Raw genomic sequence first — 55404 nt, 5'->3', positions numbered from 1 at the left:
GTAGGTCCCGCCCAGGCTGCCCCGGTCCTCGATCTGCCAGCAGTCCCCTGCCCGGGAGATGACCGCGTGGGGCTTGGTGATCCGTGTCACCATGGCGTAATCCTCAGGGAGCACGATATCGGTCGTGGCCGTCCGCCCGGGGTTGTCGGGGTCAACACGGCCAATTGCGCTGTGGTCCTTTTTGAGCAAAAACGTCCGCCCGGCTGCGCTCCCGCTCATGAGGTGGAGGGCAGGGCTCGTGGTCCCTGCTTCGGCAATGACCGCGGCCCGTACGGTCTCCAGTTTCTTTGCGATCTCGCCAAACCCGATCGGCACGTTCACCCGGGAAAAGACTCCGAGGTTTTTTATGAGCATCTCCAGGCTGCCCTCGGCAAGGGAGAACTTCCAGACCGGGTGGATCCCCTTGACGGTCTCCCTCCCGAAGCCGGCCTCCTTTTTTACAATGCCGATATGGACCAGCTGGTCGATGTGTTTTTTCGTGTTCGCATAGCTCGTGTTAATCCTTGAAGCGATCTCGGTGATCTCTTTTGGCTCTTTTTCGATCACCTTGAGGATCTTCAGCCGCACGGGGTTGGAGAGGACTTCCAGGTATTCGGATAATTCCGCGATGAACTCAGGATCGGTTGCGACGCTGACCGTTTTCTTGTCTGTCATCACGATGGGCCTCCGATGAGTCCGGGCCTGCCCGGAAATGGCTGGTATACGTTACCATAGTATCTGTGCAGGGAATAAAATAGATTGGCATTTCCCCTGTCGGGAGGGGAGAGTACACAGGTAAAAACGGCGAACCGGTCCCCCGGCCTTGATATATGATCCTTACCGGTTCAATATATCACTCCGGTGGCCCTGCATTGACCGGGACCATGGCACCAATATATCCGTTTCAGGACGGTTATGTTCCTTACCGAAGGGAAATCCATGGAAACCATACCGGCCCTGCGAAACAGGCAGAAGTGGCATATCATCACCTCAGAAGAGATTGCACGGATCCGCGAGCTGCTCGCCGGGATAGAAAAGGATGGAACGGAACAGAGCAGGGCAGATGCACAGGAGATCGCGGGTATGGTAACCCTGATCGAGCGGCGGCTGGTATGAGGATTCCGGAATTTGTACAACGGTACCGGGCGGAGTTCCTCCTTTTTGGGATCCTCCTCCTCGCGGCATTCCTTAATCTCTGGAACATCTGGAATCAGGGCATATCGAATACGTACTATGCCGCGGCCGTAAAGAGCATGCTTGAGAACCCGGTGGCCGGCTTCTTCAACTCCTTTGATCCGGCCGGGTTTATCACTATTGACAAACCGCCGGTAGGCCTCTGGGTCCAGGCAGCCTTTGCTGCAGTCTTAGGGTTCCAGGGATGGGTGCTCGTCCTCCCCCAGGCACTTGCCGGCGTCGGTTCGGTAGCACTGCTCTATTTCATCATCTCCCGCCCGTTCGGGAAGCCTGCGGGGCTCGTTGCTGCCCTGGCCCTGGCCGTGACGCCAATCTTTGTTGCTATCTCCCGGAACGGGACAATGGACACGCAGCTGATCTTTGTCCTTCTCCTGGCGGTCTGGGCGGTCCTAAAAGCGGCCCGGGAGCGGTCGCTTCCCTGGCTTATTGCCTCGGTTGTTCTCATCGGGATCGGGTTCAACATCAAGATGATCCAGGCATTCATCGTGGTCCCGGCCGTCCTTCTCGTCTATTTCCTCGGCGTTACTGAGTTTACCGGGAAGAAACGGGCCCTTCATCTGGGAATCGCGGTGGTTGTCCTCCTTGCGGTCTCGCTTTCCTGGGCAGTTGCAGTGGACATGGTCCCGGCGAGCGAACGCCCGTACATCGGGGGGAGCGGGGACAACACGGTTCTTGGCCTTATCATCGATTACAACGGCCTCCACCGGCTCGGGATCGACGACACAAGTGGCGGTCCCGGCGGATCCTCAGGCGGACAGGCAGGTTCAGGATCGGGCAGCGGCATAATCCAGAGTGCAGGTACAACCGGTTCATCGTTTGCAGGACCTGGCGGTAACAACGATCTGTCCGGTACGCCACCAGGAAGTCCGGGCGAGAGCCCCGGAGGGATGACACCTCCCGGCCAGGGATCGCAGCAGACGGGAGCATCCGGGATTTCCGGCGGAGCCCCGGGTAACATGGGCGGCGGGATGAACAGCGGGGGGAGCCCGAGCATCTTCCGGGTCTTCCGGGAGGGTCTTGCCGGGGATATCTCCTGGCTGCTCCTCTTCGCGCTGATCGGGGTTCTTGCCTGGATCCGCAGACCCGCAACCCTCTCCCTTACGGGCCTCCAGGATGCCGGGCTTACCGGCGAAAGGGGCCTGGCACTCATCGCCATGCTGCTCTGGCTGATCCCCGGCCTGCTGTATTTCAGCTTCACCACGGGGTTCTTCCACGATTACTACATCGCCACCCTGGCCCCGCCGATCGCAGGACTGGTCGGGATTGGTGCGGTCGGGATGTACCAAAAGTACGTCAGCGGCGGCGTTTCCGGGTGGCTCCTTCCTGTTGCGGTGCTTGTCACCGGCCTAGCCGGGGTCCTCTTCCTTACCTATAACGCGGACTTTGCCGGTCCTCTCATGCCGGTCGTCCTTTTCGGGACGCTCGCCTGCACCGGGCTCCTTGCTTGGATGCAGCGCAAAAAGAAAACCGCGCTCGTCCACTACCGGCTGCCCATCGTCGCGGTGGCGCTTGGCATCCTCTTTATCGCGCCCCTTGTCTGGTCCTGTACCCCGATTATGACCGGGAACGGGGGTAACATCCCGACCGCAGGTCCGCAGGGCTCGGGCGGCGGGATGATCGGAGGTATGCCCGGAGGGGCCACGTTCCCGGGCCCGGGAGATTCCGGAATTGCGGGTGGGGTTGACAGACGCGGACTGGCACGCAACCAGTCCAGGGATGGCACCGGCATGACTGGCGGGCCGCTGGGAACCGGACCGGGCACCGGAGAAGAGGACGGATCCACGAGCAAACTCGCTGCATTCCTGCTCGCCCATACCAAGAACGAGACCTGGATCGTTGCAGTCCCGAGCTCCCAGGAAGGGGCCGGCCTGATTATTGCGACCGGAAAGCCGGTTATGGACCTGGGAGGATTCACGGGAAGTGACCAGGTCCTGGACCTCACGGTCCTTGAAACCTACATCCATGAGGACAAGGTCCGTTATTTCGAGACCGGCGGGATGAGTGGGATGAGCGGCGGCGGCCAGAACAGCGGGAACAGCGAACTCTTCAGCTGGGTTTCCACCCACTGCACGGTGGTCCCTGCATCGGAGTGGGGCGGTTCTGCGGTGACCGCAGGGAACCGGACCGGGAGCCTCCCGCTGCCCGGTATAACCGGCACCGGGAGCGCAATGGTGGGCGGGAGCTTCGGGGGATCAGCAAACGCCCTCTATGACTGCCTTGGCGCAGCATGAGCACCGGCCATGGCACACGAAGGAGATACAGGGTGCAGGACCATGTCCCCCGGGATCACCGGACTCTTCCCCGGGCGGATCGTCCCGTTCTTCTGCGTCGGGATCCTCTCATCCCTCGTGGACATCGGGCTGATGTACGCATTCACTACGTACCTCGGGCTCTGGTACCTGACTGCGGCAGCGTTCTCGTACTGCTGCGGGATCGTGGTCAGTTACCTCGCCAACAAGTACCTCACGTTCCATGACACGGGCCGGAAGACTGCCGCGCAGTTTGCCACTTTTGCAGCGATCTCGGTCTCCTGCTTAATCGTCAACCTGGGAATTGTCTGGCTCGCGGTTACTTTCCTCTCCCTCTCCCCCCTCATGGCAAAGATCCTCGCAACCGGAATCGCCTTCCTGTGGAGCTACCACGGACAGAGCCGGTTCACGTTCCGGAATGCGAAGTAAACCGGACGGAATCCCGGAATTACCCGGAGGGTGACCGAAAAAGAGGGTTCAAAGGCAATTTTCGCAGGAAACCCAGGGGATCTTCTTACCCGGATGCTCCTTTCCAGCCCCGCATGAGGCCCCCGGCCACAGATCTGCCATAATTCTCCAAAAACACATGATTGATTCAGCCCCGTACCGGGCCCCTGAATTTTCAGGCCATAGACGCGTTCTTTTGGCTAAAAATACTTCGGATGATCATTTCATCGCTCCACTTTTTTGTCCCCGGGAAACCCCGCTAATTTGCACGGTCAATTCCCGTTTAAAACAGCCTGTTTTGAAAAATAACAATTTAAACAAAAAATCGTGGAGTGGAATGGCACCCTTTCCACTGGAACCATCCGGACCCGGTACCGGTCCGGAAATTCTCCGTCGGAGAACAAATCCCGGGAGAGTGCAGGTCAGGTCACGGGCATCCTTTATAAAGCAAGTGTTGTCCCGGGTGTAAAGTGGATTGAGAGGGGAGGAGGATTTCCCCGGGAAATCCTGTCAAAAGCCGGGAGATATCAGCAGGGAAGAGCCAATAAGAGGAATTCTTATGGTTCGCCTGCCATAATCACGAGTATGAAAATTGTTGTTTCCCTGCTTCTCCTGATCGCACTTACTGCCGCGATCATCGGGTGCACACAACCTGCATCTTCCGGCGCTTCCCCGGCACCGGTACAGACCACGGTAACCACCCCGGAGGCGACGCCCACCACGGAAGTACAGACATCCGCCCCGACCCCGGCACCGACAGAAGAGGTCACCACGGCACCGACACTCTCCTCCATATTCCCGGAAAGCTCCGGGATGAAAAATATCCAGACAATCGTTGGCGTGGGCGATGAGACGGTCACGAACGTTTCTATCCCCTCAAGTTACTGGGAACTCTGGTACACGGCCGACCCCCTGACCACGGGCGGGCAGGACGTCCAGTCGCCATCGGGGTCCTATTCCGCAGTCTTTCCCAGCCTCACGATCAAGATCGTTGACCACGATTCCGGAAAAGTTATTGACACCATCCAGCCCCCGGGAGGTCTTGACACCGCACTCTGGCAGAAAAACGGCGACCCCCGGCCCTGGTCACAGAAATACTATTCCGGGAATGCGGTGTACGACTTCGACATTTCCGCGCAGAACCTCCGGTTATATACGATAGAGATTCACGTCCCCTCATAAGATCAGGTTCACACCCCACGAACCTGATACCGTAAATCCAGAGCAGCGGGAAAGCTGCTTCATACCAAATTTTTACCAGGATAATAGCAGGGTCCCCTGCCTGAGAACAAAATGATGGGGGCTGATGCCCCCATACCCCCACGAGCGAGGAATGCCGCCGCCCCAAACGGGGCGCCCCCGCGGCGGATCAGAACGTAAAGCGGACACTCATTTGCCCCGCCGTGCCCCACGAGGGGCCCTGATGCAGGAAGCCATCGCTCTCACCACAGCAAATAGAGTTAGAGATTTTTTCAGCAATTCAAAAAACGGGGATAGGAAACGTCCACTCACTTCTTCGCAGCGAGCACCTTCTCAATCTCTTTCCGGAGAAGCTCACTTACAACTTTCCCGTCCACCGAGCCCCGGACCTCCTGCATCACGACACCCATCAGGGGCCCGAGTGCGCCCTTCTGCTTCTCGGTGACAAACTCCGCTCTGTCGGCGACAATCTTCTTGATCACCGCTTCAAGCTCATCGCGGGAAACGGTCGGGGCGAGCTTTGCCATCGCGTCTTCCGCGGTGCTCCCATTGGCAATGGCGGTGAGGATCTCCGGAATGGCCTCTTTTGCCACTTGGATCGTAGCGGAACCAGATATATTGATCTGTGCACTACCACTGATAGGCTGTATCCCTACTGCCCGAAGCACCGCTAATATTGCATCGTCAGATATTTTATCGGTGTCCACCCCATCGCGGCGGAGCTCCTTGATCGTCGCAAGCAATGTACGGGACGCAAGATTTGCCCCACTCCCTTCATTGATTGCCCGCTCGAAGACGGGGAGGTACTCTGAGAATGCCATCTGCTTAGCAACCGCCGGGTCGAGGCCAAGGTCCTTTGCAAACCGCTCGGCCTTCACGGTCAGGAGTTCCGGCACGAAAACCGCATTCCACCGGGCCTCATCAATCCGCACGGGGAGCACATCGGTCTCGGGATACATCCGCTCTGCGCCGGGCAGCGGGCGCATGTACGCGGTGCTGCCCTCTTCGAGCATCTTCCGTGTCTCCTCGGGTACAGGTTTCTCCGAAAGGGCAAGCATCGCCCGGGTGTGGACCTGGTTCCAGGCGCACGTAGCCTGCTTTTCATTTGCACCCGAAACAAGGATCACGGCGTCCTGCTCTTTTGCGTGGACAAACTCGCGGAGCCGGGCAACCTCTTCTTCGGTGACTCCGTACGCGGGCAGCTCATCGGTATGGAAGATCCCGCCCACGCCACATTTCTTGGCATAGTCCGACATCTCGCTCCCGAGCCGGCGGCCGGGCTGGATCTCGCGGCCGACAAGGCCGGCAAAGCCCGGCAGGACAAGGGCAAAAATCTTCTTGGACTTCTTGAGTACCGCGGACTTTGTCTCCTTAAAGAGGGCTGTGATGTCGATCTGCCCGGAGCCCACGCTCGCATGGCGCTGGAGAAGTTCCTTCTGGATCGCGAGGAGAGCCTGCTGCCGCTGGACCTCCCGGCGCACGACCTCGGCGATCAGGGCAAGGTCCTGCACGCCCTTGATCTCCACCCGGGCGCCGTCTTTGATGGAGATATTGACATCCTGCCGGATCGTGCCAAGGCCGCGCTTGACCGCGCCGGTGGAGCGGAGCACCATCCCGATGTATTCCGCTACCCGCTGCACGTCCTTGGGGGTATGCATGCAGGGCGAGGTGGTGATCTCGATAAGCGGGATCCCAAGCCGGTCAAGCGAGAAGATGTCGTCCTTGACCCGTTGTGCCGCCTCTTCTTCGATACAGATCGTCTCGATGCTCCCGCCGTTCGGGAGTGCGCCGTTGATGGCCACAAGGGCGGTGCGCTGGAACCCGCTCGTGTTCGATCCGTCGATCACGAGCTTCCTCATCGTGTGCACCTGCGGGATCGGGGTCATGCCAAAGGTCTTGGCGATGGTAAGGCCGATGTCGAGCGCCTCCTCATTGAGCGGCGCGGGCGGTTCCTCATCGTTCTCCACAAGACAGGTGGTGGGGTAAGTATAGTACACGAACTTCCGCACCCGCTTCATCTCTTCCTGTGCGGCCCGGTCAATCGCGCCCATTTCGCTCTCGGTGGCCCGCAGGTACCGGAAGAACTCTCCCGAGTGCTCCGCGTTGTCCCGGATCATGGTCGGGCAGTGGCAGAAGAGTTTCTCTTTCGTGTCCAGCTGCTGGTGGATCTCGATCCCGGCCACGAGGCCGGCTGCCTTATAATCCATGGGCGCTCCTCCGCATGCACTCGCCTTTGAGATCGGTTGCCATCAGCGACGCCGCCTTTACCGGGTCTTTCTCGTTCCCGAGCACCCACATCTGTTTGACAAGCGCCACCTCGGGGAGCATGTCCCCGCCTTCGATGACACCCGCTGCAAGGAGGTCGCGGCCCGTGTCGTACACCCGGTCGCAGACCCTGCCGTGCATGCACTGAGAGGTCATGATGACCTGTGTCCCGCCAGCAACAAGCTTTTTGATCTGCGGGATCATCGCGGTGCTCACGTGCCCGAGACCGGTGCCGGAAAGAATGAGGCCTTTGTATCCTTCGTACGCCTTCAGGATATCAGGAGACATGCCGGGGTAGAACTGGATAAGGGCGCAGTGCGGTTCGAGCTTGTCGTACAGGGCAAGCTTGTGCGTGCCCCGTTTGACTGCTGCATCAGACAGGGTGACCGTGCGGGTCGCGTAATCAACGGTCCCGATTGGGGGAATCCCGATGCTCTGGAACGCATCGCGCCGGGAGGTGTGCATCTTCCGCACCCTTGTTCCCCGGTGGATGGCGCAGGCATCGTCGTTTGTGGTCGCGTGCATTACGACCGCTACCTCGCCAAGCCCGCTCTCTGCCGCAAGTGCCGCACAGACCCCGTTCATCGCATTGTCGCTGGACGGTCGGTCCGCAGAGCGCTGCGATCCGACAAAGACAACCGGGACGGGCGTGTCGAGCATGAAGCTCACCGCTGCAGCGCTGTAGGCCATCGTGTCCGTGCCGTGGGTGACGATCACCCCGGTGACGCCGTGCTTGATCTCATCGTGGATCGCCCGGGCCAGCTCCTGCCAGATCGCAGGGGTCATGTTTTCTGAAAGGATTGTATAGAGCACTTTGGTGCGGTACCGCCCGATCTCGGCAAGGGCCGGGATTGCGGTCAGGATATCGTCCGCATCGAACTGGCTGGTGACCGCACCGGTCCGGTAATCGATCCGGCTCGCGATCGTCCCGCCGGTGGAGATGATGGCCAGTTCGGGCAGTTTTGGGTCCTGTTTGATGGGCGCACTCCGGGGAGTGGATGCCGGTGCCGGGGAGACGAGCGTACAGCATGCTTTTTCCACCCCGATATTGTAGCCGCTCGAGAGCTTGACGACCGCCATCCCGTCGCGCTCGGTAATATAGGTCCCGGAAAGGGTCCTGTTGCCGTACGTGCAGGAGACATGGTCACCTGAGGAAAACGATCCGGTTATGCTACCAGCCTCCGTGCATCAGCAATCAGGAACTCTTTGGCCTTTGCGATCGTTGCCAGCCGCTCATCGATGAATGACGAGTCCGTGTCGAGAAGTTTCTTCCGGTCCGCAATCGCGATCTTGGTGGCAAACGGTGCCGGCCCGCCGGTGGCCCGCCGTACCTCAACCGAGTGTGCCACATCGAGCGCCTTATCAATCTGGTCCTGCGTAAGTCCCTTGGCGGCAAGCGAGATCCCGACATCGAGCTCCTTTGCCGCGGCTTCAAGAGTCTCCAAAGAGAGGCTCCCCTTCTGTACGGCCCTGCCTACGATGTTGTGGGCCATGCGGAAGGGCAGGCCATAGTCCCGCACAAGGGTGTCGGCAAGCTCGGTCGCGGTGGAGAAACCTTTACCCGCTTCCTCCTTCATGCGCTCCGTATCGAATGTGGCGCTGGAGAGCATATCGATAAGGAGGCGCAGGCTCTCTTTTGCATCCCGCATCCCGCGCCAGATATTGGGCGTGAGCTCCTGGAGGTCGCGGTTGTAGCTCATGGGCAGGCCCTTGACCGTCATGAGGGCTCCTGTATAGGCCCCGAAGACCGAACCGGTCTTTGCCCGCATGATCTCGGCGGTGTCCGGGTTCTTCTTCTGCGGCATGATCGACGAGGTCGAGCAGAACGCGTCGTCGAGCACCACGAATTTCACAAACGAGGTGCTCCAGATGACCAGCTCCTCGCAGAGCCGGCTCACGTTCGCCATCATAAGGGAAAGGTCGGCGAGGGTTTCGAGGGCAAAGTCCCGTGTCGCGACCGCGTCCATGGTATTGACCACCGGGCCGTCGAACGCCAGCAGTTTTGCGGTATACTCGCGGTCGATGGGATAGCCGGTGGAGGCGAACGCGGCGGCCCCGAGCGGGCAGAGGTTGACCCGGGCATAGGCATCGCGGAGCCGGTCAAAGTCCCGGGTAAACTGCTGCTCGTAGGCGAGGAGGTGATGGGCAAGGGTGGTGGGCTGGGCATGCTGCATGTGGGTGAACCCGGGCATGACCGATTCCCGGTGCTTCTCGGCCAGGGCAACAAGCACCTCGCGGACCTTGAGGAGCGCTGCCATCTGCTTGAGGAGGTCTTCGCGGAGCTTGAGCCGGATGCAGGTCGCCACCTCGTCGTTTCTCGACCGGCCCATGTGCATGCGGCCGCCGACATCCACGCCCACGGCCTCGATGAGGAGGGTCTCGATCCCCGCGTGGACATCCTCGAAACGGTCGTCAAAGACCTCCTCGGGGACCCCCTCGCTGTTGAGTTCCAGGAGCGCCGGCAGGAGCTGCTTTGCAATATCGGTGCCGATGATCTTCTGGCGTTCGAGCATCAGCACGTGGGCGATATCCACCAGCACATCGGCATCGGCGATACAGCGGTCGGATCGCATCGAGGAGAGGAAGCGCATCATCTCCCCGGTCCTCTCGCCCGAAAGGCGTCCCAGTCTTACTACATCGGTCCGCATCCGTTTTCCCTCTTCGTATACACTCATGTGTGTGCGCGGATCGATTAAATCCACGCCTTCCGGGCGGCCAGTTCGATCGCTTGCTGGACCGATTCGCGCGGTATAATCGTCGCTACCGGTACATGGACAAGCTGCTCGATGATGCTCGAGACGATTGGGGCGCAGACAATTGCAATCGCCCCTTCCCGCTCTGCCCGCACCGCGGCCACGATCGCGTCCTCCATGGTATGGACCGGGTACTCCCGTACCCGCATATGGTGGCCGTCCACGTCAGCCATCCGTTCCTCGACACTCTCGAGCACAGGCCTTGCCGCGATCAGGCCGATAAAATTCTCGTCGCCCACGTGGTAGAAATGCCGGAGGGCCTTGGTGATCTCCCGCAGGGTCGAGAGGTTGGGCGAGCGTTTCCCGTGCAGGATCTTATAGAGCGAACTCTGGGCGATCCCGCAGTGCTCCGCAAGATCCCGCACGCTGATACGAAGATCGTTTTTCAGGAGATCGTTTAACGTGGCCACAAACGCCTCATCCGAGGTGAGGGCAGCGCGCATAAGCCGGTCAACCGGGTCCACATGTGCCATAGCAAAGATACAATACGAGAAATTATTACAAAAAAATTTTCTTTTTGTCCAAAAATAATGAGTTTCTCTGCTGAACGGATTAACAACCAGTGGACAAGAAGCATAATTATTTTATCCAATTGTAAATATTTTGTCCACTTTTTTCCTGAATTGGATAAAATACTTGCCGAAATGGTGCACTTTTTTATGATCGCCCGGATAACCCGTACGTATGAAATTCATGAAACTTACGGCAATTGCGTTTGTTACGCTTGCCCTTGTCCTTGTCCTGCTCTCTGCCGGCTGCACGCAGCCGGCCGGTACTTCCTCAGGCAGTGCCGCAGTACCTTCAGCCAACGGGACGGTCGGAATTCTCGAGACCGCAGGCGTCGGCCCGATGCCCTCGCTGCTTGCCACCGGCCAGGTTGACGGGTACATTGCCTGGCAGCCGGTCGTTGAAGCAGGTGTGGAGAGCAACATCGGCCATGTCGCGGTCTATTCCAAGGACCTCCCGCCCGCAGGAGAATGGAGCGACCACCCGCAGAACGTCTTTGTGGTAAGAAAGGACTTCTACGCCCAGAACCCTGACTTTGTCAATGACTTCTCTGCTCTCAACCTTGCAGCAACCCAGTACATCAACGACCACCCGCAGGAAACTGCCGCGATCGATGCGGACTGGCTGGCCGGCGGACAAAACTTCACCTACGGAAACGTAAGCGTCTCTTCGGTGACCGCAGTCAATAACTCTATTCCCACTATTGAGTTCTCGAACAATCCCTCAGACTCCTGGAAAGCCAGCACCTCGGATTTCGTGCAGGCACTTATTAACCTCGGGACCGTCAGGGGTTTTGTCGCAAACAGTACCAACCAGGATACCGTTCTTTACAACTTCCAGCCGTTCACCAGCGCAACTGCCATCATCTCTTCAAAGAATGTGATCACTCCTGCACCCATGCAGAATACGGTGGGTGTCGGGTACCTCATGGCAGTAGATCACTCCGCACTCTTTGTCGCGGTGAAGGACTGGCAGTACTTCAATGACACCTACGGTATTGCCCTCAAGCCCGAAGATCTGACCAAGGCAAAACCGGATGTTGCGGACTTCATTGTTAACGGCCAGAAAGTTGCAACGGTCAACCTGGTGCCGGCAAACGCCGGGCCCAACCTGATGCAGCTTGCAGCTACCAACTCGATCCAGATGTCCTATGTCGGTGTTCCCCCGGCAATCAGTGCGATTGACCAGGGGATTCCGATCACCATTGCGTACCCAATCGACAATCTGGGAAGCGGCCTGGTAGTCGCCAATGGCGCACCGGTCCAGGACTGGCAGAGCTTTGCCGCATGGGCAAAGGCTCGCTCGGATGCTGGAAAGCCACTGGTGATCGCGGCGCCCGGTAAGGGCTCCATCCAGGATGTCATGATCCGCAGCGCCCTGCAGAACAGCGGCATTACCGTAACTGAAGTGAAGGTTTGAAGAGGATCGCCACTTATTACTGTAAGGAACAATGACACGGCGCCTCGGACTGGTATTGCCCATCCTCCTCATCATCGGGTGGGAGGTTGCGGCAATTATCGTCAACAATCCTTTTTTCCTGCCCAAACTTGAAACTGTCATCCCGTTGCTGCTCTCTCCGTTCTCCGATATCCTGGGGACGGGAAGCCTCGTGGAAAATGCCCTTGTCAGCATTGAACGGGTAGTCCTGGGGTTTGTACTGGCCGCGGTCATTGCTATCCCCCTGGGGATAGGGATGGGCAGGTTTGCCGTGCTTAACGATTTTTTCGATACCACCATCGAACTCCTCCGACCGGTTCCACCCCTTGCCTGGGTACCCTTGGCCCTGGCTTGGTTTAAGATCGGGATCGTCTCCATCGTTTTCATTATCTTTATCGGGGCGGTGTTCCCGATCCTGCTCAATACCGTTGACGGGGTGCGGGGGGTAAAAAATACCTGGATTGAAGTAAGTACGACACTTGGGGCAAGCGAGCGCCAGGTCCTTACAAAAGTTATCCTGCCTGGTGCTGCTCCGACCATCTGGACCGGCCTCCGTGTGGGTTTTGGGATCTCGTGGATGTGCGTGGTTGCCGCAGAGATCCTGCCCGGTCCCACCTCAGGGCTCGGGTACCTGATCATGTACGCCTATAATCTGGGGCAGATCAACGTGATTATCGCCGGCATTATAGTGATAGGACTTATCGGCCTCATCGTCGACCAGGGATTCAGGGCAGTGGAAAAACGCTGGTTCGGGTGGAGGGGGCTGGAGCGATGACGCTGGAGATAAAAAACGTCTCGCGGACGTTTGTTTCAGAAGACAACCAGACCATGGAGGCACTCTCGGACATCTCGCTCTCTGTCGGTAACGAGGAGTTTATTTGCATCCTTGGACCCTCAGGGTGTGGGAAGACAACCCTGCTTCGGATTATCGCCGGCCTTGAGTCCGCATCTTCTGGTTCGGTAATACTGGACAGGGCAGTAATTACCTGTCCCAGCCCGAAAATGGCCATGATCTTCCAGGAATATTCCCTTTACCCGTGGCGGACCGTGGAAGAGAACGTGACGCTCGGCATGGAACTCCGGGGGATAAAAAAGACCGAACGGATTGCAGCTGCGGAGAAGTATCTCGACCTTGTGGGCCTTGAGGGGTTTGAAAAGAGGCACCCACACGAGCTCTCCGGAGGCATGCGCCAGAGGGTGGCTGTAGCACGAGCACTTGCCATTGAGCCCTCCATCCTGCTCATGGATGAGCCGTTCGGGGCGCTCGACGCCCAGACCCGCAACCGGATGCAGCACGAGCTGCTCCGGATCTGGGAGAAGACAAAAAAGACGATCCTCTTTGTGACCCACAGCGTGGACGAGGCGGTCTTCCTTGCCGATCGCATTGTGGTTCTCACGCACCGCCCGGGCCGGATCAAGGAGATTGTTACCATCTCCCATGCCCGCCCCCGCAACCGTACCGGTGAAGAGTTCGGCCAGATCCGGCGCCACCTGCTTGATATGATCCGGGAAGAATCGGATCCTGTCCAGTAAGGTTTAATACGCTCAATCTCTATTTTATAAAAGCAGTTTGTGACGTGTGCAGGTACGGCAGCCCTGATATAATCCGTGCTTTTCGTGCCCTGCTTTAACGATTCATACACCAGGAGAAGAATGCGATGGTAAGAAAACCGGGGAAGATGTACCGGAACCTGGCAAAGAAGGCCTACACTCGGCGCGAGTACATGGGCGGGGTTCCCGGCAACAAGATTGTACAGTTCGAGATGGGAAACCTCTCCCAGGAATTCCCGACCGAGATTGACCTGATCGTTGAAGAGACCTGCCAGATCCGGCACAGCGCACTTGAGGCGGCCCGTATCTCGGTCAACAGGAAACTCTTAAAGGACGTCGGCAGGACGAACTTCCACTTCAAGGTCCGGGTCTTCCCGCACCACGTGCTCCGGGAGAACAAGCAGGCAACCGGCGCAGGTGCGGACCGTGTGTCGGAAGGCATGCGGCTCGCATTCGGTAAGGCTGTAGGAACCGCAGCACGGGTTGAGGCAGGCCAGATGATCTTTACGGTCTACACCACGGCCCAGTATCTCGACAAGGTCAAGGCGGCACTCAGAAACGGTGCCCACAAGCTCCCGACCCCGTCCCATCTCAAGGTACACACGATCAAGGTCAGTGGCAGGATCGTTGCAGCACCCAAGATCGCCGGCGATAAGATCGCGGCACCGGTCAAGGTTGAGACCGAGGCAGCAGCAGAGCCGGCAGCAGAAACGGCAGCAAAGGGTGCAAAGGGTGCAGATCACAAGGGCGGCAAGGGTGCAGAACCCGCAAAGGCCGAACCCGCAGCAAAGGGTGCGGACGCTGGCAAGGGCGGAAAGGCTGCCCCGGCAAAAGGCGGAAAGGACAAGAAATAACCGGATCCCCCGGTTTTCTTTTCATTTTTTTGGGTCCGGAACGGGGAATCGCCCGGACACCTGCCGGATCTTCCGGTTATGCGATCTTTTCTTGGGACCGAAAGGTCATGACTGGCCCCTTCGTGCCAGTCGCACAGTATATAACATCCCTGCCGCTTAATTATGGATAAATGCAGCAGAGGGAGAGACGTGACCTGCGGGAAGCACTTGCTGACGCTACCTGCCGGGCCATGCGGGAGGCAGTCATTTACCTGCCCGGCGATGTAAAACGGGCGATCGCACAGGCCCGGGCCTCCGAGACCGATGTCGTTCCCCGCGGGGAATACGAGAATATCACGAAAAATATTGAGGCTGCCGAACGGCTGGGTGTGCCCCTCTGCCAGGATACCGGGGTCCCGGTCGTGTACCTCGACCTGCCCCCGCACGTTCAGTTCTCCCCGGTCCTTTTTGAGGGTGTGGCCGAAGGCATCCGCCAGGCAACAACTGCAGTCCCCCTCCGCCCCAATGTGGTCGATCCCCTTACCCGCCACAACTCCGGGGACAACACCGGCGCCGGGATGCCGGCGGTCCATGTGCGGCCCGGCGAACGGTTTACCGTGACCGTGCTCCCCAAAGGGGCAGGGGCGGAGAATGTTTCGCGGATCACGATGCTCCTCCCTTCGCAGGCAGGAAAGATCGAAGAAGTCGTGGTCGGGACAATGCTTGCCGCAGAAGGCCGGCCCTGCCCGCCGGTGGTACTGGGGGTTGGTATCGGGGGGACCTTCGATACCGCCCCGTCGCTTGCCAAGGAGGCGCTGCTCCAGCCCATTGATACAATGAACGAATTCGAGCAGCAGCTCTGCGACGCGGTAAACCGGCTTGGGATCGGCCCGATGGGACTGGGCGGAAAGACCACGGCGCTTGCGGTCAAGGTCAAGACAGCTGCCTGCCACACGGCCTCGCTGCCGGTGGCCGTGAACGTGCAGTGCTGGGCCAACCGGCATGCGACCGTGGAGGTGGACTGGTGACAAAAAAGGCGATCCAGCTCACCACCCCTCTCGGCGATGAGGTCCTAACCCTCCGCGCCGGTGACCGGGTCGAGCTCTCGGGCAGGGTCTACACGGCCCGGGACGAGGTACACCTCCGCATGCAAAAAGAGGGCATCCCCTTCGATCCCAGAGGAGCGGTGATCTACCATTGCGGCCCGGTCATAAAAGACGATATAATCATTGCCGCAGGCCCAACCACATCCGCCCGGATGAATACGCTTTCCGGGTTCCTGCTCGATGCCGGGGTCCGGGGGCTTATCGGCAAGGGCGGGATGGATGCCACCGTAAGGGAGCAGCTCATGGGCCGGGCCGTGTACTTTGCCTTTACCGGGGGCTGTGCGGCGCTCGCCGCCTCGCACATGACGCTTAAAGGTGTCCATTTCCCGGATCTTGGCATGGCAGAAGCGGTCTGGGTGATCGAGCTCGACCGGCTCCCCCTCGTAGTCGGGATCGATGCACGGGGAAACGACCTCTTCGGGACCGTGCTGGAGAAAGCAAAACGTGCGGCCGGGCCCGGGCAGAGCCGGGACTGCCGATAACACATAAATTTTTTTCACCGCACCTGCAACATAGATAGGACAGATCCATAATGAAACTCGCCATAGACGAGACCCGGTGCAAGGGCTGCAACCTCTGTACGAAGGTCTGCCCGTACCGGATCTTCAAGGAGGGCAAACACCCGAACCGGCGGGGGATCGTGGTGCCGGAACTGGACCGGCCGGAGCGCTGCACCAACTGCCGGCTCCGCAATCTCTACGGGAGGCAGCTCTGCGGCGTCTGCCAGCTCACCTGCCCCGACCAGGCCATCCACTGGGAAGAGGAGGAGCCGTACGAACCCCACAAGGTGGCGATTGAATATTGACGTCGAGACTTGAGTTCTGGCAGGGCAACACGGCCTGCGCCGAGGGGGCGCTTGCGGCAGGCTGCACCTTTTTTGGCGGCTACCCTATCACTCCTTCGACCGAGGTTGCCGAGCACATGGCGGCAAAGCTCCCGAAAAAAGGAGGGGTCTTCATCCAGATGGAGGACGAGATCGCAAGCATGGCCTCCATCATCGGGGCCTCGTGGACCGGCTCCCGGGCAATGACCGCAACCAGCGGCCCGGGCTTTTCGCTGATGATGGAGAACATCGGGTACGCGGCGATGACCGAGACCCCCTGCGTGATCGTAAACGTCCAGCGGGGGGGCCCCTCCACCGGCCAGCCAACCATGTCGGCCCAGGGCGACATGATGCAGGTGCGGTTCGGTTCACACGGCGACTATGCGATTATCGCCCTCTGCCCCGCGACAGTGCAGGAGATGTACGAGCTGACGGTAAAGGCATTCAACCTCGCCGACCAGTACCGCGTCCCCGTGTTCCTGATGGCCGACGAGACGATCGGGCACATGCGGGAGAAGATCCTCATCCCTGAAACGGTCGGACGGGTGGGCCGGAAACAGTTCGTACCCGGCACACCCCCCTTTAAGGCAACCGATCCCGACCTTGTCCCCGGGTTCCCCACGTTCGGTACCGGCCAGCACGTCCACGTGACCGGCCTTACCCATGACGAGCGGGGGTACCCATGCGCAACCAACCCCAGGCTCCACATGGCACTCGTAAAGCGTCTCGTGGACAAGATCGAGAATGCCCGGGATACGATCGCGGATTACGATATCACCAATCCCGATGCAGAGCAGGTCTTTGTAGCCTATGGCGGACCGGTCCGCACGGTCATGCAGGTGATGCACGATAAAAAGGAAGCAAACATTGGTTTCCTCCGGCTCCGTACGGTCTGGCCGTTCCCCGAGAAGGCGCTTGCGAAATTCAAGAACGCAAAGCGCTTCCTCGTCCCCGAGATGAACCTCGGGCAGATCGCCCGCGAGATCGAGCGACACGTGAAGGTGCCGGTGACAAGCATCCCGAAGCTGGGCGGGGACCTCCATACCCCTGCCGAACTCGTCGCCGTGCTGGAGGAAAAGGTATGAGCTTTGAGGACTGGTACCGCGAGGACCGGCTGCCCCATATCTACTGCGCCGGCTGCGGGAACGGCACGATCATCAACTGCACGCTTGCGGCCGTGGACTCCATGGGCTGGAAGAAAGAGGAGACGGTCTTTGTTTCCGGCATCGGATGCTCCTCGCGGGCACCGGGCTACATCCTCACCGACTCGCTCCATACCACCCACGGGCGGGCGCTCGCGTTCGCCACCGGAGTCAAGATGGCAAAGCCGGACCTCCATGTAGTGGTCTTCACGGGCGACGGCGATCTTGCGGCCATTGGCGGCAACCATTTTATCCATGCCTGCCGCCGCAACATCGATATAACGGTGGTCTGCATGAACAACCAGATCTACGGGATGACCGGCGGGCAGGGCAGCCCGACCACGCCCCGGGGCTGCCTCTCGTCCACCACGCCCTACGGCTGCACCGAGCCCCCCTTCGACCTCTGCGAACTCGCCATCGCGGCCGGGGCCAACTATGTTGCCCGCTGGACATCGTACCATGTAAAAGAACTCGAGCGGGCGGTAAAAGCCGGCCTCGAGACGCCGGGCTTCTCGTTTGTCGAGGCGCTCGTCCAGTGCCCCACCGCCTTCGGGCGGAGGAACAAGTTCCGGCAGGTGGCAGACCATGTCGAGTTTTTAAAGACCCACTCCCTCCTGCGGGCAAAGCGCGATCGCCTCCTCGAACAGGGGCAGGCCGTCCCCGAGGACATGTTCGTAGTCGGGGAGCTTATGCGTCGGAACCGCCCGGCCATGGGGGTGAAATTGTGAGAAACGAGATCCGGTTCTCCGGTTTTGGCGGCCAGGGAATCATCCTCTCGGCCGTGATCATCGGCAGGGCCGCAGTGATGTACGACAGCAAGTTTGCCGTCCAGACACAGGTCTACGGCCCCGAGGCCCGGGGCGGGGCCTCCATGAGCGCCGTCATCATTGACGACGAGGAGATCCTGTACCCCAAGGTGGCGGACCCGAATATCTACGTCATCATGTCACAGGAGGGTTTCGAGAAATACGGGGCAGCGGCAGAGGACCCCGCCGTGATGCTCGTGGACTCCACCCTGGTCCACTCCCGCCCGAAGTGCCGGTGCATCGAGGTCCCGGCGACAGGGGAGGCGAAGCAGACCCTAAAAAAGGATATTGTGGCAAACATCGTCATGCTCGGGGCACTCGTTGCCGCAACGCACGTGGTGAGCGAGGAGTCCTTAAAGAAAGCCATCCTCGACTCCGTGCCCAAAGGGACCGAGGACCTTAACCTGAAAGCCATGCAGCTCGGCCTGCAGCTGGGGAAACAGCCATGAAACTCCGTGAATACGAGGCAAAGAATGTGATAAAGGCCGCCGGGATCCCGGTCCCGGCAGGATTCCTGATACGCTCGCCGGACGAACTCACATCCCACCTTGAGGAACTTGGCGATGCATTTGTCCTCAAGGCGCAGGTAGATGTCGGCGGGAGGGGCAAGGCCGGCGGGATCCTGATGGCTGACAAGACCTCGGGGGTGATGGTCGCACAGGAGCTCTTTGGAAAGCAGATCAGGGGACTGCCGGTAAAAGAGATTCTGGCCGAGCAGAAACTCGCGATCCAGCATGAGTATTATCTCTCGATCACGGTCGACCGTTCCAGCAAGCAGCCGCTTATTCTCTTCACCGAAGCAGGGGGAGTTGAGATCGAGATCACCGCAAAAAACCACCCGGAACTGATCCGGAAGGTTGTCGCAAACCCCCTAATGAAGGATCTCCCGCCATTTTTGATCCGGGAACTTCTCGGGACAGCCCCAAAGGAGATCGGACCGATCATCAACAAACTGTATAAAACCTTCATCGAGAAGGACGCGCTGCTGGCCGAGATCAACCCACTGGTCACCACGCCGTCCGGTGTTTTTGCCGCAGATGCGAAGATCATCGTGGACGACAATGCGCTGGGCAGGCAGGGGATCACAATGAACCGCGATCTCTCGGAGCGCGAGCGGGAGGCCGAGAAGCACGGCTTCTCCTATGTTGAGCTGGACGGGAAGATCGGCGTGATCGGCAACGGTGCCGGGCTCACGATGGCTACACTCGATCTCATCGAGTACTATGGCGGGAAGGCGGCAAACTTCCTTGACGTGGGCGGAGGGGCAGAGAGTGAACGGGTGAAGAATGCGGTCAGGCTCGTGGCAAGCGTCCCGTCGGTCAGGGTCATCGTCGTGAACCTGCTCGGCGGCATCACCAAGTGCAACGAGGTGGCTAAGGGAATCATCGCGGCGGGCATCTCCCAGAAGGTGATCGTCCGGCTGGCCGGGACAAACGAGGCGGAGGGGAGACAGCTGCTCTCTGAAAAGGGGTATGAGATGCTGGACACCATGGACCTCGTGGTGAAGAAGGCCGTGGAGGTGACCACATGATCTATGGCGACAGGAACACCGGTCTTCTCGTGCAGGGTGCTACCGGCAAGCAGGGCGAGTTCCACATCGGCCTGATGAACGCGTACGCGAAGCAGGTCGGTGGCAGGGGCGTTGTTGCCGGTGTCACCCCCGGCAAAGGTGGCCAGCAGGTGCACAACGTTCCCGTGTACAATACCGTGAAGGATGCCATGAAGGAGCACGACATCGGCGCAGCGGTCATCTTCGTCCCCGCGGGGGCAGCGGCCGACGCCATCATGGAGGAGGCGAACGCCGGCATCGCAACCATCGTCTGCATTACCGAGCACATTCCCGTGCAGGACACCATGAAGGCGATCGCGTACGCGAGGATGGAAGGTGCCAGCGTAATCGGCCCCAACTGTCCCGGGCTCCTTTCGCCCGGCGAGGTGAAGATGGGGATCATGCCGGCTGCACTCTTTTCCCGGGGCAACGTGGGGGTCATTTCGCGGAGCGGTACGCTCACCTACGAGGTCGTGGACGAGCTTACCCGGGCCGGCATCGGCCAGAGTACCGTGGTCGGTATCGGTGGCGACCCGGTTATCGGGCAGACGTTCGTGGACGTCCTCGCACGCTTCGAGAAGGATCCGCAGACCAGGGCCGTTGTCCTGATTGGAGAAGTCGGCGGGAACCTGGAAGAGGAGGGTGCCACGTCCACCAGCCTGCCGATCGTCTCGTACATTGCCGGAGTCTCGGCCCCGCCGGACAAGCGGATGGGCCATGCGGGAGCGATCGTGGAGGGTGGAGAGGGCGATGCGAAATCCAAGATCGCCCGGCTCAAAAAGCACGGCGTGCCGGTAGCCTCCCGCGTCTCGGAGATCCCGGACATGGTCCGGGACCTCTTCCGCTGCCACTGCTGAAGGGCACAGCAGGTATCACCTTTTCTGATCGATCAGTTCAAGGCTGGTTTTCCGGTTTACACCTGAACGCACCGTGCCCTGAAAAAGAAGAGTGCTGGTCACGGAAAGTCAGCCGATGCTATTCCCTGACAACCGCAGATGCATGTGCATCGAACGGGTTTGTCCGCACAGCAAGGGAGAACAGGTACGGGTAGTGCACCTTCAAGTGGCGCATGTACGTGAGCCATTCCTGGACCAGCAGCCCGTAGACACGGTTGATATCTACGGAGAGATGGGCATAATCAGATGCCGGAAGATCTGCAAGCTGGTCCCGTGCTGCCAGTTCCTCGGCAAGGTGAAACACTGCCTGTAAAAGAGGAGTGAATCCCTCGTGTTCAATGATCCGGGGGTTCTCGAAAAGCGTCAGCAGGACTCCTTTGTGGTTCCCCAGGAATTCTTTGAGATCGGGGAGGTCAAGGGTCCGGCTGTCCAGCATGGAGATATGCTGTTTCATGGACGCAGATGCCCGGGTAAAATCCCCATCCGTCCATTGACTGGAGACCAACAGGAAGGGCAGTGCCTGTCCGGATGCCGGGTCCTGAACGGCAAAGCGCCGGATCAGGTTGTTTCCTACTTCTGAGAAGAAAACCCCTACCAGAAGATTGAGATTCTGCAGGCGCACTGAATGTTCGCGGTTCTCAATCATCAGGTCCAGGGCCGAAGCCGCAAGCCCCACGAAACAGCCGACACCGAAAATGATGATGCCAATCGTGAGCAGCTTTCCTGCTTCTGTCACCGGGTGGATATCCCCAAACCCTACCGTGGATATGGTCACCACGACAAAATAGAATGCATCGAGTGGCGTGCGGTTTTCAAAAATGATCATGCCGGAAATTCCGGCAACCACTACTACCGCAATGAGAGAGATATACAGGCGCAGGCGGAAGGGAAGGGTCTTGGTCACACCCGGATTGTATGCCTGCCCGGATATAAAAACGAATTTGTCCCTCTGATCACAGACATACCCCCGACCAGATTCGAACTGGTGTCGCCGGATCCAAAGTCCTGCATGATTGACCGCTACACTACGGGGGTACTCGACGATGAAACCACGAATCTGACGTTTTTGGATCTCGTGGTGTAACGTCCCGGTTATATCACTCGCCAAACTCAAAAAAGCATTGATAACCATGAAAGGGATTACGAAAAAATCCGAAAGTAACCCCCCATGGAACCTCCCCCTTTCACAATCGGGTAAAGTGGAATATTTCGGAATAAGAAAAGAACCTTTTTTCCGGTTTTACGAGAGAGAAATTACCCTTATCACCCCCGTATTTTGGAAAAATGTGGAAATTCTGGATTTTTCCTTTTTAAAGAAGCAGCTATTAACACATCTTTTCTGATATGAAATTCCCCACTCAGATTCCTTTACGTTCATGCATTTTCCAAAATTCTCTTTTTATGTCCAATTATCCAAGGTATAGCGGATTTGGATCCGGGCTGAGCCTCGTTGCAAGTTTCCGATTTCGGAAGGGAAAAGATTCCGAAAATCAGTATACTGGTTACCAAAAAAGCGGAGGGACGTATGGGGAAGAATGTTCCCTTTCACAAAATGGGAAAAATGGAAATTTTTGGAAACGGATCGTGCTGAAAAATCCTGTTTTCTGACGACAGACCATTCCTCACCGTTCCCTGAAATTCTGGAAAAATGTGGAAATTCCGGATTGGCCCCTTTATAAATAAACGGACATTTTCTGAGTCCCCGGGCTCCAAAACCAGGCCCGCACAACCAGGGCAGTTGACAATTTTTTCCGGAAAAAAACAAACGAACGGGAAGGAGCTGCCAGTATACTGCCGGATCCGGTCCAATCCCGGAGAAACTGCATGAAAAATGAAGATCCCGGAGGCAACTTTAATGTATAGCATTATACAGTTTATAAAAGAGAGAGAAGATGCACATTGAACATGCGAAAAAATCAGAATAACGCCGTATTTCGATAAATGGAGGGCAATGGGAGGTTTTTGATAGAGAAGGAACAGAATAAGGGAAAACAGGAAACTACCATGGAAAGATACGTGAATACAGACCGTTCACGTGGTCTCGTTATCACCGGAAAGCGGGAAGAACTGCTGGTACACCTGACGCCGTTCATCGATATCCGTGTGCAGGTAAATTTCCGTGGTCTTGATCGAAGTATGGCCCAGGTTCTCCTGAACGACACGGAGGTTCTTTGATCGTCGGTACAGTTCGCTTGCGTAGCTGTGGCGGATCTTGTGAGGGGTGATGCCACTCGGGGCATAATGTTTGAAAATATGCTGAATTGCCCTCGGTGAGATATGCTTGCCCTGCTGCCCGATAAAGAGGGGGCCGACAATCCGGTTACCCACAAAGGTCCGGATGCCGGCGAGCGTATCGTCGTCAACAAAGACGATACGGATCTTATCGCCTTTTCCGCGGATGCGGATGGTATGCTCGTCGAAATCAATATCCTCGATATTCATATTGCAGAGCTCGGAGACCCGGACGCCTGTCGAATAGATCGTCCGGACAATCAGTTTGTCCCGAGGGTCCTCGATCGAATCAATCAGACGGAGCACCTGGTTGTGCTTGAGATATTTTACCTCCTGCTGCTTGATCCGTGGGCGTTCGATCCCGCTCAGGGGATTTGCAACTACCGCCCCCTGGGTGGAGAGGAACCGGTAAAAGGAACTGAGTGTCGAGATAATCCGGTGAAAGGTCTTTGGCTTATACGTACGCATGGACGATACAAACGAGAGGAAATCCGTGACCATCGTCGGAGGGACATCCACGCTTGTATCGAGGCGGGCATTCTCAAAATCCTTCCAGAAAAAGACCAGCTTGGTCACTTCGGTATGCCGGCGGAGCCAAACGTAATAGCCGAAATGCTTGATCACCTGCTCGTAGCTGTCGAGCGTCCGGGTAGAATAGTTGCGCATCCGCAGGTAATTCCGGTAGGTTTTGAGCCAGTCCGAAAAATACCCGCTTCCCATGGCCTAATCTTTTTTATCTCAAATAAATAAAGGTTTGCGCAGAATACATATTCTGCGAACTCTCCTTTTTCAAAAAGAATGGCAGATTAGCGGCATTTCCTGAACCGGGCTCCCTGACCGGATCGTATACAGATGCCAGGATGTTTGGAACAAGAGCAGGACTGCACCAATTCCATTCCGGATTCGGAAGGCCACAAAAACGGCCTTTTTTCACTTCCCCTATACATTTACTGATCCAAGAGCACGAAAGGCCTGGAAACACGGCTATTTGCGATCTACCGTCGGAGGGGCACAATCCTCCCAGCTGAGAACTAAAATGATCAGGACAAAAACGGATAATTTTCGTGCACAATGTCACGCTGAGATACTGATACCGTTTAAAAAAGAAATTTCCAACGTTGCACGAATGTCGGGAGCCTCGATTCTGCTTCCCTGGTGGAAAGCCCTGCTTCAGTGAGGCTGACTTCGGAATCCGGATAATTCCAAATTTTCCACTTTTTTTCTCCGGTGCAGCTCACAATTTCTCCCATTTTTAACCAGTTTTCCCGGATTTGTTGATCAAAAACGAACGATAAAAGATATCAAAAAGTTTATTAGTTTTTGATAAAATTACTTTATCAAAAGGTATGATTTATGATAAAAATTGGCTATGTTCGCGTGTCCCGGGAGGACCAGAATGCGGAGAACCAGATCAAGGTCCTTCTGGACGAGGGGTTAATCCGGGATCATATTTTCGTAGATCATATATCCGGGATCTCCGATATGCAGAACAGGGAAGGATTCTCACAAATGATCCAGTTCATCAAGACCCACACAGGCGAGCCGATCACCCTGTATGTCTTCGAGATCTCGCGGCTGGGCCGGTCTTTCCTTGACACACTGAGTATGGTCCGCACTCTCGAAGAGTCAGGTACCCGCGTCTGGTCACTCTCCCCTGCAGAATCATGGAGCAGGATTGAGGATAAAAAGCTCCGGGACCTTATGCTTTCCATCTTTTCGTGGGTCGCAGATCGCGAGCGTGAAAACCTGATCGAACGTACAAAACTCGGCATTGCTCGGGCAAAAGCCGACGGTGTCAAACTGGGAAGACCGATACGATCCATTCCGTGGAAACGCGTCCAGGAACTGCAGGAAAAAAATATCTCCCTCGCAGCGATCTCACGGATCCTGGATATTCCCTACACTACGTTATACCGCCATGATTCCCAACGGAAGAGTATAGAAAAGTCCTGAAAACCTGGCCGAAAACGGGATAGCAAAAACAGAAAGATTGCTTCCGGGAAAATGTGGAAAATCCGGATTGTGCCGTCGAAGAAAGATCTGGATTTTCCAAATTTTCTCTTTAGGTAGCAAGTTTCATCACAGAGATTCACGCCCCTTTCTCCCATTTCTGATATTGCGAATCTTGCAATCCTGATATGTTCTCTGGAAAAACAGTCTCAAACCTATAAAAACCGATCCGGGAGCAGCCCGGAGGTCGGATAAATACGCGGATGATCAGAAAAAATTCCGATACATGTATGAAATAATACTGGAAAATAGAGGGAATCAACCGGGAAACAGGCATGGATTTCCATAAACGTGCCCTTTCCCCAGACAAGAGAATCTGAATCCTTGATCGACGAATAATTCAGCATCTTTTATTCAATGCCACGAACCAAGTAAAGGTTATTTTGTCTTTTTTAATTGGATATCGTTATACAATTACTGAAAACAAAGGTCACCTGTGCCCTGGTCTGATGGTAAAAATGGATTCTTGACTGTCATTTGTCTGCTAACTCACCCAAATAGATTACCCTATTATTTCTTTTCCTTCGGTAGAGAAATCGTGCAAATTGCAGAGATATCCGGAAATAACGGGTAATTTGCCCTTTAAAAGATAAGCATTTTCAACAGAATGACCAACATTATAAACCACATGATGCTATATACTAAAGGGCCATTTTTCCTTCAGAACAAGAAGATCATACACTATTGAACTATTGTCACCGAGGTACCAAAGACATTGCAAAGGATACAGCAGAGGAGATATCATACACCTTATCGACCTTCCTCCACGAGATCAATCGACAATCCCTGGCAAGTGCTCATCGGTTAATGAACCAGAAGTTCTCACCAGGTGTACCCCTCCCGGAAACATCATGTCCCTTAAGTGTACTGTCGAAACAGCCAGAGTTACGAAATTTTTAGAACTACTTTATTATGGCAGTAAAAGGAATCATGGGTAATGTAGTATGACCGCGGATGCCCTTTTTCTGAGTACAAAAGAAGTGGCGGAGATCCTTGGCGTCCACCAGAAGACTGTCCATCACTGGCTCCGTACCGGCAGACTTGCCGGAACAAAGATCTCGTATCGTGCCTGGAGGATTCCCCGCACGGCACTGGATGAGTTCATTGCAAAGAACAGTAATGTGCATCCCAGAAAAGCGAGTCATGAAGAAATTGCCGCTGATCAGGAGAGACCGGAATCTCCAGACAATCACGCCTCACCTCAGGATCCCGGAGCGAGGATGAAACACTATATCCGGGATATTATGGGGGAAGACAACTCCAACCAGACAAATAACAAATAGTTAACCCGGTTATTTTGGGATATTGGCAAGGGGTCTTCCTTGCGAGTATAAAATAGATCAAACTAAATTATTTACTAAAAAACATCCCTGATTCTTCGATGGGTTTAGTCCCCCGTTTTTATAATTCAGATGACCCACATTTGCGGATCAGATAAAAAGACCACTGCACCTATCGAGATCCCTCCAGAGGATCACAGAATGATGGGCCAATTAATCTCAAATACCAGCAGAAGGGGAAGATTTATTATTCGTTTTTCCCGTTACCGGGGGAATTTCCACTAGATATAAACCACATACTGCTATATACAAACGGGATCTATCACATAGCGAGAACAACAGGAAACAAGCATTCATTTCGCCATTCACCCACTATATAGGGAGATCTTCATGGACGATGACAGCCAGAATGCGATCGGCAAATACAGGAAATTCAAAAAAGTAGACGGAGCCACCTACCGGAAGGTCAACCAGTTCCTGCGTAAGCGTACCTATATTACTGCACGGGAATGGGCGCTTGCACGGTTATGTACAGATTTCAGGACCTCCGGTGGCGCAGAGATGACCTTTATCGGGAAACATCTCACGGAACTGGTCCCTTTCATGGAAGAACCGTACTCGCCCCAGGCTGTCAATCAGGCTCGTCACTCATTCAAGAAAAAAGTCCGAAAAGCAAGTGCCACCTTTTTTTATGGGGCGATGTGCGGGTTTTTCACCACGGACGAACTTGACGATCTTCTTTTTGAAGCAAGCGAGGTCTCACGCTTCCTTCTGGAGGTAGAGGGAACAACGCTGGATATCGATGAGGAGATCGATATTGAAGATCGTATCACCAGAGTGATGCGGAGTGTCGGGGAGACCGCGAAGACTATCCTGACCCAAAGAAGTGAGAATACCTCGGCAGATACCTCAAATCCTCATGCCATATCCGAAGGGGAAATGGAACTGCCGGATAATAGGATTCCACCGGAAAACTTTCGGGTTTCTTCAGTGGAAAGCACTCCCAATGACCGACTATATACTGAAATAAAAAATACAACCTTTCCTAACAGCGACCTCCACGAAGGAAACTCAGGTTCGGAGATCCACGATAATCAGGAAAAAATATCCGGGATACCCCTCGAAAAGAAATCCATCCAAGATGAAAGACACACAAAGGTCGATCCCGTAAATAAATCCGAAAACAATGAGAGCCGGCCACTATGAAAATTATTCAGGTGGTCGGCCGTGCAAATACCGGAAAGACCACATTTATTACCCATCTTATTCCGGCGCTGAAACCCTATGGTCGTGTGGGGGTAATCAAACACCTTGGCGATCATGACTTCCGCCAGGAAGAGGGAAAAGACACAACAATTTTTTTTGAAAATGAAGCGGATATCTCAGCCGGGATTGATGCAGACAAATCCGTCGTTGCCCTCCGCACCATTGACCTCGATCACATGCTTCATCTGTTCAAACATCAGGGTATCGATTTTGCAGTCATAGAAGGATTCAAAGCTCGCCCATTCCCGAAGATCGTGATAGGGGATCTTCCCAGTGAAAGCTGCATCCTGCGAAATCCGACGGTGCGTGAAGTTGTCTCTGATTTCTCCCGTTTCGAAGATTATTAAAATACAAAAACCTGATGCATCTTAACGAAAATGGCAGTTAAAAAGATCCAGAAGAAGCTTTTTGGAACAAACGGTGTCCGCGGGATAGCGGGGAAAGAGATCACCCCGGAACTTACACTCAGTATCGGAAAAGCACTTGGAACGATGCGCCCGGGAAAAATTGCTGTTGGCCGCGATACACGAACCACCGGCTTTGTCCTTGCCAATGCGCTCAAGGCAGGTCTCCTTGCCACCGGTTGTGAGGTGATCGATTGCGGGGTGCTCCCGACGCCGGCCCTCCAGTATATTGTAAAAGAACATTATGACGGGGGTGCAATGATCACGGCTTCCCACAACCCCCCGGAGTATAACGGGGTAAAAATAATCGAACCTGACGGGACCGAGATGGGAGATGAAGAGACCATCAGGCTTGAAGAACTGCTTGCAGATCGATCATCGGAGGTCAAACCCTGGGACCAGGTTGGGACAGAGATTGCGGCTCCTCATCTGATTGACGAATATGTTCAAGCAATAGTTGGTCAGTTTGAAGGGAAGCCCGGGCACGGAATGACCGTCGTGGTCGATCCTGGATCCGGTCCTGCATGCCAGACAACACCGGCGATTCTCCAGGCACTGGGTTGCCGGGTCCTTACCATTAATGGCATTATGGATGGTACCTTTCCGGGGCGGTTGCCTGAACCCTCCCCCGAAGGCCTTGAAGGTCTCGCAGCAATGGTGACGGCAAATAATGCCGCGTTCGGTGTTGCCCACGACGGGGACGCAGATCGGGCAGTCTTCATCGATGATAAGGGGAACTATATTGAAGAAAATCATGAGTTTGCCCTTATTACACGGCACATTTGTATCACGAAAAAAGGTGTTGTGGTTACCCCGGTCAGCACATCCCAGATCGTGGAACTGGTAGCCGAAGCAGCCGGGTGCACGGTACACTACACGCCGGTGGGAAGTATTTATGTAGCCCGCACGATGCGAGAACTTCTCAACTCCGGGAAAAAAGTGATATTCGGAGGGGAGGGAAATGGGGGGTTAATCTTCCCGGATCACCAGTTCTGCCGAGACGGTGGAATGACCGCCGCGGCTATGGTCTCCCTTCTTGCTGCTACCCGGCAGAACCTGTCGGCGCTTATTGAGCAGTTACCGACACGATACATGATCAAGGAGAAACTTGCAACACCCCATGGATCCCAGCTCATCAAAAGGCTTGAAAAACACTACGTAGGGGAATCCACAGACCACACGGACGGCCTGAAAATCAAGCGTTCCACTTCATGGGCTTTAATAAGAGCATCCGGAACAGAGCCACTGGTCCGCATCATGGTGGATAGCGATGGACAGGAGTCCGGCCAGGCCATGTTTAATGAAATACAGAAAAGCGCTTTGGATATACTTGCTGCCCTCACATAAGAGGAAAAACAGTTTTCGGCGGGTATAGGGTTACCCATATTTTTTTATATCAGTGCATTTTGTTACAGAATAGACTCGGACACTCATATTTGTCCTAAATCTTGTTAAAAGTTCTTTTTTTCAAAAAATTTGCATCTAAATGTAAAAACAGAATCATTTTTGGATTTTTTAAAAAAAGAAAATAATATATATAAATTAAGTCAATGTCACTGTGTTTCTAAAATATTTGATTCCTTTCAGAGTAAAGAAATGATCCTGTCAGCCCCCATCATAGAAAAAATACATCAGGCACTCGTAGAGAAAAACTGGGAAAAAATCGATACGATAGTGGCAAACTCTTCACAATTTAAGGACAAAAAGACCCGGATACAGATGGAAAGATCGGTAAATGATATTATCCTTGAATCTGCATTTCAGGGTAATTTGCCTGATACACTCCAGGCAATCCATAAAATCCCAACGGAAGGCGCTGATACTCTTTTTTCCCTGATTTTAAAGAAATATATTGAAACCGGTGACAAAAGATGGTTGAATGCCCTGTTTAATCTCTCAGAAAAACTGGGGAAAAAAAGCCTTCAATCGAAGATTGTTTCCCGTATCGTTCAGGAATTGATCACCTATGGAATATCCTCATCCAACCCGGCATACATCGAATGCGGGTTAGAAGTACTGGATAAAATTACTTTCAGGAAGTACCGGTCAGATTGTATTATCGATGCATCGTTCGGGATAACCAGATGGACGATTATCAGTGGCAATACAACGATCCTTTTCCGGATCCGCGATCTCATCAAGGATATTAGTGATGTCTCAAAAAGGGCGGCATTACATGCTGAGATCGCCCTTGCATTCGCTACAATTGCAATAAACAAAGAAGATTTTGATCTTTTTCTTGAGGGGATACATTATACCACAGAAATTCACCAGAAAGTCCGGCGAAAGGAAACCCTTAATCAGATTATCGGCAACGGTACGAGATCGGCTTTCGGCAAAAATCTTCTTAACATCCGTGTTCTTGCCAACCGCTTTGACGATTTGCCTCCTGATCTCCAGAAGGAATTTATCAATTCCCTGATCGAGCACTATCTGGATCGGATAAAAAGTAAAGAACAGATTTACGAAGATTTTTGTTTTCTCGATAAAAATAAGCCCCCGATTCACAGTCTCCTAATACTGAACCTCCTTAAAAAAGCTGAACTATCCGGTGATTCTTGGTACCTTACCACAGCGATTCCATTTATCCTAAATACCCGGACCAAGGAGAGATTTCCAGTTAAAGAGGTTGTCCGGGCAGGTGTCGCCATTGCACGAGCGACACACTCTTCTCAGGCTTTAATCGATCTTCTCCCCTATATTGAAGGAACAGGTTCCCAAAGCGAGACTTCAGGAATTTATCTTCAGTTCCTCCATATCATTCTCGAACTGGACGATTTCGATCATGCGATCTCGTTATTTTCACGCATAAAACCCACCCGGGAGAATATGCCCCTGTATTATTCCTGCTATGCAAAATTGCTGGAGGAGAGTATTTTACATGATCAGGTGTCACAACAGTTAAAAAATATTCTTGGTACAAATGACCCCTCTGTAAACTCATATGCCATATCAATGGCGGTTCGCCAGATAGGTCATGCCACACCATTTCCCGAGATTGTAAAACACAGCAGTTCACTCAGGCAGCTCCTCACCCTGAATTCCGGTCATGATTCGGATCTCACCTATTTTATTACAACATTGACAAACCGGGGATTTCTGGACACCTGTGACGCTTTTATTCTGGTGGATCTTGCAAAACTGATCCAGGACCCGTCTGCTAGGGAACAGGCAATATCAACGGTAGTTATGAAACTCGCTGAGATCGGAGTAAAATCAAGAAGCCGGGATCTTCTCCAGCAGGCTGTAGGCATCACCTGCCTGATCGAAGGTAAGGCTATCAGGTCTTCAACTCTGAACAGCATCATAGATGATGCGACACGCCTTGCCGCTACAGATGGCGATCTCGATCTTCTTTTACGGATGCGAGTCTGGAGCAGCTCATTCCTTGATGCAGGTCTTGTTGTATATGCAATAAAAAATATTATTGAAGGGATCATAAAATATGCTACCAGCAAACAGGACCCAGAAGTCCTTGACGAGGCGTACCGCCTTGCACAGGAGATAGATGATCCCTCACTGAGACTTCAGATATCTGAACTCATTGCGGAATCATTTGTCCGGATTGGATGTGACCGTATCCAGGGATTTTCCAGGGACCCAAAAGCACCAGTGAATATCAGTGCTCTTTTACGACCTTTCAGAAAGAGCCTCGAATTGCTCAATGCCGAAGAGAGAAAGCCACAGATCTCCTTAAAAATTGCCGGGATGATTGATATCATCCTCCTCTCCTCAAAAAAGAGTGCCAGTCACCACTATCTCCTTCCTTTAGCCATGTATTCCATAGAGATAGAAAACCCTCTGGAACGCAATGCCATGATGTTACGGGTAGTCGGCAAACTCAATGAGGAAATAGCAGATCCGGACTCAGCAGATCCATATGAGACCCTGGCATATATCCTTCAGAATCACTATCACCTGCAAATTACACCTGAAATCAGTAATCTGATCCATCGCCTTCTCGATCTGGTACATAATCCCTTTGTGCGTCTCAAGGGACTCTGTGCCCTCGCAGATTCAGCTCACCGGATACATGACGACGTCCTTTGTAGGGAATTACTTGATGAAGTCTACCAGGGGATCTCCAATCTTACTGCTCAATCCCAGAAAGTTCTCGTTCTAGCGGATCTCGTGCCGGGATATCGCGACATCGATCCGGATAAAGCAAGAATATGTATACAGGAAGGTCTTGAGAAACTTCGGGCGGGTGTAGAATCTGATCAGAATGCCTTTGTTCGAAGGCAGGTGGTAGCAGCGATTGTCCGAATGGGAAACCTGCTCGGTGAAGACGTCAGGATGAATCTGATCAGGGAGATCATTGCGGATGTATCAGATCCGGTGGAGTATGTAACAGCACTGATCGCTGCTTATTCGCTTGAAAATGAAAAACAGGATCAAACGAATCTGCACCATATTTCAGAAGCGATCGATAAGATCGATTCTCCTTACACCCGTGCCCTGCTTATGTTAAAGCTTGTTCCCCTTGCAATCCAGGGGAGAGAGAACAATTTTGCCCTGAATCTCCTTGACAGGGCTGAACAGGTAGCGAAGATAATAAATATCCAGCATGTTGCAGATGCCATCCGTGATGATGCTGCAGGAGTCCTGATAGAACTTTCCCGTAGGCAGGATAATGCCCGGTTCCTGAAAAAGGCTGCAGATATCCTTGCCCAAATAGAAGACGATCAATTGCGTCAGACCCGCCTTGCCCAGATCGGGTTTGCAGAAGCAACGGACACAATTATGCCGTATACCCGGATCATGATGAATCTGACACGGATCGTTGACGAGGGGAGTCCTCCCAGTCAGGTCACTACACTCGAACAAACGGTTCGTTCCGTCCCGGACCGGGGAAAAAGGGCGCTTGTCTACTGCCGGCTTTCCATATTCTGTCGGGACCGGGACGATAATAAAACTGCAAAAAGGATGTTACAAAATGCAATTCAGGAAGCAGACATCATCCGACCACTATCGAAAAGAGCCTACATACGGTGTGATATGGCAATAAAGATGTATACCGCAGGCTATGAGAGCATTGCGCAGGATATTCTTGATCGTGCGATAGATGCAGCAACAAATATACGGCAGTCTGTCCTTCGCGATGCGGTTTTTAACGAACTGGGACTGGTCATGAGGATGATGCAAGGAGGAGGGCCGGAGTGAAGACCTTCGAGATTATTATCACCGGCAGGGTCCAGAAGGTGGGATTTCGTGCATGTGCCAAAAAGATCGCAAGCGATCTGAATGTGACCGGTACGGTAATGAACCTCGCCGACGGTAAGGTTCAGATATATGCTACGGCAGAACCGATTATTCTGGAAAAATTTGTTTCAATGCTTTACAGTTGCCCGCGTGCAGTGATACGGGATATACGAACCACGGAGATTCTGCCACGGACCTATGCTGAATTTTCCATCATCAAAAGTGATGGTCGAGTCAGTACATTACTGTAAAGTCTTCCTTTTTTTGAATGGCCTGCAAAAAATTATTCACTTGAAGATCCAGTTTTTGGTTGTCGATGGAGTGCCTGAACGCAGAGATCAGATCCACGATTAAACTATCCGAAAGCATGCATCGTGATGAGGACTGTTCAAAATCGCCGGGTTCCAGGGATTCCCGCGCAATTTTGCAAACTACAGGATCGATCATTGTCGCTTTGAATGGCCCGATAAGATCCAATATAAGAGAACCCGATCCCTCATGTAAAAATCCAAGATCGGGATCCAGCCGGGCTCCAATCACAGATACACAGCAGTTTCCGAATAACATTGCATAGCCAAATGAAAAAATGGCGTTGATGGGATCGCACTGGGGGCGTACGGTCCGCCTCCGAAAATCGAAATCCCGGGGAATGTCCCGCGAGAGAATTTCGTAATACATATGTGTTGTCAGGTCAGAGAGCCGGCGGATCTCATCCAATTTCACCAGGTACTCAAGATCATGGAGGGCATTGTGGAGAATCTGCAGTTCTCCCTCATATAAAAGGGTCGATCCCCGCTCCTCCTGTAGTTTTTCTATGGCTATCAGGCGGGATTTCAGTGATACCTGTGCAAATGCCGTCGCGAGCCGGTAGCGTGGGATTTCCTCCTGGAGACGCTGCAGGGTTTCATTGCCTCTTTTCCCATACGGCTGAAGGATTCCAAGCGGTGTTCCATCGGGTTCGAAAAAAGAAATATACGAACCATTCCTGAGCAGGTGAGTAATAGTGGTCGAATGGATGTGATGTCCGCCAACAATAAGGAGATTTTTAACCTCATCAAGGGGATACTCTTCGACTTTCCCTTTGGAGAGGATAGTGAGGTTTTTTTGTGTGGACTTGATGTGAGCACCAAACCCGTACACTGCCACCCAGGGGATTGCTCGTGTCATAGAAGCCCGAACGAAAACGCTTGATTTAATCTACATAGTGCCCTTTTCCCCCTCATTAAAGCATCGCTTTGAATACTGCGCCCTAAAATCCGGTGTTTTGGGGTAATTGCCGCTCTTTCACACGCACCGTTACAATGAAGTATAAAAAATATAAGGTGTCATACGTACAATGTCATGCAATAGCATAACAGGTGACGCGGATGTTCTGGGACAAAAAAATAGAGACGCTGAAACCCGCTGATCTCAAGGCTCTTCAATTTAAGCGGCTGAAAAAAACCCTCCACGCTGTACAAACAGTGGATTTTTACCGGCAGCAATTGAAAAAGGCCGGAGTTTCTGCTGCAGATATCAAAACCCTTGAAGACATCAGAAAGTTGCCTTTCACCAAAAAACAGGATCTCCGCGACGGGTATCCCTTCGGATTTTTTGCAGTCCCGATGCAAAAGATTGTCCGGATCCATACGACTTCTGGAACCACCGGCAAACCTACCGTTGTCGGCTATACCCGGAAGGATCTGGACACTTGGGCAAATCTCATTGCCCGCAATATGACCATGATCGGTATTGATGAGAATGACATCTTCCAGAACATGGTCAATTATGGGATGTTTACCGGAGGTCTGGGATTTCACTATGGCGCAGAACTGATTGGGATGACTGTGATCCCGAGTGCTACCGGAAACACCCGGCGCCAGATAGAGATGATCCGGGATTTCGGGGTAACTGCCATTCACTGTACGCCCAGTTATGCGATGCACTTATCAGAGGTTGCAGAGGAGATGAATGAATCCCTGGAGAGTCTTCGGACAGGAATTTTTGGCGCCGAGCCCTGGTCTGATACGATGCGGCATACGCTGGAAAAGCGTCTCGGGGTTACGGCCTTTGATTCGTACGGCCTGAGCGAATTGTTCGGACCGGGAGTCGCATTCGAGTGCCCCGAACGGGACGGTCTGCATATCTGGCACGATAGTTATCTGGTTGAGATCATTGATCCGGTCACAGGTGAAAACCTCCCTGACGGCGAACAGGGCGAGCTGGTAGTGACGCCGCTTGTAAAAGAGGCCATGCCGCTCATTCGCTACCGTACCGGTGATATCACCATGCTCATGGAAGACGGGTGCCTCTGCGGGCGGGGAAAGAAGATCGCACGGTTGACCGGCAGAAGTGATGATATGCTGATTATCCGGGGTATCAACGTATTCCCCTCCCAGATCGAACATGTGCTCCTGAGAATTCCGGAAGTGGGCCATCAGTTTATGGTATATATCGACAGAATCAATCATCTGGATGAGATGACCGTGGAAGTCGAGATCAACCGAAGCCATTTTTCCGGGGAACTTGCAGATCTTGCCAAGATCCAGAAAAAAGTAGTAAAAGAACTGCACGACACTCTTGAGCTGCGGACAACGGTAAAACTGGTAGAGCCCGGCTCGCTGCCCCGGTTTGAAGGAAAAGCCAAGCGGGTCATAGACCGCAGAGGTGAGATCTGATGCAGTATTGGGATCCCCGAATAGAAGAGATGCCCGCTGAAGGGCTCCGGAAAGTCCAGTATAAACTGTTAAAAAGTCTGGTCTGCCGGCTCTACAGTTTTTCATCTTTTTACCATGACCGTATGAAGGAGCAGCATGTCCATCCTGATGACATTAAGGACCTCTCCGACATCAGGAAACTGCCCTTCATGTTCAAACGCGATCTCAGGGACAATTATCCCAACCGGATCTTTACCGCCCCGCAGGATGAACTGGTGCGATATCATGTCTCTTCGGGCACTACCGGGAAACCAACGGTGGTAGGATATACACAGCGCGATCTCGATATCTGGACCACTTCGCTCGCACGTGCACTCACATCTATCGGTCTCGGGCGGGGAGATGTCATTCAGGTCAGCTATGGGTACGGTCTTTTTACGGGAGGCCTGGGGATGCACTACGGGGCAGAGCGGATCGGCGCAACCGTACTCCCGACAAGTGTCGGTAATACCGAACGCCAGCTCGAGCTTATGCAGGATCTCGAAGTAACAGCAATTGCTTGTACTCCATCTTACCTGCTCCACATTGGCGAAGTAGCAGAAAAGATGGGTATCAATATTAAAAAGGATACTCATCTCAAGGCAGGTATTCTCGGAGCGGAACCCTGGACGGAAAATATGCGAATCAGGATCGAAAACTGGCTGGGCATCAAAGCCTACGATATTTACGGTACAAGTGAGCTCTCCGGACCGATGTTTACTGAATGTACGGAGCAGAACGGGTTCCACATCTGGTCAGATATCGCCTATGTCGAAGTCATTGACATCAAAACGGGTGAGCCCCTTGAAGCGGGCGAAAAGGGTGAACTGACGATTACGATGCTCCAGAAAGAGGCCCTCCCGATGATCCGGTACCGGATCGGGGATATTTCCTCAATCGATGATGACGTGTGCCCCTGTGGCAGAACAAGCCCGAGGATCAAACGGATTCAGGGGAGGGTAGATGATATGCTGATCATCAGGGGTATCAACGTCTTCCCCTCTCAGGTAGAATATACCCTGATGTCGATTCCCGAGGTAGGTGAGCACTTCCAGATTGTTATCGAGCGATCAGGCGCCCTCGATGACATGCTGATCAGGGTGGAACTGACCAAAGGGTCATTTAGTGACAAAATCACCGACCTCATGAAGATCCGACAGAATGTAGAACACCGGCTCAGGAATGCGTTGAACGTTGCCGTGGACGTCGAACTGGTGGAGCCGGGATCCCTGCCACGGTTTGAAGGAAAGTCAAAGAAAGTGATTGATAAAAGGGTGTTGTAAGATGGACAGGAAAAAGTACGTCATCAAACAGATCTCGATATTCTCGGAAAACCGGCCGGGCAGGCTGGCCTCAGTCGCCCATGCCCTTGGTGAGGAGAAGATCAACATTCTTGCTTTCAGCATAGCCGAGGCAAGCGGCTTTGGGGTAATCCGGGCTCTGGTGGATCACCCCCAGAAAGCATACGAAAAACTCTCGTCACTCGGCTTCAATGTTGCCTTCACCGATGTAATTGCTGTCCAGATGATGGATCAGCCAGGCGGGCTCTATGAGATCGCAAAGGTTCTGGGCGACTCCGGTATCAACATTGAATATTCCTATGCATATTCCGGGAAGAAAGCCGCAGTGCTCATCCTCCGCGTGGATCAGGTTGAAGATGCGATCGATAAGATTCTGGCATCCGGTGCAACCCTGCTGGAATATTCCGTATTCCATTAAAGCCCGCTCATCTTTTCTCCCATTTGATCAGTTCTGCCACGGTGGAGAGCGTGCTCCCCCGCCGGATCTCTTCGCGTATCCTCGCCTCGGCCTTTTTAACTTCAAGAGCCCTTCTCGCTACTTCATAAGCCCGCTCGCCGGGGATGGCCACGACACCGCTCTCGTCCCCAACAATCCAGTCACCGGGTCTGATCTGTTGCCCACAACACAGGATCTCTGTATTGATCTCCCCGAACCCCTTGGGCTCTCCGGCATTAGGTACAACTGCTTTGGCGAAGAGGGGAAATTTCATGGCCCGTATATCATCGATATCCCGGGCTGCGCCATCGATCACGACACCGGCAATGCCGCGTTGGATGCAGCTTAATGTAGCGAGCTCTCCCCAGGGAGCAACGTGGTTCCCGCCATCGTTGTTGATCACAAGAATACTACCCGGGGCAGCACCGTCGATAGCTTCCACCGGTTTTGCCCAGTCACCTGCCATCGTATGCACGGTGACGGCCCTGCCAGCCATCTTTACATCCCCGCAGAGGGAGACCAGACCAGGGAGTGCACCTTTCCGGTGCATAGCATCGCTTATATTGGGGGTTGAGACCTGCATCAGAAGTGAACGGATCTCGTCATCCTGGCTCTTTTTTTCCGGAGCTGCAAGTGCAGGTAAGTCAAGAGATTTACGAATTAAGGAGGCTGATCCCTCAACATCGGCAGAGCGGGTGATCCAACCACCAACAATCACGATATCCGCGCCCATCTTTGCTGCTTCTCCGGCTGTGACCACATCCAACCCCCCTGCAACAGCGACCGGGATATGGGTCTCTTCCTGAAGGGCCTGGAGAAGATCGAGAGAGTCCTTCCCGATCATCTGCTGATCAATACCAACATGGGCCGCAATGATGTCCACCCCAAGTGCCTCAAGCTCACGGGCACGCGCCACAGGATCCCGGGCATTGATAAGATCTGCCATCAGCCGGGTTCCGTACAGCCTGCTGGCCCTCACTGCTTCAACAATGACCGCATCGTCCGCATCCGCGAGGACACAGACAATGTTTGCCCCGGCTTTTGCGGCCATCTCGACTTCGAGAGTCCCCGTATCTGCAATCTTCATGTCAGCCACGATGACCGCATCCGGGAATTGCCCACGCAACGTTCGGATTGCCTGCATGCCCTCACTTTTAATGAGGGGCGTCCCGGCTTCTATCCAGTCAACACCGCCGGCAAGTGCCTCCCGCGCAATCTGGATCGCCCGGTTTAATTCCAGAAGATCCAAGGCCACCTGCAGGACAACCTTTTTCATAAACCATTGTGGGATGTACGGGATGTTTAAGGATTGTGAGTGGATCTTCTGACAGAAAAAAGATCTTGATTTATCTGGCGATCATTCTTTCTTGAAAACGTCGGAAAAGACCATAATCTTTGTATCCTTCTTCGGTGCCGGGGTGATCTCCTGAGGCAGTCCAGCGGGAACCAATGAGACCAGAGTGTATTTCTCCGGTACATTCAGGAGCGTCCGCAACTCCTCCGCATATTCCTTTTTATCTCCTGCCACCCAGCAGGATCCTACACCATAAGCCTGGAGACCGAGTATCAGGTTTTCGGTTGCCGCAGAACAATCTTCAAGGTAATACTTTGTATTACGCTCCCCAAAGACCGCAAAACAGACAGGCGCATCTGCGATAAATTTCCCGTGATCCGTTACTGCAGCAATTTTTTTGAGCAGATCTTTTGACCGGATAACACCGATCAGCCATGGCTGCAGGTTCATGGCAGTGGGAGCATGAACCGCACATTCGATAGCATCATGAATATAAGTCTCATCCACGGGATCTGGCTTAAATTTACGAACACTGTGCCGTCCCTTGATGATCGCAGTTACAACATTCATACATCGGATATGGAGAAGTGGCGGATAAAAAGATTATGGAGAGGAAGATTTGTGTTCCCTGTTAAGCGCACTGAATCCAATAAGGCAACTAATAGAGATCACTGCTATGATCGCACCAAATCCGGCTACCTTGGGTGTGGTTGTCTCAACGGTTACCGGCTGATTGGTAACTGTAGGAGTCGGGAGTGTCATAGTTGTATTTATAGGAGCGGGAGTACCCGTAGTTGTCGGAATCTGGGTGGCAGGCACAGAAGTGATCTGTGTTATGGGAACCGATGATGGCGTTGCCTGCCCGGTAATTCCTTTAGTGATAATAATTGTCGTAGGAACATTTACCGATATCAGGGGGTTCTGTTCCTGATCGAGCAAGGAGGTCTGCTGGCTCACCGTTTTCCCGGCTACCCCGTAATTATTGTACATATTATTCACCTCGCACTTTGCCCAGATCGTGTATGTCCCCGTTACGTACTGGGAATTTCCGGTATCCCAGCTCCACGGAGTCTGGTAAGAAGGAGAGGTTATGGCGAGATTGAGCAAAGAATGTGCAGTCCCCGCGCTGTCCAGAAGGGCGGAGTAGGTCCCCCCGGCAGGGGACTGAACGTAAATAGTAATTCCTTCGGTGGTTGAAACTCCCCTCGCGAACAATGGATTCAGATTTGTATCTAATTGGAATGCTGCCTGGTCTCCACGGGGTATCCATTTATTGGTTACATCCAGATTAATCGTCGTATCAATGACACGAATAGCCAGCTGCGGATCAGCGACCACAAAAGCTATGCCATCCTGTTTTCCACTCGCATCCAAACGGTACCAGTTTCCCGTGTATTGACCAAATGCTGAAGATGAAATGTAAAAATTTGAGGGTGTGGTGACCTGAACCTGACTTCCAGGTGATGTGGTAGCAAAGGCTGCCCCGGAAGCCCACCATCCTACCGAGGAATCCGGCCCCATTGCCGCTGTTACATCAAGTCCCTGCTCTCCTATATAAACAGTCCCTCCCTGTTTGATGGTCGTATAGCCTCCACTAGCCAGTACCGGAACCGCAAGAAAGCACAGCGCGATAAGAACAATCCCGAGACGGATTTTTAATTCTGTTCGCATAATCTTCAATGCTGTTTTGGCCTTAAAAAACGTGACGCTCCCACGCAACAATCTCTGCGGAAAGCGAAGAGTTGGTCGTATTGGCCGGCGTCTTACGAGAATTATATTCGGAAAACAGATCTCAAAAGAGAGGGGTATTATTCCATACAGATCTTATCGAAATTTTCATACACACGTTTTCCATCAACCGTATGACTGACTTCAGGATGCCACTGGAGACCATATATTCGCTTTTCTGAACAGGCAACAGCTTCCACATCGCAGATCCCGGAACTGGCAAGGAGCGTAAATCCTTCGGGAATTCTGCAGACCTCATCTGCGTGCGATGCCCAGACCGGGAGTTTATCGGGATACCCCCGAAGGACATCGTCATGTTCCCGGATACAAACCTCAACGGATCCATATCCACCAGATTTACCCGGGCGAATCTCCCCCCCGAATTTCCGTGCAATAATATGAAGCCCAAGACAGATCCCAAGAACCGGAATCCCAAGATCAAGGTACTCCGCACATACACCGGCACGCCCGATATCCGGCCCACCGCCAAGAATGATACCCCGGTATCCTGCGGCAACCTCATCCTTGGAAGTTGTATTGGGGATAAGCGCCACATCAATGTCCAAATCCCTTAGGGCACGGTGGATCAGGTGATTGAACTGCCCATGATTATTGACCACGCAGATGGGAAGCATTGTTATAGATTTATTGGCTAAACGGGGTATTAAGCATGTTCAGCAATATGCATTCACCATTTCAAAGATCTTCTTTCGGATTTGGTCCGGCGTAAATCCCATAACCGACGCCATGAACATGGCTCCTCCGGCGCCGGTCCCCTCCTTGACCTCACCGGAACAGTACCGCGCCAAGCCATCATGGCCAATCTCTCCAAATCCCGGGTCGACATAATAGACCGGTACACCGATCATTGCGGCAAGCTCCTCAACATTTGCCGAAGGATCATCACGAACATAAACCGTCGTAGCTACCTCAGGCATGCAGCCCTCCATCGCTTTGATCACGCCGCAAACAGCAAGCATCTGGGTTCCTCCGGCAAGGACCAGTGTCCCGGAGTACGTCCGGGCAATCCCCGCGGCTACCGGGATCATCGGATCCCCGACATGCCGGATTACAGCCATGGGATCCTCCCTGATTGTCGGAGAAAGGCTAGCAAGAACCTCCTGACAGATCGCTTCTTTCCGGTCCAGAGGATTGTTGACAAAACTGCTGCTGACCGCAGCAGGATACCCAAGTGCCCGGAGCACACAGAGCGCAGTCGTCGTTCCACCAGGGACACATTCACCAAGAATGAGCATATCACCCATCCCGGACAAAATCTTTCCAATTTCCTCTCCGTGCGAGAAGAGCTGCTGCGCGAGCGGCACCGCATCACCATTTCGCGGATCGTTTCCAACACATCCCATTGCATCCAGGTACGGAACAGTCAGTGGATACCGGAGACCTGCATTGATAAAAAGCGGGTGAACACCGGTCAGCTCCACCATCGCCCGGGTTATGGTAGCCGGTGTAGGGCAGCCGGTGGGGGTATTGGGTTTGAAATCCGGGTTGGCTATCCGGCCGGTCGTGACCAGTTCGGCATCCAGATTCGGAGTGAGGAGAGTTTTTTCCGGGCTCGGACCGGCCCCGGAGATGCCGGGAATGGTTGAGACCAGAGTGTTCCCGAGGATGACGCAGAAGGAAATTTTTTTGCCGGAATGGCCCGGCACACCGGTGAGAAATGGCATAAGTACTGATACGATTATCTTTTATCCATTCGGTTTGAAGATATCGCCCTTTCGTTTCATAACCCTCTAATAGGAACACTCCATAGTAATCTTGACATGTTTGAGATCGAAGCCCGTCTGGAAAAAAAAGGGATAACCCTTGACGCCATGGTAGATGCGGCCATGGGGTTGTATGTATCCCACGGGATGCCGGACGAACAGGCAGCTGAAAATATCAGAAGAAAGATGCAGAAATATCTTACCGATCCCAATATCGCCTCACTGCTCCTCGGCGCCGTACTGCTCGAGGAGGAACTCTACGAGAACAGGAAAGACTCCGAAATTGCGGAAGATCCGGTCTTTTTGCTCAGTGATGAGATTATTGGCATGGCCATCGCCGAATGTATTGGAGGGACCTATGCACGGTTTGAGTTTACCCGGTATGATCAGAAAAAGCCCGGCATTCTTGCGACTTTGGGGCCCTTTCTCGATGACGCCGTTGCGGGCCTGATCGCCGGGTGCACTTCCCGCTTGTACAGTGAATGCGTATGAAGTCGGTCTTGTCGCTCCTGCAGTTTACCACCATTCTCCCCTTGGGAAAACCCCAGGATTTCAATCTTTTTGCACGGCATTCCTGGATGTTTCCGGTAGCAGGTTATGTGATTGCCCTGCTGGTTGCCATCCCGGTATTTTTTATCAGAGATACGATGCTCGCTTCGGCCGTAGCGGTTGCAGGTGTGATCGTTTTATCGGGTGCCCACCATCTTGACGGCCTGCTCGATCTGGGTGACGGTCTCATGGCACAGGGTGATAAGGACAAACGAGTACGTGCCCTCACGGATAAATACGTCGGAGCAGGAGGCATTGCCGCCGGACTTGTCGTCACCCTTCTCCTCTTTGCCGGCCTCCATGCTGCTGCATCCCTGATATCAGTCCTGATCATCGGAGAGGTTGCAGCAAAATTTTCCATGTCCTTCCTTACAGCATACGGGACACCGTTCAAGGAGGGAATGCACAGTTACCTCCACCGGTCTGCCAAACCCTACTTTCCATTCCTCTCATTTCTGCTCTGCATACCGCTTATCCTCCTTCCGGTATCCCCGTTCCGCCTTGTGGTGGCGCTAACGGTTATGATTCTCTGCCCTGTCGGGCTCCTCATCCTTTCAGAGCGCTTATTCGGAGGCGTCAATGGAGATGTAGTCGGGGCGGCAAACGAGATCACTCGGGCCCTGGTTGTTGTTGCACTGGCGCTGATCTGATCAAATGGTCCCCTTTCGACGCTATACTTATCTCCGCATCACAATCCATGCGGGCAGGCAATGGATCCGGGAATTTTTATGATATAGACAACTACCGTGAGGCGATAGCCAGTATTCTGAAAAACGGGGAATGCATGGATGCAGATTTATATCGGAATGCAATCACCAATATAGACTTCACGGATTCATCGGACGAAAAAAAGATCAGTAGAGCTTTTGGAAACCCTGACTACAATCATCCTCGCATTCTATTGCAGATCCGTCCCGGACCAGCGCATTGAACATCAGTGCTGCATTCATCAGCGTCTCATCAGCAACACCCAGCTGGCGCAGATCACTGAGTGCCTTTATCTGGGGAGAAGGCGTTACTTTTTCTCCAAGCCGGACACCCTTACAATGCCGGCAGTACGCGCATGAACTGTATACCGAGACACTGCCCATCGCACAGGCAACTGTGACTCGGTTTTTTGCCGGATCACGCTGAAATGGTAGAGTTTTCATATTCCGGATAATAATCGAACAAACAATATGAGAATATCGGAATGAATTCTCACCTGAAAATCAATCAGGGGAATCGAAATACTTTATATAGATGCGTCTCATATATGTAATACTCGCATAGACAGACGGTATGCGTATTACCCCATTCTGGGAGGAACATAAAAATGGCAGCTGATAAGCCCCATATGAATCTGGCCGTCATCGGACACATCGACCACGGAAAGTCAACCACCGTCGGTCGTATGATGTTTGAGACGGGTGCAGTACCTGCACACATCATCGAGGCCTACCGCAAGGAGGCTGAATCGAAGGGTAAGGCGACTTTTGAATTTGCATGGGTCATGGATAACCTCAAGGAAGAGCGTGAGAGAGGTATCACCATCGATATCGCGCACAAGCGGTTCGATACCCCCAAGTTCTACTTCACGGTCGTAGACTGCCCGGGACACAGAGACTTTGTCAAGAACATGATCACCGGTGCATCACAGGCTGATGCAGCAATTCTTGTTGTCGCAGCCCCCGACGGTGTCATGGAGCAGACCAAAGAACATGTATTTCTTGCTCGTACTCTCGGTATCACGCAGATTATCATCGCCATCAACAAGATGGATGCGGTAAAATACGATGAGAAGCGGTTCAACGAAGTCAAGAAAGACCTCTCTGAGCTTATCAAGATGGTAGGGTACAAACCTGAGGAGACACTCTTTATCCCGATCAGCTCACTTCAGGGCATCAACATCAAGGTAAACAGCCCAGAAACCCCGTGGTATAAGGGCCCGGCACTGGTTACTGCACTCGACACCTTCAAGGAACCCTCAAAGCCCACCGACAAGCCGCTCCGCTTACCTATCCAGGACAGCTACAGTATCAGCGGTATCGGGACCGTACCGGTCGGCCGTGTTGAGACAGGCATCATGAAGAAGGGCATGAAAGTTTCATTCATGCCGGCAAACAAGGATGGAGAAATTAAGTCCATCGAGATGCACCATGAAGAGATCCCCCAGGCAGTTCCCGGTGACAATGTCGGGTTCAACGTCCGTGGTATCGCAAAGGGTGACATCCGCCGCGGCGATGTCTGCGGTCCTGCCGAGCAGCCCCCGACCGTAGCAGACGAGTTCACGGCACAGGTTGTCGTGCTCCAGCACCCCAGTGCAATCACTGTCGGGTACACCCCGGTCTTCCACTGCCACACTACCCAGACAGCCTGCACGTTCATTGAGCTCAAGAAAAAGCTCGACCCGCGCTCCGGCCAGACCAAGGAAGAGAACCCCACGTTCTTAAAAACCGGTGATGCGGCGATCGTCCAGATCAAGCCCACAAAACCCATGGTCATCGAGAACGTCAAGGAACTCCCGCAGCTGGGCAGGTTTGCCGTCCGTGATATGGGATCAACGATCGCTGCCGGAATGTGCATTGCGATTCAGCCGAAACAGATGAGATAATATTTTTTTGGTGATCAAAATGCAAAAAGCCAGAATTCGCCTGACAGGAACAGATTTCAACAAGGTAGAGACGGTCTGTAACAGGATCCGTGAGATAGCCGAACGCACAGGAGTAAATCTGGCTGGACCCATTCCACTCCCGACAAAAAGGCTTGTTGTGCCTATCCGTAAAAGCCCCGATGGGGAGGGGACCGCAACATTTGATCGCTGGCAGATGCGTGTGCATAAGAGATTGATTGATATCGATGCGGACGAGAGAGCGCTCCGCCAGCTGATGCGGATTCAGGTGCCAAAAGATATCGGAATTGAAATTGTACTGGAAAGTTGAAGGTGCAGCACGTGGAAAAGGCCGCTTTCTTTTCCAGCAAGATAAAAACCATTTTTACTTTCGAGAGAGTCTTTCTTCTCATTCTTCTGGCTGCCATTATTCTCCGGTTCTGGCATCTGGATCTCAAATTGTTCCACCATGATGAAGCAATCCATTCGTGGTTTTCCTTTACCCTCTTAACAAAAGGTACGTGGATCTACGATCCCAGTTATCACGGCCCATTCCTCTACTATGTCACTGCCGGGATGTTTTCCCTGTTTGGTGCCTCGGATCTGGTTGCCCGACTGCTTCCGGCATTGTTCGGTACCCTGCTCATCCCGCTGGTGTACTGCATTTACCGGCTGGGATATATCACCCGGGCACAGACGCTCGTCGTTGCGCTCTTTCTTGCATTCTCCCCGGACATGGTCTATTTCTCCCGGTTCCTGCGCCATGATATCTTCATGCTCTTCTTCACGATGCTTCTTCTCGTGGCTCTGCTCTATTATTTCGATCGGGGACAGCTGCGGTACGTAATCATCGGGGCACTGGCAGCTGGCGGGGCTTTATGCTGCAAGGAAGAGATGCCGTTTATCCTGTTGATCTTTATCACATTCTTCGGGTTTGCCATCTGGAGAAAACGGATCAGCCTGCCCCCGCAATGGAAAAATGATCTCCTGATAGGGGTACTGATCGTAACCGGGGTTCTAATTACTCTCTATTCAGCATTCGGTATGCATCCTGAAACGCTGGTCGGGCAGAATTTCCAGGTCAACACTACTGGCTGGTACCAGGCCGTTGATCACTGGGTATCCATGTCCAATGAACAGCGACTGGGGGGGCCGTTTTATTTCTATATCCCGCTGTATCTGCTGTATGAAGTGCCCATGTTCCTCCTTGCCATACTGGGGACATTGCAATTTATATTCACGGATGCCAGTCTGATCCTTACGGCCAAACGTCTGAAAAACTGGTTGACAACACAACGGCTCGAATTGTCCACAAGGGATCTGGCTGCAACAAGCCTCACCCAGATTAAAAACTCAAGATCTCCCTCAAACAAATCTGATCTTTTCTTCCAGTTATGTATTTACTGGATGATCCTGACTATGGCATTTTATGGATATGTCGGTGAAAAGGTGCCATGGCTCATTATTCACCAGTTGCTCCCGATGTCTTTTGTTGCCGTGTATAAACTGAACTGGCAGAAGATCGTATTCGCCCTTATCGGATGCTTGTTCCTGGCCTTGATAACCTGGCACGTTGCATTTATTCCTGCGGATATTAATGAGCCCATTGTCCAGGTCCAGAACTCAGAGGATCTCAGGAGTGTCATGGGCATCATCGACAATTCGAGCCATGTGGTCCTGGCATCACAGGATTACTGGCCATTGCCCTGGTATTACCGCGGCGATCGGTGGGACAAGATCAGGTTCTACGGCGAGAAAGAGGATATCGCAACTCTTACCGCGGACCATCCGGATACGATCATTCTCCATGATACCGAGAGTTATGATTCCATACCGGGATATAGTAAACAGACCTATAAACTCGATTACTGGTTCTCATTTTATGATAACGATAACCGGTTGGCCGATTACTATTTCCACCGTGACGGAACCATGGGGAGTATAAATCTCGATATTTTTACCCGACAGCATTAGCAAAAATTTTTTGCTTTGCTCTATCTGATACTTGTTTTCCTCGATCAAATTACGCACGCACAAACTTTTTTGCGCTCACATGAACATTCCGTAATCATTGAACATTTAAAACATCAGAAGGGAAAATTCCCGAACCAAATTTTCTCCATAACAACATTCAGGAAGGGGAATCTGGAGGATCTTGTTTTGCGTATATCCTTTGAATATAGAAAATGCAGGATTGATGAGAAGTAGATTATGCGGATTAGGATGATGATGGATGTTTTCAAATGTTGTTGTATGAAGGAAAAAGGGGGATATTAACCGAGTTCATCCCATCGGGAACGTTTACGGTAGATGATCAATCCAACGATAATCAACACGACCGCAACGACCCCTACACCAATTAAGAGAATACTCGAGCTGAACACTGAGCCAACGCCGCCCAGCCCACCCAACAGATTGGCAAAGGGATTTGCTTCTACTGCCGCCTGGAATGCAAGTGCATCATTATAGGACTGATTTCCCTCAGTATACGCCTGCTCTGCCTTTGATCGGGCCTGCGCAAAATTGCCCGCGGTCACTGCATCGTTTGCTGCCGAGATATAACTGACTGCAATTTCCCGCTCGGTTATGATTGTGGATAACCGGGCATCGTTTGCCGTACTTGAGTTACCCTGGAAATATGCAATTAGGGCATCTACATTATTCACCGGGCTCTGAGCCGTGGCAATCTCCGATTCTGCCCATGATTTATCAAGGAGGGTCTCCCCATTGGTAATCGCGGTTGTTGCTGAAGAGATCGCATTCAGCGCATCAGTGTACTGGCTTGAAGGTAAAGACTGGGCTTGTGTGATCTGGCTCTGTGCTGTATTATATTGTGTCTGAGCTGCAGATGTGTCAATACCCAAAGCGGATTTTTCATCTATATCTGCCTTGAGCTGGCTGAGCTGCGTATTTGCATTTGCGATTGCGGTGGTGACATCCGCCGTATTGACAACAAGGGCAGTCTGGGTATAGGGGGTTGCGAGCTGGTTGCCATTTGAATCTTCCTCCCACATCGAGACCAATGTCTGATTGGAAGTTTGGGTGACGGTTGGAGCGTTCCCTGTTAATGTCACTCCAATCGATACATCATCACTTGACTTATATTCCAACAAAAAAGAGCTGATATCGACAGTTGCTGATGAAGACTGAGTAGGTGCGGTCGGATTGCCATTTACATAAATAATGTACGACCATTGGGGCGCTGTCAATGCCGTGTTCATTATGAGATCGTTCATTGACGATTGCCCACTGGGTTCCTGAACAGTATACGAAAGACTTACAGATGTTCCCGGAGTCAGTGCACCACTACTCGGGTTGATCGTCATTGAATTAACCGTATATGCCACCGAAAGTGCCGGAACCAGCAGTACCAACAGGCCAAAAACCAAAATAAACCGTTTCAATCCCATCCCCTTCATTCTCAAACCTCATTCGAACAATGGTTCGATTCCTTCCTCAAACATAGTTGATTTCTTCTCCTTGGATTTTATAACCTCTTCCTTTGTTTCTTTTGCAATATCAAGGAGTTCCTTAATACGGGGCGCATTGCCGACCGTTGCAAGCATGACTACTGCTGCAACATATTCGCTGTTTACCGGGTAATCCCCACCTCTGACTTCCACGCCGGCAATATTTTCTTCAACCCAGCTCTTTGCCTTCTCAACGCCTTTTCTGTCCATCTCATCCGGGGGTCCTGCGATAAGAACAAGCGCACGCTCGGCCGTTGAATAATCACAGGGTAGCGTAAGGCGGCCGAGCATCGCTCTTCGGACAAGACCGACAATCTTTGCTGATCGGTCCTCTCCCATAAGTACTTCCTCATTTGCCTCTTTTTTACCCCCGAATGTATCCTTGATATTCTTCTGGATACCTCCGAGAAGCCCACGCTGCTGCTTGGTACGGGCACTGATCACTTCGCTGATGGCATACCCCACAGAGGTAATACCACCCCCGCGAAGGGTGTTGATGATCTCACTTGAGTCAACAACCATCTCACCGACACCCATCCTGCTCATTTCACCAGCACGGAAAAGGATGGCAAATCTCCGGACCACCTCATTATTGAGCCGCTGGAATGCGCTCTTGACACTCTCGCCCTCGTTCTTCCAGGCACTGTTATCGAAAATGAAGGTGTTATCGGCCTCGTTAACCAGCGTCGTCAGGCTGCGGGCTGCGTTATATGAATAAAGACGGCCTTCTTCCGGTGCGGGAATAATTCCCAGGGCATACACCGGCTCGCGGTAGATCCGCTTCAGATGACGTGCGAGAACGGGTGATCCTCCGGAACCGGTTCCTCCGCCAAGTCCTGCAACAATGACAAACGCATCAATATCATGGGTTCCGCGGGAATCTACCGCATTAATAATGCTGTCTATCTCATCAGCGGTAACCCTTGCCCCTGTCACGTTGTCAGTACCCACGCCGTGGCCTTTGACCAGGGTCTGCCCAATAAGGATGCGGTCTTTCATTTCGATGTGTTTGAGGCCCATCAGATCGGTCCGTGCGGTATTGACGGCAATGCCCCGGAAACTGTTGGTCCCGAGCTTCTTGTCCTGTTCAATGAACATGTCGACAATTTTGCCCCCCGCCTGACCAAAACCAATGAAAAAGACCCGCATCCGGTTACACCATCCAATGGGCTAACGATGTAGTATTTTCTTTTAATTCTTTTAAGACCTTTGTTTTAAGAACTTTAATCCCGACAATACAAAAACTTTCTTACAAATATCGTCATATTTTGTTGCTTTATTCAGGATGGTTACGGAGCCTTTTTCATTTGATCCCGAACAAATAATACCAGTACCATATCATGAAAGTCGGGATAATCGGGGGAGGGCTGAGCGGGCTTGTTACTGCCCATGCACTTGCCAAGGAGCACGACATCGTATTGTTCGAAACGATGCCTTATCTCGGCGGGTGCCTTTCATCCTATCACATCGATGAATACTGGATTGAACGATATTATCATCACTGCTTCTCCGACGATCAGGCTTTGTTTACCCTCCTCCATGAACTCGGATTAGACGAAAAACTCGAATGGAGACAGGGAAGTACTGGCTACTATTCTGGCGATACGCTCTATCCTCTTACCACCCCCGTTCAGATCCTGCGCTGGCCGGAGCTCCCCCTTATCGATAAGGCAAAACTTGCCCTGCTTACCCGCCAAGCTAAAAAAATTGACCCGCACGCACTGGATGACATTACTGCTGAGACCTATATTCTTGAGCATCTCGGACCGCGTATCTATGCCTCTTTTTTTGAGCCCCTGCTGAGAAGCAAATTCGGAAAGAACCGGAGCAAGGTCTCTGCGGCATGGCTTATCAGCCGCATCGCTATCCGGTCAAACCGGGGAGTTTCCGGGGAGCGCCTGGGCTATATCAACGGGGGATTTCACCAGATCATTGACCGGCTTGAAACGTCTATCCTGAACAGAGGTGGTACCATCATGCTGCAGACACCGGTTACCTCGATCTCAGGAAAGAACCGCCAGTGGAGAGTTAACGATGAACGCATAGATGCGATTGTATCCACGATCCCGCCACAGGAGCTTGAAAAATTATCCGGCCTTGCCATGCCGGATATCCCCTATCAGGGAGCAGCCTGCATGACTCTGGGGATCGAACGCGATGTCTGCAAAGGGGTGTACTGGACCAATATGAAAGACGAAGGGCCCTACGGGGCTGTCGTGGCCCATACCAATTTTATCCCGAAAGAGCGATACGGGGAGCACATCGTGTATTTAGCCTCCTATTTCAGCGGCACCGTCCCTCCCCGGCTCGACCAGAAAATGAAGGAGGATTTCTGTTCGCGGTTTGGCCTTGCGGAGCAGGAGATCCACTGGAGCCGTATGACGGTTGATCCCTGGGCAGGCCCTGTGTATACGACCGGGTACCGTTCACTTATTCCAACATATGAACGCCATGGCATCTATCTCGCCGGGATGTTCTCTGATGAGAATTACCCGGAACGGAGCATGGAGGGATCAATCCGGGCTGGAAACCGGATTGCGGCCTGTATCCAGAGGGAGGATAGCAATGGCTGCACCTGAAGTCACCGCGATTATCCCGGTCTTCAATGACCGGCAGGCTCTCGAACGGGCGATACCGGAATCCCTTGTCATTCTTTCTTCGATCACGGAGCATTTCGAGGTGATCGTTGCCGAGGACGGGAGCACGGACGGCAGTGCAGAATTTGTCAGGGGATATGAGGCAAAAAATCCCCGTGTAAAACTGCTGCATTCTGACAAGCGCTTGGGAAGGGGTACCGCACTGAATCGCGCTATCCGGCAGGCACAGGGATCTATTGTCTGTTACTATGATGTTGATCTGGCTACCGACATGCAGCACCTTTCGGAACTCATCGAAAAAATCCGGAAAGGCGCCGATGTTTCCACGGGTTCCCGTCTCCTCCCGGAGAGCGATATCCACCGTACGGGTGGCCGGGAGATTGCCAGCAGGTCCTACAATTTCCTTGTCCGTTGTATCCTTGGAAGCCGGCTCTTCGATCACCAGTGCGGGTTCAAGGCGTTCAACAAGCAAAAAATTCTTCCCCTGCTTCCCACAATACGATCGAACCACTGGTTCTGGGACACCGAGCTCCTGGTCCGGGCACAGCGGAAAGGGTTTGTTGTGACAGAATTTCCTGTCCGCTGGCGTGCAGGAAAGGGAACAACCGTCAGGCTGAAAGATGTATTCAGTATGGGTTCATCCATCCTGCGTCTCTGGTGGCAGATCCATGTATCGGAAGATTAGCGCAATCCTGATCCCGAGCCTCATCGCGGTAGGGATCATAGTCTATATGATTTACCGGGTCTGGGATGATCTGCTCACCGCGCTCCAGCATATTGTCCCGATCTATCTGGTAGCAGGTGTGATCATCTGTCTTTCCGCCTGGTGGTTGCGGGGGTGGCGGTATAATCGTATCCTTGTTGGGCTCAATTACCATGTAGGGGTCACCTTCTCGACGGCCTGCGTCTTTGTAAGCCAGACCGTGAATCTTATTGTGCCAGCCCGACTGGGGGACTTTGTCAGGATCTTTATTCTGAAACATGATTACCAGACCACTTACTCGGAGGGTATCTCTTCCCTTGTGGTGGAGCGGGTCTTTGATATCATCGCCATCGCCATACTTGGCGCGGCCTCCCTCTTCTTTATCCCTGACCTCCCGGGATGGATCAATGTGTACATTTTTATTATGATTGCCATCCTTGCAATCGGCTTCGGGTTCTTTATCTTCCTGATATTCGTGGGAGAACTGACCACGTCAAACAAATATGTCCGTTATATCCTGACCATGCTTGATGAGATCCGGCGAGCTTCGCTCTCCCTTCGATCTCTTTTCATCCTTGGGGCGTCCTCGATCGTTATCTGGATGCTCGATGTCTTTGTCTGTTACTCGGTTGCCGCCATGTTCGAACAACAGATACCGTTAGCGGTGATCATCCTTGCCATTGTGCTCGGAAACCTCGTCAAAGCGGTGCCGATAACTCCCGGCGGCATTGGAACCTACGAACTGATCGTATCAGCAACGTTTGCAATTACCGGGGTTGCACCCGCGGTAGCATTCCTTATTGCCGTAGTCGATGACCTGATCAAAAACCTCGTCACCCTTGCTGGGGGGATTGTCTCCATATACTATCTTGGCGACTGGGTGATCCCGACAATAAAATCGGCAATCTCCTCAAAACTGGAGGGAGGGAAGAAGCCTGACACCTGAGTTACAGATCCTGTCCGTGGTCAGCTGGTTGCTCGTGGTGACCGTTCTCCAGCTTGCCCTATACCCGGCGCTGAAAAAATATCTGCAACAATATGCCTTTCCGGCTTCGTTTGCTGCATCCCTCCTTCTCTTTACTCTACTTACCTGGTATTGTGGTCTAGCCCATCTCCCGGTACAGCTGGGACTCATTCCTTTTGTCCTGCTCCTCGGATATCATATCTACCGGCGTGAATACACCTGGAGTGAACTGAAAAAAGAGTGGCATTGGGAGCTCATCTTCCTCATCTTCTTCTTTTTGATGCTCACGGTCAGGTTTGTCAACCCGACAATCTCGTACGCAGAGAAGTTCATGGACCACGCATTTCTCGCATCCGTCATGCACAGTCCGGTTGTGCCCCCGCTGGATCCCTGGTTTGCCGGGGGAACAATGGATGTGTATTACTACTTGGGCTACTGGATCTTCGGCTGCCTGGGTATCGTAAGCGGCGTTCCCTCGAATGTCGCATTCAACCTCTCCCTGCCCACGGTCCTGGGGATTGCGGCCGTGACGGTTTATGCCATCGGCACTCTCCTGCTCGACCGGTTCCGCTGGATCCCGCTTCTTCTCTTCTTTCTCCCCAATCCTTCCTTCTTCTCCCAGCTTATCACCGGGAGCAGTCTCAGCTCTGCACTCTGGAACAGTACCCGCACGATCACCAACACCATAAACGAGTACCCGCTCTTCTCGTTCACCTGGGGAGATCTCCATGCCCATGTCATCTCGATCTTCAACCAGGTCCTGTTGATCTTCCTGCTCATCTACCTGTACAAGTTCTGGGACTCCCTTGAATCCCGGGGGAGATGGCTGATCTGCGGCCTTGCAGCGCTCAGCCTAGGCTCCATGCCTTTGATCAATACATGGGATGTCCTGATCTATGCTCCGATCACAGTGCTGGTTGCAGCATTGATTATCTGGAGGGACTGGAAGAAGGGATCCGTGATGTGGTCGTGGAGCCCTCTTATCGCAATCCCACCCCTTGCCATCATTATCTATCTTCCCTTTTACCTGATGCTTACGACAAGCACCGGCGGGATCGCGATCGTCAGGACAGCGTCAGATCCTTTTCAGTTCCTGCTCGTGAACGGCTGGTTCATTGCGATCTTCCTGCTGTTCCTTGTAAAAGAGATCCGGGAGCGGCCGTACCTCCTGCTTATCGCGGTCCCGTTTGTCCTTGCCGGCTATACTGCGGCAGCGATCGCGGCCATCCCCCTCATCTATTTCCTGGCAAAAAGGGAGCGCAGTATCCCTGACTTCCTTGCCATCTTCGGACTGCTGATCCTCGTTATCGTAGAGATCTTCTACCTCAAGGATAACATGGGAGACACCTATTTCCGGATGAACACGGTCTTCAAATGTTACGTGCCCGCGTGGATCATTCTCGGGATCAGCTCCTTTGCCATGATAGGGACCTGGTTTGCACAACCGGGACGCGTACCAGTAATGCCGGCGAGGAAAAGTGCCGCCCTTGCCATCCTGATGATAGGCTTTCTCTTTGTCGTACCCTTCCTTGTTCCCCTTGATCTCAACTACGGGGGCCGGACACTCGACGGACTGGCCTACCTCGATTCCTCTCACCCTGACGATGCCGGCGGTGTCGCTTATCTCAGGAACCTGACCAGCAATGAGATCATTGTCGAGGCAGTAGGCGGGGATTATACGTATTATTCCCGAATCTCATCGTTCACCGGCATCCCCGCGATCCTGGGAGAGCCGTTCCACGAAGATATGTGGCGCGGGGATACCACAGGATGGTACAGTACCCGGCCTGCCGATATCAAATCCATCTACGAGAATCCCGATCAAACCGTAGCGCTCATGAAAAAATACAATGCTACTCTCCTCTATGTCGGGGACACAGAGAGAGATACCTATAATGTGAGCCTCCCCTCCACCGGACTGGAGCGGGTATATTCCGGGCCTGGTACAGATATTTACCGGATTGCGGGGTGAGGTATCCCGACCCAGATCCGGGACGGGCCGGGCGGGATTTCCCTCTACCGTTCACAAACCTTTATTTCTCCTCCTGATGAAATGATATGGCTGCATCACTGCTACTGATGAGTAATGAAGGGGCATTCTGGCCCCTGAATGAGGTGAGTTATGGCAAAAGGCTACGTAAAAACCGAGGCTCCCGAGGAGCTCCAGAACAAGGCGCTTGAAGCCCTTGAAGTTGCAAGAGACACCGGAAAGATCAAGAAGGGTTCAAACGAGGCAACAAAA

The 55404-nt window shown here is 53.2% G+C and carries 50 protein-coding genes, 1 tRNA gene and 2 pseudogenes; 36 read left to right on the top strand and 17 right to left on the bottom strand.

Going from position 1 to position 55404, the window contains the following annotated elements; translation table 11 throughout:
* Window positions 1-654 (bottom strand): helix-turn-helix domain-containing protein (locus VMS83_RS06150; RefSeq protein WP_325410897.1); only part of this gene is annotated, 654 nt, incomplete at its 3' end.
* A 240-nt stretch (window positions 655-894) separates the two neighbouring features.
* Here VMS83_RS06150 and VMS83_RS06145 point away from each other — a divergent pair.
* From VMS83_RS06145 to VMS83_RS06130, 4 genes are all read left to right on the top strand, one after another.
* Window positions 895-1095: a hypothetical protein gene (locus VMS83_RS06145; protein ID WP_325410895.1), complete on the top strand. Its 201-nt coding sequence runs from the start codon at window positions 895-897 to the stop codon at window positions 1093-1095.
* Window positions 1092-3404, top strand: a complete 2313-nt coding sequence (locus VMS83_RS06140) for an ArnT family glycosyltransferase (RefSeq protein WP_325410893.1) — start codon at window positions 1092-1094, stop codon at window positions 3402-3404. The genes VMS83_RS06145 and VMS83_RS06140 overlap by 4 nt, the downstream gene beginning before the upstream one ends.
* A 9-nt stretch (window positions 3405-3413) precedes the next feature.
* Window positions 3414-3851 carry a GtrA family protein gene (locus VMS83_RS06135; RefSeq protein ID WP_325410891.1) on the top strand — a complete coding sequence of 146 codons (438 nt, stop codon included), beginning with the start codon at window positions 3414-3416 and terminating at the stop codon, window positions 3849-3851.
* A 603-nt stretch (window positions 3852-4454) separates the two neighbouring features.
* Complete coding sequence (locus tag VMS83_RS06130) at window positions 4455-5051, top strand: hypothetical protein (protein ID WP_325410889.1); 597 nt, start codon at window positions 4455-4457, stop codon at window positions 5049-5051.
* Between the two features lie 326 nt (window positions 5052-5377).
* On the opposite strand, the gene gatE is transcribed toward VMS83_RS06130, so the two are convergent.
* The 4 genes from gatE to VMS83_RS06110 are packed head-to-tail and all read right to left on the bottom strand — an operon-like array spanning window position 5378 to window position 10560.
* Window positions 5378-7276, bottom strand: a complete 1899-nt coding sequence (gene gatE, locus VMS83_RS06125; protein ID WP_325410887.1) for a Glu-tRNA(Gln) amidotransferase subunit GatE — start codon at window positions 7274-7276, stop codon at window positions 5378-5380.
* Complete coding sequence (gene gatD / locus VMS83_RS06120) at window positions 7266-8504, bottom strand: Glu-tRNA(Gln) amidotransferase subunit GatD (protein ID WP_325410901.1); 1239 nt, start codon at window positions 8502-8504, stop codon at window positions 7266-7268. The genes gatE and gatD overlap by 11 nt, the downstream gene beginning before the upstream one ends.
* Window positions 8501-9982, bottom strand: a complete 1482-nt coding sequence (gene argH / locus VMS83_RS06115) for an argininosuccinate lyase (RefSeq protein ID WP_414674913.1) — start codon at window positions 9980-9982, stop codon at window positions 8501-8503. The genes gatD and argH overlap by 4 nt, the downstream gene beginning before the upstream one ends.
* 44 nt (window positions 9983-10026) lie before the next feature.
* Window positions 10027-10560, bottom strand: a complete 534-nt coding sequence (locus tag VMS83_RS06110) for a helix-turn-helix domain-containing protein (protein ID WP_325410883.1) — start codon at window positions 10558-10560, stop codon at window positions 10027-10029.
* Between the two features lie 211 nt (window positions 10561-10771).
* Here VMS83_RS06110 and VMS83_RS06105 point away from each other — a divergent pair, with 211 nt between their 5' ends.
* The 12 genes and pseudogenes from VMS83_RS06105 (at window position 10772) to sucD (ending at window position 20698) form a co-directional block, all read left to right on the top strand.
* Window positions 10772-12013 (top strand): ABC transporter substrate-binding protein, encoded by a 1242-nt coding sequence (locus VMS83_RS06105; RefSeq protein ID WP_325410881.1) that lies wholly within the window; start codon window positions 10772-10774, stop codon window positions 12011-12013.
* A 31-nt stretch (window positions 12014-12044) separates the two neighbouring features.
* A complete protein-coding gene (locus tag VMS83_RS06100) occupies window positions 12045-12806 on the top strand; it encodes an ABC transporter permease (protein WP_325410879.1) in 762 nt (253 codons plus the stop codon).
* Entirely contained in the window at window positions 12803-13564 is a 762-nt protein-coding gene (locus tag VMS83_RS06095) for an ABC transporter ATP-binding protein (RefSeq protein WP_325410877.1), read from the top strand. The genes VMS83_RS06100 and VMS83_RS06095 overlap by 4 nt, the downstream gene beginning before the upstream one ends.
* Before the next feature lie 125 nt (window positions 13565-13689).
* Window positions 13690-14193, top strand: a pseudogene (locus tag VMS83_RS06090) (50S ribosomal protein L16); the annotation flags it as partial.
* Between the two features lie 413 nt (window positions 14194-14606).
* The gene (locus VMS83_RS06085; RefSeq protein ID WP_325410876.1) at window positions 14607-15443 is read left to right on the top strand and encodes a fumarate hydratase; all 837 of its coding nucleotides are present in this window, start codon (window positions 14607-14609) and stop codon (window positions 15441-15443) included.
* Window positions 15440-16003: a FumA C-terminus/TtdB family hydratase beta subunit gene (locus VMS83_RS06080; RefSeq protein ID WP_325410874.1), complete on the top strand. Its 564-nt coding sequence runs from the start codon at window positions 15440-15442 to the stop codon at window positions 16001-16003. Before VMS83_RS06085 ends, VMS83_RS06080 begins: the two co-directional genes overlap by 4 nt.
* Before the next feature lie 50 nt (window positions 16004-16053).
* The gene (locus VMS83_RS06075; RefSeq protein WP_325410872.1) at window positions 16054-16326 is read left to right on the top strand and encodes a 4Fe-4S dicluster domain-containing protein; all 273 of its coding nucleotides are present in this window, start codon (window positions 16054-16056) and stop codon (window positions 16324-16326) included.
* On the top strand, window positions 16323-17429 hold the full coding sequence (locus VMS83_RS06070; protein WP_325410870.1) for a 2-oxoacid:acceptor oxidoreductase subunit alpha: 1107 nt from the start codon (window positions 16323-16325) through the stop codon (window positions 17427-17429). The genes VMS83_RS06075 and VMS83_RS06070 overlap by 4 nt, the downstream gene beginning before the upstream one ends.
* Window positions 17426-18214: a thiamine pyrophosphate-dependent enzyme gene (locus tag VMS83_RS06065; RefSeq protein ID WP_325410868.1), complete on the top strand. Its 789-nt coding sequence runs from the start codon at window positions 17426-17428 to the stop codon at window positions 18212-18214. Before VMS83_RS06070 ends, VMS83_RS06065 begins: the two co-directional genes overlap by 4 nt.
* A complete protein-coding gene (locus VMS83_RS06060) occupies window positions 18211-18741 on the top strand; it encodes a 2-oxoacid:acceptor oxidoreductase family protein (RefSeq protein ID WP_325410865.1) in 531 nt (176 codons plus the stop codon). The genes VMS83_RS06065 and VMS83_RS06060 overlap by 4 nt, the downstream gene beginning before the upstream one ends.
* Window positions 18738-19823: a succinate--CoA ligase subunit beta gene (locus VMS83_RS06055; protein ID WP_325410864.1), complete on the top strand. Its 1086-nt coding sequence runs from the start codon at window positions 18738-18740 to the stop codon at window positions 19821-19823. Before VMS83_RS06060 ends, VMS83_RS06055 begins: the two co-directional genes overlap by 4 nt.
* Window positions 19820-20698: a succinate--CoA ligase subunit alpha gene (sucD, locus tag VMS83_RS06050; RefSeq protein ID WP_325410863.1), complete on the top strand. Its 879-nt coding sequence runs from the start codon at window positions 19820-19822 to the stop codon at window positions 20696-20698. The genes VMS83_RS06055 and sucD overlap by 4 nt, the downstream gene beginning before the upstream one ends.
* 118 nt (window positions 20699-20816) lie before the next feature.
* On the opposite strand, the gene VMS83_RS06045 is transcribed toward sucD, so the two are convergent.
* The 3 genes from VMS83_RS06045 to xerA form a co-directional block, all read right to left on the bottom strand.
* Complete coding sequence (locus VMS83_RS06045; RefSeq protein ID WP_325410861.1) at window positions 20817-21641, bottom strand: potassium channel family protein; 825 nt, start codon at window positions 21639-21641, stop codon at window positions 20817-20819.
* A gap of 58 nt (window positions 21642-21699) precedes the next feature.
* Window positions 21700-21772, bottom strand: a tRNA-Gln gene (locus tag VMS83_RS06040).
* A 996-nt stretch (window positions 21773-22768) separates the two neighbouring features.
* Window positions 22769-23689, bottom strand: coding sequence for a site-specific tyrosine recombinase/integron integrase (gene xerA, locus VMS83_RS06035; RefSeq protein ID WP_325410859.1), 921 nt, complete (start codon window positions 23687-23689; stop codon window positions 22769-22771).
* 633 nt (window positions 23690-24322) lie between these two features.
* Here xerA and VMS83_RS06030 point away from each other — a divergent pair.
* The 7 genes from VMS83_RS06030 (at window position 24323) to VMS83_RS06000 (ending at window position 33382) form a co-directional block, all read left to right on the top strand.
* Window positions 24323-24922 (top strand): recombinase family protein, encoded by a 600-nt coding sequence (locus VMS83_RS06030; RefSeq protein ID WP_325410857.1) that lies wholly within the window; start codon window positions 24323-24325, stop codon window positions 24920-24922.
* A 1001-nt stretch (window positions 24923-25923) separates the two neighbouring features.
* Window positions 25924-26262 carry a helix-turn-helix domain-containing protein gene (locus tag VMS83_RS06025; protein ID WP_325410856.1) on the top strand — a complete coding sequence of 113 codons (339 nt, stop codon included), beginning with the start codon at window positions 25924-25926 and terminating at the stop codon, window positions 26260-26262.
* Between the two features lie 387 nt (window positions 26263-26649).
* Window positions 26650-27465 (top strand): DUF5806 family protein, encoded by an 816-nt coding sequence (locus tag VMS83_RS06020; protein WP_325410854.1) that lies wholly within the window; start codon window positions 26650-26652, stop codon window positions 27463-27465.
* A complete protein-coding gene (mobB, locus tag VMS83_RS06015; RefSeq protein WP_325410852.1) occupies window positions 27462-27872 on the top strand; it encodes a molybdopterin-guanine dinucleotide biosynthesis protein B in 411 nt (136 codons plus the stop codon). The genes VMS83_RS06020 and mobB overlap by 4 nt, the downstream gene beginning before the upstream one ends.
* 30 nt (window positions 27873-27902) lie before the next feature.
* The gene (gene glmM, locus VMS83_RS06010) at window positions 27903-29276 is read left to right on the top strand and encodes a phosphoglucosamine mutase (protein WP_325410850.1); all 1374 of its coding nucleotides are present in this window, start codon (window positions 27903-27905) and stop codon (window positions 29274-29276) included.
* Between the two features lie 249 nt (window positions 29277-29525).
* Window positions 29526-33092 (top strand): hypothetical protein, encoded by a 3567-nt coding sequence (locus VMS83_RS06005; RefSeq protein WP_325410848.1) that lies wholly within the window; start codon window positions 29526-29528, stop codon window positions 33090-33092.
* Window positions 33089-33382, top strand: coding sequence for an acylphosphatase (locus tag VMS83_RS06000; protein WP_325410847.1), 294 nt, complete (start codon window positions 33089-33091; stop codon window positions 33380-33382). Before VMS83_RS06005 ends, VMS83_RS06000 begins: the two co-directional genes overlap by 4 nt.
* Here the strand turns inward: VMS83_RS06000 and cas1 are convergent.
* Window positions 33366-34298 carry a CRISPR-associated endonuclease Cas1 gene (gene cas1, locus VMS83_RS05995; RefSeq protein ID WP_325410845.1) on the bottom strand — a complete coding sequence of 311 codons (933 nt, stop codon included), beginning with the start codon at window positions 34296-34298 and terminating at the stop codon, window positions 33366-33368. The two genes, VMS83_RS06000 and cas1, sit on opposite strands and share 17 nt — an antisense overlap.
* Before the next feature lie 200 nt (window positions 34299-34498).
* On the opposite strand from cas1, the gene VMS83_RS05990 reads away from it, so the two are divergent.
* The 3 genes from VMS83_RS05990 to VMS83_RS05980 are packed head-to-tail and all read left to right on the top strand — an operon-like array spanning window position 34499 to window position 37525.
* The gene (locus VMS83_RS05990) at window positions 34499-35788 is read left to right on the top strand and encodes a phenylacetate--CoA ligase (RefSeq protein WP_325410843.1); all 1290 of its coding nucleotides are present in this window, start codon (window positions 34499-34501) and stop codon (window positions 35786-35788) included.
* Window positions 35788-37089, top strand: coding sequence for a phenylacetate--CoA ligase (locus VMS83_RS05985; RefSeq protein WP_325410841.1), 1302 nt, complete (start codon window positions 35788-35790; stop codon window positions 37087-37089). Before VMS83_RS05990 ends, VMS83_RS05985 begins: the two co-directional genes overlap by 1 nt.
* Window position 37090: 1 nt before the next feature.
* Window positions 37091-37525, top strand: coding sequence for an ACT domain-containing protein (locus VMS83_RS05980; RefSeq protein WP_325410839.1), 435 nt, complete (start codon window positions 37091-37093; stop codon window positions 37523-37525).
* A 7-nt stretch (window positions 37526-37532) separates the two neighbouring features.
* Here the strand turns inward: VMS83_RS05980 and hxlA are convergent, their stop codons facing one another.
* The 5 genes from hxlA to cobT form a co-directional block, all read right to left on the bottom strand.
* Window positions 37533-38819, bottom strand: coding sequence for a 3-hexulose-6-phosphate synthase (gene hxlA, locus VMS83_RS05975; RefSeq protein ID WP_325410837.1), 1287 nt, complete (start codon window positions 38817-38819; stop codon window positions 37533-37535).
* 81 nt (window positions 38820-38900) lie between these two features.
* Window positions 38901-39407, bottom strand: a complete 507-nt coding sequence (locus VMS83_RS05970) for a nitroreductase family protein (protein ID WP_325410835.1) — start codon at window positions 39405-39407, stop codon at window positions 38901-38903.
* 33 nt (window positions 39408-39440) lie between these two features.
* The gene (locus tag VMS83_RS05965) at window positions 39441-40508 is read right to left on the bottom strand and encodes a DUF3821 domain-containing protein (protein ID WP_325410833.1); all 1068 of its coding nucleotides are present in this window, start codon (window positions 40506-40508) and stop codon (window positions 39441-39443) included.
* Window positions 40509-40645: 137 nt separating this feature from the next.
* The gene (locus VMS83_RS05960; RefSeq protein ID WP_325410831.1) at window positions 40646-41200 is read right to left on the bottom strand and encodes a GMP synthase subunit A; all 555 of its coding nucleotides are present in this window, start codon (window positions 41198-41200) and stop codon (window positions 40646-40648) included.
* Between the two features lie 39 nt (window positions 41201-41239).
* Window positions 41240-42250, bottom strand: coding sequence for a nicotinate mononucleotide-dependent phosphoribosyltransferase CobT (cobT, locus tag VMS83_RS05955; RefSeq protein ID WP_325410829.1), 1011 nt, complete (start codon window positions 42248-42250; stop codon window positions 41240-41242).
* A gap of 96 nt (window positions 42251-42346) precedes the next feature.
* Here cobT and VMS83_RS05950 point away from each other — a divergent pair, with 96 nt between their 5' ends.
* Both VMS83_RS05950 and cobS read left to right on the top strand, forming a co-directional pair.
* Window positions 42347-42781 (top strand): phosphatidylglycerophosphatase A, encoded by a 435-nt coding sequence (locus tag VMS83_RS05950; RefSeq protein ID WP_325410827.1) that lies wholly within the window; start codon window positions 42347-42349, stop codon window positions 42779-42781.
* Window positions 42778-43488 carry an adenosylcobinamide-GDP ribazoletransferase gene (gene cobS, locus VMS83_RS05945; RefSeq protein WP_325410825.1) on the top strand — a complete coding sequence of 237 codons (711 nt, stop codon included), beginning with the start codon at window positions 42778-42780 and terminating at the stop codon, window positions 43486-43488. The genes VMS83_RS05950 and cobS overlap by 4 nt, the downstream gene beginning before the upstream one ends.
* A 204-nt stretch (window positions 43489-43692) precedes the next feature.
* On the opposite strand, the gene VMS83_RS05940 is transcribed toward cobS, so the two are convergent.
* Entirely contained in the window at window positions 43693-43929 is a 237-nt protein-coding gene (locus VMS83_RS05940; RefSeq protein WP_325410823.1) for a hypothetical protein, read from the bottom strand.
* Between the two features lie 224 nt (window positions 43930-44153).
* Between VMS83_RS05940 and tuf the strand changes: the two genes are divergently transcribed.
* Genes tuf through VMS83_RS05925 form a run of 3 tightly spaced genes read left to right on the top strand, consistent with a single transcriptional unit; the run spans window position 44154 to window position 47402 of the window.
* Window positions 44154-45431 carry a translation elongation factor EF-1 subunit alpha gene (gene tuf, locus VMS83_RS05935; RefSeq protein WP_325410821.1) on the top strand — a complete coding sequence of 426 codons (1278 nt, stop codon included), beginning with the start codon at window positions 44154-44156 and terminating at the stop codon, window positions 45429-45431.
* Between the two features lie 19 nt (window positions 45432-45450).
* A complete protein-coding gene (gene rpsJ / locus VMS83_RS05930) occupies window positions 45451-45759 on the top strand; it encodes a 30S ribosomal protein S10 (RefSeq protein ID WP_325410899.1) in 309 nt (102 codons plus the stop codon).
* 11 nt (window positions 45760-45770) lie between these two features.
* Entirely contained in the window at window positions 45771-47402 is a 1632-nt protein-coding gene (locus tag VMS83_RS05925; RefSeq protein WP_325410819.1) for a flippase activity-associated protein Agl23, read from the top strand.
* Window positions 47403-47701: 299 nt separating this feature from the next.
* Here the strand turns inward: VMS83_RS05925 and VMS83_RS05920 are convergent, their stop codons facing one another.
* Both VMS83_RS05920 and VMS83_RS05915 read right to left on the bottom strand, forming a co-directional pair.
* Window positions 47702-48847, bottom strand: a complete 1146-nt coding sequence (locus tag VMS83_RS05920; RefSeq protein ID WP_325410817.1) for a hypothetical protein — start codon at window positions 48845-48847, stop codon at window positions 47702-47704.
* A gap of 9 nt (window positions 48848-48856) precedes the next feature.
* A complete protein-coding gene (locus VMS83_RS05915) occupies window positions 48857-50047 on the bottom strand; it encodes a tubulin/FtsZ family protein (protein ID WP_325410815.1) in 1191 nt (396 codons plus the stop codon).
* Between the two features lie 191 nt (window positions 50048-50238).
* On the opposite strand from VMS83_RS05915, the gene VMS83_RS05910 reads away from it, so the two are divergent.
* From VMS83_RS05910 to rpl7ae, 5 genes and pseudogenes are all read left to right on the top strand, one after another.
* On the top strand, window positions 50239-51477 hold the full coding sequence (locus tag VMS83_RS05910) for an NAD(P)/FAD-dependent oxidoreductase (protein ID WP_325410813.1): 1239 nt from the start codon (window positions 50239-50241) through the stop codon (window positions 51475-51477).
* Window positions 51464-52180: a glycosyltransferase gene (locus VMS83_RS05905; protein WP_325410811.1), complete on the top strand. Its 717-nt coding sequence runs from the start codon at window positions 51464-51466 to the stop codon at window positions 52178-52180. Before VMS83_RS05910 ends, VMS83_RS05905 begins: the two co-directional genes overlap by 14 nt.
* Window positions 52164-53144 (top strand): lysylphosphatidylglycerol synthase transmembrane domain-containing protein, encoded by a 981-nt coding sequence (locus tag VMS83_RS05900; RefSeq protein ID WP_325410809.1) that lies wholly within the window; start codon window positions 52164-52166, stop codon window positions 53142-53144. The genes VMS83_RS05905 and VMS83_RS05900 overlap by 17 nt, the downstream gene beginning before the upstream one ends.
* Window positions 53145-53160: 16 nt before the next feature.
* Complete coding sequence (locus VMS83_RS05895) at window positions 53161-55134, top strand: DUF2298 domain-containing protein (RefSeq protein WP_325410807.1); 1974 nt, start codon at window positions 53161-53163, stop codon at window positions 55132-55134.
* Window positions 55135-55284: 150 nt separating this feature from the next.
* Window positions 55285-55404: pseudogene (gene rpl7ae / locus VMS83_RS05890) on the top strand (50S ribosomal protein L7ae); the annotation flags it as partial.

It is taken from the genome of Methanoregula sp. (genome assembly GCF_035543475.1).
Classification (GTDB): domain Archaea; phylum Halobacteriota; class Methanomicrobia; order Methanomicrobiales; family Methanospirillaceae; genus Methanoregula.
This window is presented reverse-complemented; position numbering and strand designations above follow the sequence as displayed.

What these genes read in the sequence shown, in the direction of transcription:
- VMS83_RS05905 (WP_325410811.1), top strand. Translation starts at nt 51,464, where the DNA reads ATGGCTGCACCTGAAGTCACCGCGATTATCCCGGTCTTCAATGACCGG.
- VMS83_RS06140 (WP_325410893.1), top strand. Translation starts at nt 1,092, where the DNA reads ATGAGGATTCCGGAATTTGTACAACGGTACCGGGCGGAGTTCCTCCTT.
- VMS83_RS05960 (WP_325410831.1), bottom strand. Translation starts at nt 41,200, where the DNA reads ATGCTTCCCATCTGCGTGGTCAATAATCATGGGCAGTTCAATCACCTG.
- VMS83_RS05985 (WP_325410841.1), top strand. Translation starts at nt 35,788, where the DNA reads ATGCAGTATTGGGATCCCCGAATAGAAGAGATGCCCGCTGAAGGGCTC.
- hxlA (WP_325410837.1), bottom strand. Translation starts at nt 38,819, where the DNA reads ATGAAAAAGGTTGTCCTGCAGGTGGCCTTGGATCTTCTGGAATTAAAC.
- VMS83_RS06095 (WP_325410877.1), top strand. Translation starts at nt 12,803, where the DNA reads ATGACGCTGGAGATAAAAAACGTCTCGCGGACGTTTGTTTCAGAAGAC.
- VMS83_RS06025 (WP_325410856.1), top strand. Translation starts at nt 25,924, where the DNA reads ATGACCGCGGATGCCCTTTTTCTGAGTACAAAAGAAGTGGCGGAGATC.
- VMS83_RS05910 (WP_325410813.1), top strand. Translation starts at nt 50,239, where the DNA reads ATGAAAGTCGGGATAATCGGGGGAGGGCTGAGCGGGCTTGTTACTGCC.
- VMS83_RS06110 (WP_325410883.1), bottom strand. Translation starts at nt 10,560, where the DNA reads ATGGCACATGTGGACCCGGTTGACCGGCTTATGCGCGCTGCCCTCACC.
- cobS (WP_325410825.1), top strand. Translation starts at nt 42,778, where the DNA reads ATGAAGTCGGTCTTGTCGCTCCTGCAGTTTACCACCATTCTCCCCTTG.
- VMS83_RS06005 (WP_325410848.1), top strand. Translation starts at nt 29,526, where the DNA reads ATGATCCTGTCAGCCCCCATCATAGAAAAAATACATCAGGCACTCGTA.
- VMS83_RS06105 (WP_325410881.1), top strand. Translation starts at nt 10,772, where the DNA reads ATGAAATTCATGAAACTTACGGCAATTGCGTTTGTTACGCTTGCCCTT.
- VMS83_RS06075 (WP_325410872.1), top strand. Translation starts at nt 16,054, where the DNA reads ATGAAACTCGCCATAGACGAGACCCGGTGCAAGGGCTGCAACCTCTGT.
- VMS83_RS06135 (WP_325410891.1), top strand. Translation starts at nt 3,414, where the DNA reads ATGGCACACGAAGGAGATACAGGGTGCAGGACCATGTCCCCCGGGATC.
- gatE (WP_325410887.1), bottom strand. Translation starts at nt 7,276, where the DNA reads ATGGATTATAAGGCAGCCGGCCTCGTGGCCGGGATCGAGATCCACCAG.
- VMS83_RS06130 (WP_325410889.1), top strand. Translation starts at nt 4,455, where the DNA reads ATGAAAATTGTTGTTTCCCTGCTTCTCCTGATCGCACTTACTGCCGCG.
- VMS83_RS05940 (WP_325410823.1), bottom strand. Translation starts at nt 43,929, where the DNA reads ATGGGCAGTGTCTCGGTATACAGTTCATGCGCGTACTGCCGGCATTGT.
- argH (WP_414674913.1), bottom strand. Translation starts at nt 9,982, where the DNA reads ATGCGGACCGATGTAGTAAGACTGGGACGCCTTTCGGGCGAGAGGACC.
- cobT (WP_325410829.1), bottom strand. Translation starts at nt 42,250, where the DNA reads ATGCCATTTCTCACCGGTGTGCCGGGCCATTCCGGCAAAAAAATTTCC.
- VMS83_RS06100 (WP_325410879.1), top strand. Translation starts at nt 12,045, where the DNA reads ATGACACGGCGCCTCGGACTGGTATTGCCCATCCTCCTCATCATCGGG.
- VMS83_RS05980 (WP_325410839.1), top strand. Translation starts at nt 37,091, where the DNA reads ATGGACAGGAAAAAGTACGTCATCAAACAGATCTCGATATTCTCGGAA.
- xerA (WP_325410859.1), bottom strand. Translation starts at nt 23,689, where the DNA reads ATGGGAAGCGGGTATTTTTCGGACTGGCTCAAAACCTACCGGAATTAC.
- cas1 (WP_325410845.1), bottom strand. Translation starts at nt 34,298, where the DNA reads ATGACACGAGCAATCCCCTGGGTGGCAGTGTACGGGTTTGGTGCTCAC.
- tuf (WP_325410821.1), top strand. Translation starts at nt 44,154, where the DNA reads ATGGCAGCTGATAAGCCCCATATGAATCTGGCCGTCATCGGACACATC.
- VMS83_RS05900 (WP_325410809.1), top strand. Translation starts at nt 52,164, where the DNA reads ATGTATCGGAAGATTAGCGCAATCCTGATCCCGAGCCTCATCGCGGTA.
- VMS83_RS06030 (WP_325410857.1), top strand. Translation starts at nt 24,323, where the DNA reads ATGATAAAAATTGGCTATGTTCGCGTGTCCCGGGAGGACCAGAATGCG.
- sucD (WP_325410863.1), top strand. Translation starts at nt 19,820, where the DNA reads ATGATCTATGGCGACAGGAACACCGGTCTTCTCGTGCAGGGTGCTACC.
- VMS83_RS05990 (WP_325410843.1), top strand. Translation starts at nt 34,499, where the DNA reads ATGTTCTGGGACAAAAAAATAGAGACGCTGAAACCCGCTGATCTCAAG.
- VMS83_RS06085 (WP_325410876.1), top strand. Translation starts at nt 14,607, where the DNA reads ATGCAGCAGAGGGAGAGACGTGACCTGCGGGAAGCACTTGCTGACGCT.
- VMS83_RS06065 (WP_325410868.1), top strand. Translation starts at nt 17,426, where the DNA reads ATGAGCTTTGAGGACTGGTACCGCGAGGACCGGCTGCCCCATATCTAC.
- VMS83_RS06020 (WP_325410854.1), top strand. Translation starts at nt 26,650, where the DNA reads ATGGACGATGACAGCCAGAATGCGATCGGCAAATACAGGAAATTCAAA.
- VMS83_RS06145 (WP_325410895.1), top strand. Translation starts at nt 895, where the DNA reads ATGTTCCTTACCGAAGGGAAATCCATGGAAACCATACCGGCCCTGCGA.
- VMS83_RS05915 (WP_325410815.1), bottom strand. Translation starts at nt 50,047, where the DNA reads ATGCGGGTCTTTTTCATTGGTTTTGGTCAGGCGGGGGGCAAAATTGTC.
- VMS83_RS05970 (WP_325410835.1), bottom strand. Translation starts at nt 39,407, where the DNA reads ATGAATGTTGTAACTGCGATCATCAAGGGACGGCACAGTGTTCGTAAA.
- glmM (WP_325410850.1), top strand. Translation starts at nt 27,903, where the DNA reads ATGGCAGTTAAAAAGATCCAGAAGAAGCTTTTTGGAACAAACGGTGTC.
- VMS83_RS05920 (WP_325410817.1), bottom strand. Translation starts at nt 48,847, where the DNA reads ATGAAGGGGATGGGATTGAAACGGTTTATTTTGGTTTTTGGCCTGTTG.
- VMS83_RS05950 (WP_325410827.1), top strand. Translation starts at nt 42,347, where the DNA reads ATGTTTGAGATCGAAGCCCGTCTGGAAAAAAAAGGGATAACCCTTGAC.
- VMS83_RS06055 (WP_325410864.1), top strand. Translation starts at nt 18,738, where the DNA reads ATGAAACTCCGTGAATACGAGGCAAAGAATGTGATAAAGGCCGCCGGG.
- VMS83_RS05965 (WP_325410833.1), bottom strand. Translation starts at nt 40,508, where the DNA reads ATGCGAACAGAATTAAAAATCCGTCTCGGGATTGTTCTTATCGCGCTG.
- mobB (WP_325410852.1), top strand. Translation starts at nt 27,462, where the DNA reads ATGAAAATTATTCAGGTGGTCGGCCGTGCAAATACCGGAAAGACCACA.
- rpsJ (WP_325410899.1), top strand. Translation starts at nt 45,451, where the DNA reads ATGCAAAAAGCCAGAATTCGCCTGACAGGAACAGATTTCAACAAGGTA.